At 74.3% G+C, this 43,086-nt stretch carries 43 protein-coding genes and 2 pseudogenes; 27 read left to right on the top strand and 18 right to left on the bottom strand.

The window, feature by feature from the left end; translation table 11 throughout:
* The 3 genes from ACFVUH_RS35780 to ACFVUH_RS35770 all read left to right on the top strand — a co-directional run.
* The coding region (locus tag ACFVUH_RS35780; protein ID WP_387917732.1) for a dynamin family protein at nucleotides 1-1,945 on the top strand (1,945 nt) is incomplete at its 5' end.
* Nucleotides 1,946-1,949: 4 nt separating this feature from the next.
* Nucleotides 1,950-2,894 (top strand): hypothetical protein, encoded by a 945-nt coding sequence (locus ACFVUH_RS35775; protein WP_387917731.1) that lies wholly within the window; start codon nucleotides 1,950-1,952, stop codon nucleotides 2,892-2,894.
* A complete protein-coding gene (locus ACFVUH_RS35770) occupies nucleotides 2,891-4,366 on the top strand; it encodes a dynamin family protein (protein ID WP_387917730.1) in 1,476 nt (491 codons plus the stop codon). Before ACFVUH_RS35775 ends, ACFVUH_RS35770 begins: the two co-directional genes overlap by 4 nt.
* A 73-nt stretch (nucleotides 4,367-4,439) precedes the next feature.
* On the opposite strand, the gene ACFVUH_RS35765 is transcribed toward ACFVUH_RS35770, so the two are convergent.
* Nucleotides 4,440-5,099 carry a hypothetical protein gene (locus tag ACFVUH_RS35765; RefSeq protein ID WP_387917728.1) on the bottom strand — a complete coding sequence of 220 codons (660 nt, stop codon included), beginning with the start codon at nucleotides 5,097-5,099 and terminating at the stop codon, nucleotides 4,440-4,442.
* 35 nt (nucleotides 5,100-5,134) lie between these two features.
* Nucleotides 5,135-5,770, bottom strand: coding sequence for a hypothetical protein (locus ACFVUH_RS35760; RefSeq protein WP_355359360.1), 636 nt, complete (start codon nucleotides 5,768-5,770; stop codon nucleotides 5,135-5,137).
* Nucleotides 5,771-6,163: 393 nt separating this feature from the next.
* Here ACFVUH_RS35760 and ACFVUH_RS35755 point away from each other — a divergent pair, with 393 nt between their 5' ends.
* Complete coding sequence (locus ACFVUH_RS35755; protein WP_387917727.1) at nucleotides 6,164-7,546, top strand: SMI1/KNR4 family protein; 1,383 nt, start codon at nucleotides 6,164-6,166, stop codon at nucleotides 7,544-7,546.
* A 298-nt stretch (nucleotides 7,547-7,844) separates the two neighbouring features.
* Nucleotides 7,845-8,492 carry a hypothetical protein gene (locus ACFVUH_RS35750; RefSeq protein ID WP_387917725.1) on the top strand — a complete coding sequence of 216 codons (648 nt, stop codon included), beginning with the start codon at nucleotides 7,845-7,847 and terminating at the stop codon, nucleotides 8,490-8,492.
* 18 nt (nucleotides 8,493-8,510) lie between these two features.
* On the opposite strand, the gene ACFVUH_RS35745 is transcribed toward ACFVUH_RS35750, so the two are convergent.
* Nucleotides 8,511-9,581, bottom strand: coding sequence for a hypothetical protein (locus ACFVUH_RS35745; protein WP_387917724.1), 1,071 nt, complete (start codon nucleotides 9,579-9,581; stop codon nucleotides 8,511-8,513).
* Nucleotides 9,578-10,342, bottom strand: coding sequence for a Crp/Fnr family transcriptional regulator (locus ACFVUH_RS35740; protein ID WP_355359372.1), 765 nt, complete (start codon nucleotides 10,340-10,342; stop codon nucleotides 9,578-9,580). The genes ACFVUH_RS35745 and ACFVUH_RS35740 overlap by 4 nt, the downstream gene beginning before the upstream one ends.
* 220 nt (nucleotides 10,343-10,562) lie before the next feature.
* Between ACFVUH_RS35740 and ACFVUH_RS35735 the strand changes: the two genes are divergently transcribed.
* A complete protein-coding gene (locus tag ACFVUH_RS35735) occupies nucleotides 10,563-12,137 on the top strand; it encodes a S8 family serine peptidase (RefSeq protein ID WP_355359375.1) in 1,575 nt (524 codons plus the stop codon).
* Between the two features lie 14 nt (nucleotides 12,138-12,151).
* Here ACFVUH_RS35735 and ACFVUH_RS35730 read toward each other — a convergent pair whose 3' ends face one another.
* A complete protein-coding gene (locus tag ACFVUH_RS35730) occupies nucleotides 12,152-13,054 on the bottom strand; it encodes a LysR family transcriptional regulator (RefSeq protein ID WP_387917722.1) in 903 nt (300 codons plus the stop codon).
* A gap of 115 nt (nucleotides 13,055-13,169) precedes the next feature.
* On the opposite strand from ACFVUH_RS35730, the gene ACFVUH_RS35725 reads away from it, so the two are divergent.
* Genes ACFVUH_RS35725 through ACFVUH_RS35715 form a run of 3 tightly spaced genes read left to right on the top strand, consistent with a single transcriptional unit; the run spans nucleotide 13,170 to nucleotide 15,329 of the window.
* The gene (locus ACFVUH_RS35725) at nucleotides 13,170-14,096 is read left to right on the top strand and encodes a pseudouridine-5'-phosphate glycosidase (RefSeq protein WP_387917720.1); all 927 of its coding nucleotides are present in this window, start codon (nucleotides 13,170-13,172) and stop codon (nucleotides 14,094-14,096) included.
* A gap of 3 nt (nucleotides 14,097-14,099) precedes the next feature.
* Nucleotides 14,100-15,005: a carbohydrate kinase family protein gene (locus tag ACFVUH_RS35720; protein ID WP_387917719.1), complete on the top strand. Its 906-nt coding sequence runs from the start codon at nucleotides 14,100-14,102 to the stop codon at nucleotides 15,003-15,005.
* Nucleotides 15,006-15,047: 42 nt separating this feature from the next.
* Nucleotides 15,048-15,329, top strand: coding sequence for an ATP-binding protein (locus ACFVUH_RS35715; RefSeq protein ID WP_387917717.1), 282 nt, complete (start codon nucleotides 15,048-15,050; stop codon nucleotides 15,327-15,329).
* Nucleotides 15,330-15,413: 84 nt separating this feature from the next.
* Here ACFVUH_RS35715 and ACFVUH_RS35710 read toward each other — a convergent pair whose 3' ends face one another.
* Nucleotides 15,414-15,734, bottom strand: a complete 321-nt coding sequence (locus tag ACFVUH_RS35710) for a hypothetical protein (protein ID WP_387917715.1) — start codon at nucleotides 15,732-15,734, stop codon at nucleotides 15,414-15,416.
* Nucleotides 15,735-16,185: 451 nt separating this feature from the next.
* Here ACFVUH_RS35710 and ACFVUH_RS35705 point away from each other — a divergent pair, with 451 nt between their 5' ends.
* The 3 genes from ACFVUH_RS35705 (at nucleotide 16,186) to ACFVUH_RS35695 (ending at nucleotide 18,585) form a co-directional block, all read left to right on the top strand.
* Nucleotides 16,186-16,977 carry a putative protein N(5)-glutamine methyltransferase gene (locus ACFVUH_RS35705; protein ID WP_387917714.1) on the top strand — a complete coding sequence of 264 codons (792 nt, stop codon included), beginning with the start codon at nucleotides 16,186-16,188 and terminating at the stop codon, nucleotides 16,975-16,977.
* Between the two features lie 68 nt (nucleotides 16,978-17,045).
* On the top strand, nucleotides 17,046-17,909 hold the full coding sequence (locus ACFVUH_RS35700) for an NmrA family transcriptional regulator (RefSeq protein ID WP_387917712.1): 864 nt from the start codon (nucleotides 17,046-17,048) through the stop codon (nucleotides 17,907-17,909).
* A gap of 100 nt (nucleotides 17,910-18,009) precedes the next feature.
* The gene (locus tag ACFVUH_RS35695; RefSeq protein ID WP_387917710.1) at nucleotides 18,010-18,585 is read left to right on the top strand and encodes a DUF1772 domain-containing protein; all 576 of its coding nucleotides are present in this window, start codon (nucleotides 18,010-18,012) and stop codon (nucleotides 18,583-18,585) included.
* 90 nt (nucleotides 18,586-18,675) lie between these two features.
* Here ACFVUH_RS35695 and ACFVUH_RS35690 read toward each other — a convergent pair whose 3' ends face one another.
* A complete protein-coding gene (locus ACFVUH_RS35690) occupies nucleotides 18,676-19,437 on the bottom strand; it encodes a CPBP family intramembrane glutamic endopeptidase (RefSeq protein ID WP_387917708.1) in 762 nt (253 codons plus the stop codon).
* 154 nt (nucleotides 19,438-19,591) lie between these two features.
* On the opposite strand from ACFVUH_RS35690, the gene ACFVUH_RS35685 reads away from it, so the two are divergent.
* Complete coding sequence (locus ACFVUH_RS35685; protein WP_387917706.1) at nucleotides 19,592-20,680, top strand: AraC family transcriptional regulator; 1,089 nt, start codon at nucleotides 19,592-19,594, stop codon at nucleotides 20,678-20,680.
* Between the two features lie 35 nt (nucleotides 20,681-20,715).
* Here ACFVUH_RS35685 and ACFVUH_RS35680 read toward each other — a convergent pair whose 3' ends face one another.
* The 4 genes from ACFVUH_RS35680 to ACFVUH_RS35665 all read right to left on the bottom strand — a co-directional run bounded on the left by ACFVUH_RS35680 (nucleotide 20,716) and on the right by ACFVUH_RS35665 (nucleotide 23,741).
* A complete protein-coding gene (locus ACFVUH_RS35680) occupies nucleotides 20,716-21,249 on the bottom strand; it encodes an anthrone oxygenase family protein (protein ID WP_387917705.1) in 534 nt (177 codons plus the stop codon).
* 170 nt (nucleotides 21,250-21,419) lie between these two features.
* Nucleotides 21,420-22,133 (bottom strand): histone deacetylase, encoded by a 714-nt coding sequence (locus tag ACFVUH_RS35675; protein WP_387917703.1) that lies wholly within the window; start codon nucleotides 22,131-22,133, stop codon nucleotides 21,420-21,422.
* Between the two features lie 11 nt (nucleotides 22,134-22,144).
* Nucleotides 22,145-23,179, bottom strand: coding sequence for an NUDIX hydrolase (locus ACFVUH_RS35670; RefSeq protein WP_387917702.1), 1,035 nt, complete (start codon nucleotides 23,177-23,179; stop codon nucleotides 22,145-22,147).
* Between the two features lie 49 nt (nucleotides 23,180-23,228).
* Nucleotides 23,229-23,741: a GNAT family N-acetyltransferase gene (locus tag ACFVUH_RS35665; protein WP_387917701.1), complete on the bottom strand. Its 513-nt coding sequence runs from the start codon at nucleotides 23,739-23,741 to the stop codon at nucleotides 23,229-23,231.
* A gap of 278 nt (nucleotides 23,742-24,019) precedes the next feature.
* On the opposite strand from ACFVUH_RS35665, the gene ACFVUH_RS35660 reads away from it, so the two are divergent.
* The 3 genes from ACFVUH_RS35660 (at nucleotide 24,020) to pepN (ending at nucleotide 29,005) form a co-directional block, all read left to right on the top strand.
* The gene (locus tag ACFVUH_RS35660; RefSeq protein ID WP_387917700.1) at nucleotides 24,020-25,717 is read left to right on the top strand and encodes a serine/threonine-protein kinase; all 1,698 of its coding nucleotides are present in this window, start codon (nucleotides 24,020-24,022) and stop codon (nucleotides 25,715-25,717) included.
* A 226-nt stretch (nucleotides 25,718-25,943) separates the two neighbouring features.
* Nucleotides 25,944-26,429 (top strand): histidine kinase, encoded by a 486-nt coding sequence (locus ACFVUH_RS35655; protein ID WP_380682288.1) that lies wholly within the window; start codon nucleotides 25,944-25,946, stop codon nucleotides 26,427-26,429.
* An 83-nt stretch (nucleotides 26,430-26,512) separates the two neighbouring features.
* Complete coding sequence (gene pepN, locus ACFVUH_RS35650) at nucleotides 26,513-29,005, top strand: aminopeptidase N (protein ID WP_387917699.1); 2,493 nt, start codon at nucleotides 26,513-26,515, stop codon at nucleotides 29,003-29,005.
* Nucleotides 29,006-29,226: 221 nt separating this feature from the next.
* Here pepN and ACFVUH_RS35645 read toward each other — a convergent pair whose 3' ends face one another.
* Nucleotides 29,227-29,469 (bottom strand): hypothetical protein, encoded by a 243-nt coding sequence (locus tag ACFVUH_RS35645; protein WP_387917697.1) that lies wholly within the window; start codon nucleotides 29,467-29,469, stop codon nucleotides 29,227-29,229.
* 587 nt (nucleotides 29,470-30,056) lie between these two features.
* Here ACFVUH_RS35645 and ACFVUH_RS35640 point away from each other — a divergent pair.
* Genes ACFVUH_RS35640 through ACFVUH_RS35630 form a run of 3 tightly spaced genes read left to right on the top strand, consistent with a single transcriptional unit; the run spans nucleotide 30,057 to nucleotide 31,797 of the window.
* Nucleotides 30,057-30,365, top strand: coding sequence for a GNAT family N-acetyltransferase (locus ACFVUH_RS35640; protein ID WP_387917696.1), 309 nt, complete (start codon nucleotides 30,057-30,059; stop codon nucleotides 30,363-30,365).
* On the top strand, nucleotides 30,362-30,811 hold the full coding sequence (locus ACFVUH_RS35635; protein WP_387917695.1) for an OsmC family protein: 450 nt from the start codon (nucleotides 30,362-30,364) through the stop codon (nucleotides 30,809-30,811). The genes ACFVUH_RS35640 and ACFVUH_RS35635 overlap by 4 nt, the downstream gene beginning before the upstream one ends.
* Before the next feature lie 23 nt (nucleotides 30,812-30,834).
* Nucleotides 30,835-31,797, top strand: coding sequence for a pirin family protein (locus tag ACFVUH_RS35630; RefSeq protein ID WP_387917693.1), 963 nt, complete (start codon nucleotides 30,835-30,837; stop codon nucleotides 31,795-31,797).
* A 503-nt stretch (nucleotides 31,798-32,300) separates the two neighbouring features.
* Here ACFVUH_RS35630 and ACFVUH_RS35625 read toward each other — a convergent pair.
* Nucleotides 32,301-33,023: a TetR/AcrR family transcriptional regulator gene (locus tag ACFVUH_RS35625; protein ID WP_387917691.1), complete on the bottom strand. Its 723-nt coding sequence runs from the start codon at nucleotides 33,021-33,023 to the stop codon at nucleotides 32,301-32,303.
* Nucleotides 33,024-33,090: 67 nt separating this feature from the next.
* Between ACFVUH_RS35625 and ACFVUH_RS35620 the strand changes: the two genes are divergently transcribed.
* A complete protein-coding gene (locus tag ACFVUH_RS35620; protein ID WP_387917734.1) occupies nucleotides 33,091-34,059 on the top strand; it encodes a hypothetical protein in 969 nt (322 codons plus the stop codon).
* 387 nt (nucleotides 34,060-34,446) lie between these two features.
* Here the strand turns inward: ACFVUH_RS35620 and ACFVUH_RS35615 are convergent, their stop codons facing one another.
* Both ACFVUH_RS35615 and ACFVUH_RS35610 read right to left on the bottom strand, forming a co-directional pair.
* Nucleotides 34,447-35,157 (bottom strand): cation transporter, encoded by a 711-nt coding sequence (locus ACFVUH_RS35615; RefSeq protein ID WP_387917690.1) that lies wholly within the window; start codon nucleotides 35,155-35,157, stop codon nucleotides 34,447-34,449.
* Nucleotides 35,157-35,492, bottom strand: a complete 336-nt coding sequence (locus ACFVUH_RS35610) for an ArsR/SmtB family transcription factor (protein ID WP_387917688.1) — start codon at nucleotides 35,490-35,492, stop codon at nucleotides 35,157-35,159. Before ACFVUH_RS35610 ends, ACFVUH_RS35615 begins: the two co-directional genes overlap by 1 nt.
* A 154-nt stretch (nucleotides 35,493-35,646) precedes the next feature.
* Here ACFVUH_RS35610 and ACFVUH_RS35605 point away from each other — a divergent pair, with 154 nt between their 5' ends.
* Nucleotides 35,647-36,456 carry a sulfite exporter TauE/SafE family protein gene (locus tag ACFVUH_RS35605; RefSeq protein WP_387917733.1) on the top strand — a complete coding sequence of 270 codons (810 nt, stop codon included), beginning with the start codon at nucleotides 35,647-35,649 and terminating at the stop codon, nucleotides 36,454-36,456.
* 88 nt (nucleotides 36,457-36,544) lie between these two features.
* Nucleotides 36,545-37,318, top strand: a complete 774-nt coding sequence (locus ACFVUH_RS35600) for a heavy metal-responsive transcriptional regulator (protein WP_387917687.1) — start codon at nucleotides 36,545-36,547, stop codon at nucleotides 37,316-37,318.
* Nucleotides 37,319-37,796: 478 nt separating this feature from the next.
* On the opposite strand, the pseudogene ACFVUH_RS35595 reads toward ACFVUH_RS35600, so the two are convergent.
* Nucleotides 37,797-38,095, bottom strand: a pseudogene (locus ACFVUH_RS35595) (NAD(P)/FAD-dependent oxidoreductase); the annotation flags it as partial.
* Between the two features lie 8 nt (nucleotides 38,096-38,103).
* Entirely contained in the window at nucleotides 38,104-38,532 is a 429-nt protein-coding gene (locus ACFVUH_RS35590; protein ID WP_355359447.1) for an arsenate reductase ArsC, read from the bottom strand.
* Between the two features lie 158 nt (nucleotides 38,533-38,690).
* Here ACFVUH_RS35590 and ACFVUH_RS35585 point away from each other — a divergent pair, with 158 nt between their 5' ends.
* The 5 genes and pseudogenes from ACFVUH_RS35585 (at nucleotide 38,691) to ACFVUH_RS35565 (ending at nucleotide 41,378) form a co-directional block, all read left to right on the top strand.
* The gene (locus ACFVUH_RS35585; protein WP_387917685.1) at nucleotides 38,691-39,023 is read left to right on the top strand and encodes an ArsR/SmtB family transcription factor; all 333 of its coding nucleotides are present in this window, start codon (nucleotides 38,691-38,693) and stop codon (nucleotides 39,021-39,023) included.
* A complete protein-coding gene (gene arsB, locus ACFVUH_RS35580) occupies nucleotides 39,020-40,129 on the top strand; it encodes an ACR3 family arsenite efflux transporter (protein ID WP_387917683.1) in 1,110 nt (369 codons plus the stop codon). Before ACFVUH_RS35585 ends, arsB begins: the two co-directional genes overlap by 4 nt.
* 155 nt (nucleotides 40,130-40,284) lie before the next feature.
* Nucleotides 40,285-40,554, top strand: a pseudogene (locus ACFVUH_RS35575) (pyridine nucleotide-disulfide oxidoreductase); the annotation flags it as partial.
* A gap of 249 nt (nucleotides 40,555-40,803) precedes the next feature.
* On the top strand, nucleotides 40,804-41,109 hold the full coding sequence (locus ACFVUH_RS35570) for a hypothetical protein (protein WP_387917682.1): 306 nt from the start codon (nucleotides 40,804-40,806) through the stop codon (nucleotides 41,107-41,109).
* A 26-nt stretch (nucleotides 41,110-41,135) separates the two neighbouring features.
* Nucleotides 41,136-41,378 carry a hypothetical protein gene (locus ACFVUH_RS35565; RefSeq protein ID WP_387917680.1) on the top strand — a complete coding sequence of 81 codons (243 nt, stop codon included), beginning with the start codon at nucleotides 41,136-41,138 and terminating at the stop codon, nucleotides 41,376-41,378.
* 794 nt (nucleotides 41,379-42,172) lie between these two features.
* Here the strand turns inward: ACFVUH_RS35565 and ACFVUH_RS35560 are convergent.
* Nucleotides 42,173-42,820, bottom strand: a complete 648-nt coding sequence (locus tag ACFVUH_RS35560; protein WP_387917678.1) for a helix-turn-helix domain-containing protein — start codon at nucleotides 42,818-42,820, stop codon at nucleotides 42,173-42,175.
* Nucleotides 42,821-43,086: the final 266 nt, after the last annotated feature.

The following is a 43,086-nucleotide window of genomic DNA, read 5'->3' as shown; positions in this document are numbered from 1 at the left end:
CCCCGGACCCGGCATCCCCCCCGCCCCCGCCCCCCCCACCCCCACCCCCGCCGCCGGCGCCCGGCGCGTCCGCGCGGAGGCCGCCCGGGCCGCCGTCGGCGCCGCCTCCCTGGTCGTCGTCGGCGAGAAGAAGCGCGGCAAGAGCTCGACCATCAACAGCCTGGTCGGCGTCTGGGACCTCCTCCCGGTCGACGCCGACGTGGCGACCGGCGTCCACGTCGTCGTCCGCCACGGTGAACGCCCGCGCGCCGAGGCCTTCCTGCTGCCCGGCACCAACCCGGCCGACGGCACGCCGGGGACCGCCCCCGCCCCCGCCCCCGACGACGCCGCGCCGCGCCCGGAACCGATCCCGCTGGAGCGGATCGCCGAGTACGCCGCCGTCGACCCGGCCACCGGCCGCCCGCACCGCTCCGACGTGCACCACGTCGAGGTCGAACTGCCCGTCCCGCTGCTCGCCGCCGGCCTGGAACTCGTCGACACCCCCGGCGTCGGCGGCCTGGTCAGCGGCCACGCCCAACTCGCCCTGGCCGCCCTGGAGAACGCCGACGCGCTGGTCTTCGTGGTCGACGGATCCAGCGAACTCACCCGCTCCGAACTGGACTTCCTCGCCCGCGCGACCGAGCGCACCGCCGAGACGGTCTTCGTGCTCACCAAGACCGACAGCCACGACGCCTGGCCCGCCGTCCTCGAACGCAACCGTGAACTGCTCGCCCGGCACGCTCCCCGGCACGCCGAGGCTCCCTGGTTCCCGGTCAGCAACCGGGCCCGTCGGGACGCCGCCGACGCCGCCGGATCGGGCGAACTCCAGGACGCGGAAGAGCTGTTGGAGGAGAGCGGCTTCGAAGCGCTGGACGCGCTGCTGCGCCGCCGGATCGCCGCCCGCGCCGCCGACCTGCGGCTCGCCAACGTGGTGCACGTCGGCCTCGCCGCGCTCGCCGCCCCGCTCGCCGACCAGGAGCTGCACCTGCGCTCGCTGCAGCAGGACCCGACCCTGGCCGCCGAGGTCGAGCGCGCCGAGCAGGCGCTGCGGCTGCTCCAGCCGGAGAGCGCCCAGTGGCGGCGTGCTCTGACGACGGGCGCCCGCGACCTCAAGAACACCCTCCAACTCGGCTTCCGGCGCAGCCTCAACGACGTCCGCCAGCTCGCCGAGGCGAGGATCGCCACCGCCGAACCCGCGGCTCTGGCCCAGGAGTTCCCGGCCGAGCTGGAGGCCCAGGTGGAGGCGGTCTGGCTGCAGCTCGACAACGCCGCCCGGCGCGGTCTGGCCGTCCTGGAGGAGCGGGTGCGGACCGAGTGCGCCACGGTGCTCGACGCCGGACGGCCGGATGCCGACCGCGGGTCCGCCGGACGGCCCGGAACGGAGCTCGCCGCGGTCGAGGGCGGCGCCGTGATCCGCGCCGAACGCGGCGCCGCGCTGCCGGAGATGGTGCACTCCACGCACCGGGACGGCGGCGCCCTGGGCGTGATCGAGAGCGTCATCCCGTCGGTCGGCACCGCCGCCACCTTCGGCACCGTGGTCGCCCTGGTCACCAGCAGCGTGTTGCTGCCCGCCGTCGCCGGCTACGCGATGCTCGCCGTGCTCACCCGCCGCCGTCGCCGGCGCGCCGAACTCGGCCGGGTGCGCGGCGACGCCACCCGCCACCTCAACCGGGTGCTCACCGAGCTGAGCACCGAGATCCCCGCCCAGATCACCGCCCACGTCGACGAACTGACCGACCGGCTCGCCGTCGCGCTCGACCAGGCGATCGCCGACGAGCGGATCCGGCTGGAGCGCCAACTCGCCGACCACCGGCGCAACCTGGCCACCGCCGCGGCCGACCTCGGCGCCGCCCGGGACCGCGCCAAGCGCCGGATCGGCTCGCTCACCGCCCTGCGCGACGAGGGCCTCGCCCTCGCCCACGCGCTCGGTGCCACCACCGGCACACCCGACCCGTACCGGAGCTGACCGCATGGACCTGATGAACCTGCGGGTGGTCGCCCTCGGCCACAGCAGCGCGGGCAAGAGCAGCTACCTGGCCGCGATGTTCACCCACCTCGCCACCGACCGCAAGGGCTTCCGGCTGGTCACCGCCGACCGCCGCACCGCCGACGAACTGACCATCACCGGGCGCCAGTTGCGCAAAGGGGTCTACCCGCCGCCGTCCTCGCGGCGCACCGAGCTGGCGGCCGGCCTGCGGTACGGGCGGAGCGAGATCATGGGCTTCGAGTGGACGGACTACCGGGGCGGGGCGCTCACCAGCTCCGCCGCCGACGACCCGGAGACCGCCCAGCTGCTGGAACGGCTCACCCACGCGGACGCGGTGGTCGTCTTCGCCGACGCCCACCGCCTCGCCACCGACCCCGACTCCCACGACGAGGTGCGCCGCACCGTCGTCCTGCTGCACCGCGCCGTCGACGGACAGCGGACGCCGCTGCCGGTCGTGCTCGCCTACACCAAGGCCGACCTGGTGAGGGACCCCGCCGACTGGGCCCGCGCCCGGGCGGCCATGGGCCCGCTGGAGGAGCTGGTGGCCGAGGGCGGCCGGGTCCGCGGGACGGCGGTCGCGGTCTCCTGCGGACCCTCGCCGCGCGGCGTCGCCGTGCCGGTGCTGTGGTGCCTGTCCACCCTGCTCAGCCACCAGGAGCGGCAGGTGGCGGGGCACCTGGAGACGGCGGAGGGCTTCGTCGAGGACCTGCGCAAGGAGGCCAACGGCATCGACAGCCTGGTCTCCTGGTTCAAGGGCGTGGAGAGCGCGGCCAAGCGGCTCAAGTCCTGGGAGGAGGAGCTGCGCGAGCGCAAGGAGGAGCTGGCCGTCCTGAGCCGCCCGGCCCGGCGTCTGGCCAAGCTGCTGGACCGTGAGCAGCGCGGCACCGCCCCGCCGGCCGGCGCGCCCGCCCGGGCGGTGAGGCGGTGACCGTCCCCGCGCCCGACGCGGAACTCGCCCCGGTGGTGGCCGCGTTCTGCGCCGAGCTGGCCGGCAGGCTGCCGCCCGGGCCGACCGCGGAGGCGGTCCGGGCGGTCCACGAACGGCTGGCCGAGCGCACCCTGCGGATCGCCGTCGGCGGCCGGATGAACGCGGGCAAGTCCACCCTGGTGAACGCCCTGCTCGGCCGTCGGCTCGCCGCCTCGGCCGCCACCGAGTGCACCACGGTGGTCGCCTGGTTCCGGCCCGGCCGGCTCAACCGGATCCAGGTCCGGCAGCGGGACGGCACCGCCCACTGGCAGGCCGGCGGTCTGCCGCGCGACCCCCGGGACCTCGGCGTGAGCACCGACCGGATCGCCGAGGTCGTCGTCGAGGCCGCCGGACTGCGGCCCGCCGGCGACTGCGTGCTCGTCGACACCCCCGGCCTCGACTCGCTCAGCGGCCTCGACGAGCCGGCGCTGGACGCCCTCGCCCGCGCCGACGCGATGATCTACGTCATGCCGCACCCCGGCGCGGGTGACGCCGAGGCGCTGGGAGCCCTGCGCGCCCAGGCCGACGGCCGGATGACCGCGCTCAACGCCGTCGGCGTGCTCAGCCGGATCGACCTGCTCGGCGAGGGCCACGGCGACCCCTGGCCGCGCGCCCGGCAGGTCGCCGCGACCAACGCCGGCCGGCTCGCCGGACTGGTCGACGAGGTGCTCCCGGTGGTCGGCCTGCTCGCCCAGACCGCCCTCGGCGACGACTTCACCGAACCGGACGCCGCCCTGGTCCGCCGACTCGCCGAGGCCCCCGCCGGCGCGCTGCGCCGCGCCCTCTACTCCGGTCGGCGCTTCCTCGACCGGGACGACGCGCCGCTCACCCGCCCCGAACGGGAGCGGCTGCTCGGCCTGCTCGGCGTGCACGGCATCGACACCGCCCTGACCGCCGCCCGCCGGGCCCGCGCCGAGGGCCGCCCGATCGGGGCCGCCGCCCTGCTCGCCGAGTTCCGGGCGGCCTCCGGCATCGCCGCCGTCGTCGAGCACCTGCGGCTGCGCTTCGTCGACGCCGCTGACGCACTGCGCTCGGCCGCCGCGCTGGGCGCCGTCGAGACGGCCCTCGGTTCCGGTGCGGGCCTGCCCGCCGATGTCCTGCGGGAGGCCCGTACCCGGATCGGCGAGCTGCGCGGGCACCCGGAGCTGCGCCGCCATGAACTCGCGCGGGCCCTGGCCGCGGTGGCCGGGCAGCGGCTCGAACTCGACCAGGACACCGCCGCCGCCCTGATCGCCCTCGCCACCGGCCGCACCCCCGCCGCCCGGCTGCGCCTGCCCGACGACACCGGCCCCGCCGACCTGCGCCGGGCGGCGGCGCGGGCCGTGCGGGACTGGCGCCGCCTGGAGGACGGTCCGCTGCGCGACGTCGGACGCTACGCGCGGATCGCCCGCGAACTGTGCGAGGGCATCTACTTCGCCACCCCGCCCGCCTGACGCGCGCTGCGAGGAGGCACCGTGCGGGGCGGCGCCGCGTGGCTCGGCGCCGCGCGGGTCAGGGTTGTGCCCGTCAGGGCCCGGTGGGGGTGGGGGTGGGGGTCGGGGTGGGGACGCCGGGGCCGGTCGGTGGGGTGCTCGGCCGGGGCATGCAGGGCTTGGTGGAGGTCGGGGCCGGCACCCCCGGGGTGGGGGTGGGGAACTCGCACTCGCTCGGGTAGATCGGCCCGATCATCTGGACCTGGCTGACCTGGTACGGCCCCTGTCCGTACCAGCCGTGGAAGGTGACGGTCACCTGCCGGGAGTCGCCGATGAGGAGCGTCGTGGCCAGGGACTTGAAGGTCGTCCCGCTGTCCCAGAGCGTCACCTCCCCGGTGTCCGTACCGGTCCCGGAGATGGTCACGAAGGTGTAGGGGCCGGACATGTACGCCGAGAACTGGTAGCGGGTGCCGGGCACGACCGGCACCGTCTGCGTGCAGCCGGCGTAGTCCGTTCCGCTGGGGCGGCCCTCGACGATCTGGCCGGTCTGGACGAACTCGCCCTGGCAGTTCCAGCCCAGGGAGAGCGGGTGGCGGAAGTTGCCGTTCTGGATCCAGTCCAGCGGCGCGGGCTGGGCGGTGGCGGTCCCGTGCGCGGTGAGGGCGGCGGTGCCGGCCAGGACGAGGGCGCCGAGGGCGGCGCCGACGGAGCTGCCGCGATGGGCGTGGCGGGGGCGGGGGCGGAACGAGCGCATGGCATCCTCCGATGCGAGGTGGGGGCGGTCGGCCGTCAGGGGATGTACGTACGCTGGCAGGTGGGGGACGGCGAGGGGGTCGCGGGGCCGTCGGTCGCCGTCGGCGACGGGGCGGGCGACTCGCCGCACGGGCTCGGTTCGAACCCGGGGCCGACGAAGGACACCCGCCGTACGTCGTAGGGCGCCTGCTCGTACCAGCCGTGGAAGTACACGGTCAGCTCGGTGGTGGCCGGCCCGGTGGTGACCTGCACGGCCAGGTTGTTCCAACTGCTCTGGCTCGACCAGGTGGAGGCGTTCTCACCGGCCGCGCCGGTGACGCCGACGAAGGCGAACGCACCGCGCACCGTGGCGGAGAGCGTGTAGTCGGAGTTCGGCTGGACCCGTACCCGCTGGGCGCACCGCGCGTTGCCGGTGGCGGTCGGAGAACCCGTGACGTAGTGGTCGTGCGGGATGCTGCTGGACCGGACGCCGGAGTCGCACGTCCAGATCCAGGGGTACGAGTCGAAGGCCCCGTTGAGGATCAGGTCGACCCTCGGGAGCGGATCGGCCGCCGTGACGGCCAGGCCGACGGTCGAGGCGGCCGCGGTGAGGGCGGCGACGGCGAGGCCGACGGGCAGCCCGCCGTGTCCGCGTCGGCGGGTGGCGGGGCGGGGGTGAACGGGTGCACGCATGCCGTCTCCGGGTGGGGGTGCCGATGGGGCAGCGGTGCGAGGGAGTGGTGCACACCATGGTGGACACGGCCCGCCGCCGTCAAGAGGAGGACGGGGCTCCGAGCGGACGGCCCCGCCGGGCTTCATCGCCCCTCGGCAGAAGGTGTGATGACGCGGGGTCAGATCGGTTCGGAGCGTCGCAGGACCGGTACCTCCCAGGATCGTGGGATGTCCCCGCGGCGGCCGTCGCTGCCAGGATGCGGCGGACGGAGTTCCACCCGATCCGGCCGTCTCGAAGGGGAGGCCCGAGTCCACGACGATCCGCCGACCGGCCGCCGCCTCGGGTCCGCCGGTCGACGGGGCTGTCGTAGGGGGCGGGCACAATCGCGCACACCGCACTCATCGGAGGCCCGTTTGTCCTCGCTGTATGACTTCAGAACCTGGGAACCGCTGCTGCGGCTGCTGCGGGCCGCGCACGCGCAGACGCTGGCCGTACCGGGCGGCCAGGTGGCGGGGAGCATCGGCCGCGGCTCGTACAGCGTGCCCGTGAAGTGGCGCTACCCGCAGCCCGGTCGGGCCATGCTGGTGTCGGACAACCGGGCGGAGCACGAGGCGATCGAGCGGGTGCGGGACACGCTCGCCGGGGCCGGGGTGAGCGACATCGAGTTCACCGCGGAGATCCCGCCGAACGGGGCGGCGGTGCTGCGGCTGTTCGACCACGGGCCGGCGGCCGTGTCCGGCATCGGCAGGGCGGTGGGCGCGCTGACCCTGGTCGAGGGCGCCGTCCCCGAGCCGTGGCGCCGCCTGCCCGAGCCGTCGGACAGGGCCCGCCCGGCCCCGTCGGCGGACGCGGCACTGCTGGAACGGGCGCTTCGCGAACGGCTGCCGGACGCCATCGGCGCGACCGAGGAGGAGATCGCCGCCGCCGAGCAGCGTCTGGGCCTTCCCCTGCCCGAGGAGGTCAGGGCGCTCTACCGGGTGACGCGCGCAGGGTGGGAGGACTGGCTGGCCGATCCCGAGGCCGGCCGGCGCCTCGTGGCGACGCTCGGCTTCGAACCGGTCGCTCCGGAACACCTCGACGTCGCCCACCTGTCCCACCGTTGGTCGTTCCAGTGGGAGCACGCGGCGACGGAGGCGGCTCTCACCGGGCCCGACGACGCGGTGCAGGACCTGGTCGGTTCTGCGGGATGGATCGTCATCGGCGTCACCGGGGGAGGGGACCAGGTCGCCGTCGACCTCACGCCGGGCCCCCGCGGTCACCTCGGCCAGGTCATCGTGCTCGACCACGAGCAGAGCGTCGGCGCGTCGTTGTGGGCCGAATCGCTCACCGACCTGGTCCTCGGCCCGGAGCGGAGCTGGTACACCGGATACCGTGGGAACAAGCGACCGGTCACGGCCATCGTCCACGACCGGAGCATCGGAAGCATCGAGGGCGCCGCCCATCCCGCGCTGGAGGTCCTGCAGATCGGGGCGTGGACCGGTGCACCGCTGAGCCTCGCCCCCGTCGTCGGCCTGCCCCGCCTGCGCACGCTGTGCGCCTACCCCGGCACGCTGGCCGACCCGCTGGAGATCGCCGCGCTGACCGGGCTGGAGTTCCTCGAACTCGCTCCCGAGGACTGGCGCGCCCTGCTCGACGCCGGAGCCGTTCCGCGCGGCCTCTCGGCCGCCGCGATCCGGACGTTCGGCCGGAACGGCACGCGGCCCGTCATGGCGCTGGCGGACGAGATCCTCGCGCTCTTCGGCCGCCCCCTGATCACCGAGACCGTCGTCAACGGCGACCTCGGCCCCCTGTCGTAGCAGGAGGCGACGGTGGTGACGCGTCCGGGCCCCGGAGGGTGAGGATCAGCTCGGCGGCGGGTCCGGCCGGGGAGACACCGGCCGGACCGGCGGCGATGACGGCGGCCCGGGTACGACGCCCCTCGCCCACCGCACTCCGGTATCCGGACCGTGGTTCTTCGCCGGCCCGGGGCGGTGGGGCCACCGTGGACGGACGGCCCGGCGGCCGGATCGGGGCGTCCGGCATGATGGGCGCCGTACGAAGCGTCCGTACGAAGTGTCCGGACGGGGTGCGGGTCGGACCGGGGAGGGCTGGCTGATGAGGCGACTGGCGGTGGCGGCGGCAGCGGGGGTGCTGGCGGGCACGGTGGCGGTGACCGGGTGCGGAAGCATCAGCAGCACCGGTACCGGCGGCGGGGGGAGCGCCGCGTCCACCGCCGCATCGGCCGCATCGGCGGCATCCGCGGCACCCGCCGCGTCCGGCTACGCCGAGGAGGTGCGGAAGGGTGTCGCCGAGCACGACCGGCTCTTCCCCGCGGTGGCGGCGGTGGGCTGCGCGTCCGTGCCGCCGAGCCCCTCCGCCGGAGGTACGGGCACCGCGTCCCAGACGCCCGACTGGTGGGCGGCCAAGCACGCCGAGAACTCGATGTACAAGCAGATGGCGCCGCTCAACGCGGTGGACCGCTGCCGGGGCGAGGCGCACAGCAGGCGCATCTCCGAGGCCGTGAAGGCGCGCGCCGGCTCGGCACCGCTCACCCAGGACGACGTGCGGGGCATCCTGGAGTCGCTCGGCTATCCGCGCAACAGCGCCCAGTTCGTGGTCACGGGCGGCGGCGAGGTGTCCTTCGAGCTCACCATCCCGGGCGCCGGCCCCTGCGTCGTCGGTCGGGTCGGGAAAGCCGTCACCGTCGAGGCGCACGGGAGCTATCTGGACGGCGGCTGCTCGGAGCCGAAGGGCGGCCACTGACCCGGGCGGCTGACCGGCTCAGTGGTGCGGCCCGTGGCCCCAGGGGTCCGACGGGTCGTCGGGCGGCTCGTGGCCGTGCCGGTCCTGGTGGTCCTGGTGGCCGTGCGGGTCGTGGTGGTCGTCGTACGGGGTTCCGGCGTCCTCGTGGTGCGGGTCGTGGTGGTGGTGCGGGTCGGTGGACCAGGCATCGGTGTCGTAGCCGTCGTGGTGCTGCCAGTGGTCGTCGTGGTGGTCCGGGAGGTGGTCGGTCCGCTGGTCCGGGTGGTGCCCGTCGTCGTGCCCGTGGTGGTGGTCCCGGTCGTGGTCCCGGTCGTGGTCGTGGTGCGCGTCCGGCTCGTGGTGGCCGTGATGCTCGTGGTGGCCGTCGTCGTGGTGGTGCGGCGGGGCGACGCCCAGGGCGGCGCCGGCCAGCGCGTCGCCCAGCCCGCGCAGCAGCGCCGAGCCCGCCGCCCGGCGGCGGGAGCCGGCCGGGGCCGGCGAAGGCAGCGGCACCAGCGCGCCCGAGCGGGGCGTGCCCACCCAGGCGCGCGCCTCGAAGCGCTTGGCCGGGATCGCCACGGTGATCTCGGTGAACTCCTCGACCGGTACGCCGTCCGCGCCCGCCGCGACGGTGTCGGTGAACAGGTCGTCGGCGATCACCACCGCCAGGTCGGTGTCCGGCGCGCCCTTCAGCGCGGCCCGGGCCTCCTGGCAGTCCAGCAGCCGGCAGGCCGTCTCCACCGAGCGGGCCACGAAGCCCAGCGCCGCCCGCTGCACCCCGCCCTGGGCGAGGGCCGCCCGCACCCGCAGCCGCCCGGCGGTCCCGGGTGTCCGGTTGAGCGTGTGCAGCGCGTCGCGCAGGCCGAGGACCAGGCCCGGCAGCGCCTTCGCCTCGTCGACGTCGGGCGGCAGCAGGAGCAGTTGGCCGTCGCCCCGGTCCTGGGCCTCGCAGCGCGCCCGGTCGACGCCGGCCCGGCCGCAGGCGTGGTCCAGCGCACGGTCGAGCCGCTCCTGGACCTTCTGCTGCACCCGGTACGGCCGGCCGCTGTAGGCCTCGATGTCGACGACCAGGCAGATCCGGCGCAGCCGGGGCGCCACCGCGTCGCTCATGACCGGCCACCGCCGTCCGCCGGCAGCGGCACGCCGGCCGCCCGGGCGAGCAGATCCGGGTCGCGGACGACGAGTTCGCGGTAGCTGGTGCGGACCGCGCCCTGGTCCCGCAGGGTGCGCAGCGAGCGTTCGACGCTGGCGGGGGAGAGCCGGGCGAGCGCGGCCAGGTCGGCGTGGCTGAGCGGGATGTCGATCCGCAGGCCGTCCTCGCCGGGGGCGCCGTAGGAGCCGAGCAGGGTGTGCAGGGTGCGAGCGAGCCGGGCCAGGCCGGTGCCGTGGCCGGCGTCGACCCGGTGGCGGGTGGCGGAGCGGAGCTTGCGGGTGACCGAGCGCTGGACGGCGAGGGCGGCGGCGGGCCGGTCGGCGAGGAAGTCGAGGAAGGCGGGGCCGCCGATCTCCCGGGTGGTGCTGGTGCGCACCGCGAGGACGCTCGCCGAGCGCGGTTCGCCGTCCAACACGGCCAGTTCACCGAGGAGTTCACCTGGCAGGCGGACGGCGAGCAGGGCCTCGCCGCCGTCCTCCGCGGCGGCGACCACCTTGACGCAGCCGGTCAGCAGCAGGGCGGCCCGGTCGCCCGGGTCGCCCTCGATCATCAGGGCCTCGCCCGGGGCGTACACCCGCCGGGTGCCCAGCCGCCCGAGTTCCCGCAGGTCCGCGGCGTCGAGGCCGCTGAACGGACCGCGGACGAAGCGGGCGACCGGGGCGCCGCCGGGTCTGCCCGGCCCCCCGTCGGGTCCGGTGACGTCGCGCGCGCTGTGCATGGTGCCTGCCCCCACCCGGTCGGCAACCCGCCCCGACGGGGCGATTCCGTACGGAAGATAGCGCACCGCCCGGCGCGGTGTCAGGCCCGGTGCGTCGCGCTCCCGCCGTCGTCCCGTTCCACCGGACCGCGCATCTGCTTAAGGACAACGACCAATGGTTGCCTAGGAGCTGACGATCCATCAGGCTTTCGGTAGGTCGACATCGGAGGGGGACGGGACGATGACTCCAGGGCAACGGCTGCGCAGGGTCTGCGCGGTGCTCGGTACGGCGGCGGTCCTGACGATCGGGGCGGGCGGGGTGTTCCCCGCCGCGGCGGCGGCCCCGGAGGGGGTGGTGCAGGGCGAGGGCTCGCCCTCCGCCGTCCCCGGAAGCTATCTGGTGGTGCTCAAGCCCGAAGCCGCGAAGGGGAGTTCGATGGCGGACGGCGCGGCGGCGCTGGCCCGCGCCTACGGCGGCACGGTGCGCCGCAGCTACGACGCGGCGCTGCGCGGCTTCTCCGCGGGCCTCACCGGGAAGCAGGCCCGCCGGCTGGCCGCCGACCCGTCGGTGGCGCTGGTCTCGCAGAACCGCCGGGTGCGGGCCGACGGCGTGCAGACGGCGCCGGGGTCCTGGGGCCTGGACCGGATCGACCAGCGCCGCTTCCCGTACGACGACCGCTACGCCTACCCGGACACGGCGGGCGCGGGGGTGACGGCGTACATCGTGGACACCGGGGTGCGGATCACCGCCGAGGAGTTCGAGGGGCGCGCCTCCTACGGCTACGACGCGATCGACGGCGACAACGTCGCGGACGACGGTCACGGCCACGGCACGCACGTCGCGGGGACGGTCGCCAGCGCGTCCTTCGGGGTCGCCAAGGCTGCGAAGATCGTCGCCGTGCGGGTGCTCAACGACGACGGCGAGGGCACCACCGAGCAGGTGGTCGCGGGCATCGACTGGGTCACCAGGAACGCCGTCCGCCCGGCCGTCGTCAACATGAGCCTGGGCAGCGACCCGGACCCGGTGCTGGACGCCGCGGTCGCGGGGTCCATCGCGGCGGGCCTGACCTACACGGTCGCCGCGGGCAACCAGAGCGTGGACGCGAGCCAGCACTCCCCGGCCCGGGTGCCGAGCGCCATCACCGTCGGCGCGACCGACCGGGGCGACGTCCAGGCCTCGTTCTCCAACTACGGTCCCCTGGTGGACCTCTACGCGCCAGGGGTGGACATCACCTCGGTGTGGCACGTGGTCGACATCGGCGGTCTGGGCATCGACATGTCGGGCACCTCGATGGCCGCCCCGCACGCGGCGGGCGCCGTCGCGCTGTACCTGGCGTCGCACCCTGGCGCCACCCCCGCCCAGGTGTCCGCGGCGCTGACCTCGGCGGCGACCGTCGGCTCGCTGACCGGTCTCGGCACGGGCTCCCCGGACCGCCTGCTGTACACCGGCACGGTGGCGAACCGGCCGCGCGGCCCGCTGTTCGCCGCCCCGGGCCCGGTGACCTTCGACGGGATCGGCACGGTCGAGTCGCCCGTCACCGTCACCGGGGTCGCCGGCAAGGCGCCCCGCGACCTCGACGTCTCCGTGGACATCGCCTACTGGTGGCGCGGGGACCTCAAGGTTGAGCTGGTCGCCCCGGACGGCGCGGTGTTCCTGCTGCACGACACCAACATCGGAGAGGCCTACACGAACCTCGTCGCCGTCTACGGCGTGGACGCCTCCGCGCACACCGCGGCCGGGGTCTGGCGGCTGCGGGTGACCGACGTCGGCGGCTACTTCCCCGGCACGGTCAACGGCTGGTCGCTGCGGTTCTGAGCGTCCTTCGCAGGTCAGGACGGGTCCAGGGCGGCCGCCTCCTCGCGGATCAGCTCGCGCAGCGCGGCGAGCGCGGGGCGGCGGTCGTCCAGGCGCCACTGCAACTCCAGCGGCAGGGTGGCGCGGCCGGCCAGCCGTACGGTGACCACGTCGCCGGTGAGGTGGCCGGTCATCGAGGCGGGGACGAGCGAGAACGCCCGGCTCTGCGCCAGCAGGTAGAGCCGGGAGCCGACGATCCGGGCCGGGCCCACCAGGACCGGCGGCTCCACCCCGCGCTCGGCGCACAGCGCCAGGACGTGGTCGTAGTAGCGCGGGCTCTGCTCGCGCGGCCACAACAGCAGCGGCAGGTCGCCCAGTTCGTCCAGCCGCACGGCGTCCCGCCCGGCCAGCGGGTGGTCCCGGCTGAGCGCGATCCGCACCGGCTCGTCCGCGATGCGCTCCCGCCGGTAGCCGGGGACGTCGTCGAGGAAGCGGCCGAGGCCGATATCGGCCAGTTCGGCGGCCAGCGTCGGCGAGACCCGCCCGGTGTCCACCGACAGCTCGGCCAGCAGCAGCTCCGGCAGCTCCCGTTCGGCCCGGCTCACCACGGCCGGCAGCAGCCGGTTGACCACGGTGGGGGAGGCGACGATCCGCGCCGTGCCCAGCCGGGCCTCCTCGTGCAGCCGCACCCGGGCGAGCAGCGCGTCGGCCCGGGCCAGCAGTCCGGCGGACTCGGCGGCCATCACCTCCCCGGCGGAGGTCAGCCGCACCGCCCGCCGGCTGCGGTCGAACAGCTCCACCCCGACGGTCCGCTCCAGCCGGGCGACCTCCTGGCTGACCGTGGGCTGCGAGATGTGCAGCCGCTCGGCGGCCCGGCCGAAGTGCAGGGTGTCGGCCACCGCGAGGAAGACCTCCAGCTGGCGCAGGGTGAGACTCATAGCTGGAAGTCTATGAGAAGGGCCGGTATTCATTCTGGATCCCGATGTGATCGCTCCCTACGCTGAAGCCACCGCTGCCACACCGTGGTGGCAGCCTCACAGGGAGCACACCACCATGACCGGACTGCCCATCCGCATCTCCGAGGAAGTCACCGAGGCCGTCGCCGTCGGCGCCCCCGTCGTCGCCCTGGAGTCGACGATCTTCACCCACGGGCTGCCCCGGCCGCGCAACCTGGAGGTCGCGCTGGAGGCGGAGGAGCGGCTGCGGTCCACCGGCGTCGTCCCGGCCACCATCGGCGTCTACGCGGGCGTGCCCACGGTCGGCCTGTCCACCGGGCAGATCAAGGAACTGTCCGAGGCCGACGACCTCGACAAGGCCAGCCAGCGCGACCTCCCGGTGGTCGCCGCGCTCGGCCGCCACGGCGGCACCACGGTCGCCGCCACCGCCTTCCTCGCGCACCGCGCCGGCATCCGGGTCTTCTCCACCGGCGGCCTCGGCGGCGTCCACTTCGGTGCCTCCGAGAGCTTCGACGAGTCCGCGGACCTGACCACCCTGGCCGCCACCCCGGTCACCGTGATCAGCGCCGGCGTGAAGTCGATCCTCGACATCCGGGCCACCCTGGAGCGCTTCGAGACCCTCAACATCCCGGTCATCGGCTACCGCACCCGCAACTACCCCGGCTTCTACGTCACCGACTCCGGCCACCGGATCGGCTACCAGGTCGACTCCCCCGAGCAGGCCGCCAAGGTGATCGAGGCCCGCGACGGACTGGACCTGCCGCAGGCCGTCCTGATCGCCAACCCGGTCGACCCGGACAAGCAGCTCCCGCCGAAGGAACTGGACGCGCTGCTCACCCGCGCCTGGGCCGAGGCCGAGCGCCAGGGCGTCACCGGCAACGCCTCCACCCCGTTCCTGCTCGACTACATCCAGCGCGACACCCAGGGGCGCAGCCTGGAGGTGAACGTCGAGGTCTACCGGGGCAACGTCCGGCTGGGCGGCGAGATCGCCATCGCGCTGGCCGCCGCCCGAAACGAGGGCTGACGCGTGCTCGGAGTGCTCGGCGACCTCGTGGAGGACATCGTCGTCTGGGTGGCCGGCCCACTGCGGCACGGCACCGACTCCGACGCCCGGGTCTTCCGGCAGCGCGGCGGCAGCGCCGCCAACGTCGCCGCCTTCGCCGCCGGACAGTGCCCGACGAGGTTCCTCGGCTGCGTCGGCGACGACCCGGCCGGGCACGGCCTGGCCGCCGAACTGGCCGGCCACGGCGTGGACGTCCGGGTCGCGCGGCACGGGCGGACCGGCAGCATCGTGGTCCTCATCGACGACGCCGGTGAGCGCACCATGCTCCCCGACCGGGGCGCGGCCACCCTGCTGGAGACCGTCCCGGACGCCTGGCTGGACGGGCTGACCCACCTGCACGTGCCCGCCTACTCCTTCGACGGCGAGCCGGTCGGCACGGCGGCCGTCGACGCGCTGCGCCGGGTCCGCGCGGCCGGCGGCACCACCTCGCTGGACGCCTCCTCCACCGGCATGCTGGAGGGCTTCGGCCGCGAGCGCTTCCTGACCCTCGCCGCCGACCTCGCGCCCAGCCTGCTGTTCGCCAACCGCGAGGAGTCCGCGTACCTGGGGCTGCTCACCGACGGGCGCCCCGGGCCGCAGCGCGCCCGGCTGGCGGCCACCACGGTGGTCACCAAGTCCGGCGCCGAGGCGACCACCGTCGACGTGCCGGGGGAGCGGCCGTTCACCGTGCCGGTGCCGCCGGTCGGCGAGGTCCGCGACCTCACCGGCGCGGGCGACGCCTTCGCGGCGGGCTTCCTGGCCGCCTTCCTGGACGGCCGGCTGACGGGCACCGGGCTCGGCGAGGCCGGGCTGCGCGAGGCCGCGGCGCGGGGGCACCGCTGTGCGGCGCGGGTGCTGGCCTCACCCGGCGCGTCCTGCCCGCCGGACTGAGTCACCCGCGCCACCGGGGCCGACCCGCAGCGGCCGGGGTGGGTGCGCCCCACCGTCGCCAACACCGGCCCCGCGCTGACGACCGGCCCCGCGCTGACGACCGGCCCCGCGCTGACGGAGGAGGCCGTGGCCACCTTCACCGAGCCCTTCCTGCGCGGGCGCGGGCGCACCGCCGAGAGCGATCCGGCCCGCCGCGGTCACGGCCTGGGCCTGGCGATCGTGGCGGCCGTCGCCGAGGCCCACCACGGCGAACTCCAGCCGGCCCCCGAACCGGCCGGCGGCCTCCGGGTGACCCTCGACCTGCCCGGCCCGCCCGAGGCGTAGCGCGCCGACGGCGGCCCGGTGCCGGCCGCCCACGACGCCGCCCCGCCCCCTCGGCCGTACGAGGGGGCGGGGCGGCGCGGTCCGTCAGTCCAGGGCCAGGAAGCTGCCGACGTGCTCGTCCGGCCGGAACTCGCCCGGGCCCAGGGGGTTGAGGATCTTGGTCTGACAGTTGCCGTCGGGGAACAGCAGGATGGTGCCGCCGGTCCGGTTGGCGATCGCGGTGTCGGCGCCGAGGCCGGGGTAGCACTGGCCGCCCTGCGGGTCCCGGGTCTGCTTGAACTGGCTGCCGTTCTCCTGGATCACGACGCCGGGCGCCGCCGAGGCGGTCGGAACGTTGACGAAGGACAGGGCGAGGACGCCGGCGGTGGCCACGAGGGCCGCGCGGGGACCGAAACGCATGCGCATGGGGAACTCCCGTACTGGGTCGATGGGGGTACGTCACCGGGAGCCCGAAGCCCGAAACCCGAGCGGTCGGCGCCTCGCCGCTCCCGGTGACGGGTACCCCGGCCCGGTACCGGCCGCCCGCACGGGACCGCTGGTTCACCCGAAGAGCTTCGGACACCCGCCGAGTCGGTGGCCGGAGCACCGCGAAAAACCGGGCGCACCCGCGCCGCGGGTGCGGTATGGTGACGGGCGCCACAAGAGAGCGAGTAGAGACGGGGAGGTGAGAACCCATGACCGCTGTGCCGGAACGGGTGCTCCCCGGCCGCGACGGCGACACCCTCGTGCGGGACCACGCCCGGCCGTAGCGCCGGCCGCAGTCCGGAGCGCGCGGGAGCGTTCGCCATCGGGCCAGGCATGGGGCGGGAGCCCCGGGTCGGACGACGTCCTCCCACCTGTGCTCCGAGGGGTTCCCTTGCCTGTCCACCCGTCCGCCGACCTCCGCTCCACCGTCACCGCCCGGCTTCGCGCCGCCGGTTGCGTCTTCGCCGAGGACGAGGCCCGCATCCTGCTGGCCGCCGCCGCGACGCCAACCGAACTCGCCGCCATGGTCCATGACCGGGCCGCCGGCCGACCGCTCGAACACGTCGCCGGCTGGGCCGAGTTCGCCGGTCTGCGGATCGCCGTCGACCCCGGCGTCTTCGTCCCCAGGCGGCGCAGCGAGTTCCTGGCCCGCGCCGCCGGCGCGCTCGCCCGCGAGAACGCGCTGGTGGTCGATCTGTGCTGCGGCACCGGCGCCCTCGGCGCGGCGCTCGCCGCCACCGCGGGCCACCCTGTCCGGCTGTACGCCGCCGACCTCGACCCCGCCGCCGTCCGCTGCGCCCGTCGCAACCTCGCGCCGAGCGGCGCCGAGGTGTTCGAGGGAGACCTCTTCGACGCGCTGCCCTCCGGCCTGCGCGGCCGGGTGGACGTGCTGCTCGCCAACGTCCCGTACGTGCCCACCGCCGACATCGCGCTGCTGCCGGCCGAGGCCCGGCTGTTCGAGGCCCGCCCGGCACTGGACGGCGGCGCCGACGGCCTGGACGTGCTGCGCCGGGTGGCCGCCGACGCCCCGCACTGGCTCGCCCCGGGCGGCGCCCTGCTCTTCGAGACCAGCGGCCGGCAGGCCGCCACCGCCCTCGGTGTGGTCACCGCCGCCGGCCTGACCGCCGCCCTCGGCCACGACGACGACCTCGACGCCACCGTGGTCACCGCCGTCCGCCCGTAGACGCGCACACATGCGGCTGAGCGCGACAGCCATGTCCGGGCGGTGGCGCGCGGAGTTGACTGATGCCCATGAACGAGAACGCGAACGCGAACAGCACCCAGCAGCCCAGCACCTCCACCACCGCCGCCCGGACCGTCCTGGTCACCGGCGGGACCGGCAAGACCGGCCGACGCGTGGCCGAGCGCCTCACCGCGCTCGGCCACACCGCCCGGATCGGCTCGCGCACCGCGCCGGTCCCGTTCGACTGGGACGACGACACCACCTGGGACGCCGCCCTCGACGGTGTCGGCGCCGCCTACCTCGCCTACTACCCCGACCTCGCCTTCCCCGGCGCGGTCGAGACCGTCGGGGCCTTCGCCCGGCACGCCGCCAAGGCCGGGGTCGACCACCTGGTACTGCTCTCCGGGCGGGGCGAGGAGGCCGCGCAGGCCGCCGAGGCGGCGGTCGCCGCGGCCGGTACCGGCTGGACGGTGGTCCGCTGCTCCTGGTTCGCCCAGAACTTCTCCGAGAGCTTCTTCCTGGAGGCGGTGCTCGCGGGTGAGCTGGCGCTGCCGACCGGCACCGCCGTCGAGCCGTTCGTCGACGCGGACGACATCGCCGACGTCGCCGTGGCGGCGCTCACCGAGGACGGCCACGACGGCGAGATCTACGAGCTGACCGGCCCGCGCCTGCTCTCCTTCGCGGACGCCGCCGCCGAACTCTCCGCGGCGACCGGGCGGGAGATCCGCTTCACGGCGATCACCGTCGAGGAGTGCCGCGCGATGCTGGCGGCCCTCGGTCTGCCCGGCGACTTCGCCGACCTGTTCACGATGATCCTGGACGGCCGCAACGCCAGCCTGGCGGACGGCGTGCGGCGGGCGCTCGGCCGGGAGCCGCGCGACTTCGCCGACTTCGCCCGGGACGCCGCTGCCTCCGGCGTCTGGAAGGTCTGAACACCCCTGCCGAGCCCCGCAGTTCAGCACCCTGCGGCCCGGGGATCCCGCACCTGGTCCCCGGGCCGCCGCCCGCCCCGACACCTCCTGGAGCCCGCTCATGCCCGCCGCCGCCACCACTGCCGCCACCGCTGCCGCTGCCGCTGCCACGACCGCCGTCGCCGCCCCCGCCCGCGAGCTCGCCGCCACCGGACCGGTGCTCGCCACCGCCGCCACCGCGATGGGCCTGATGTCCGGCCTCTTCTTCGCCTTCGACGTGTCCGTGATGCCCGGCCTCGCCGCCGGGGACGACCGCACCTGTGTGACCGCGATGCAGAACATCAACACCGCCATCACCAACCCCGTCTTCGGCGCGGTCTTCGTGGGCGCCCTCGCCATGCCCGCCGTCGGCACCTGGCTGCTGCACCGCTCCGGGCGGCGCGCCGCCACCCTGTGGACGGCTGTGGCGACCGTCCTCTACCTCGCCGCGCTCGTCCTCACCGCCGCCGTCAACATCCCGCTCAACGACCGGCTCGCCGCGGCCGGGGACCCCGCCGCCATCACCGACCTCGCCGCCGTCCGGGCCGCCTTCGTGCCCACCTGGACGACCGCCAACATCGCCCGCACCGTGCTCTGCACCGCCGCCCTGGCCGCCCTCACCCGCGCCCTCCTGGTCCACCGCCGCCCTGGCCGCTGAGCGGTCGGCCGCGCCGACCCGCCCGCCGTCGTGGAGCGGCGTCCCCGGTGAGGACCCGTGGTTCGCGACACCCGAGCGGAAGGCTCGTGGCTACAGCTGGACCGGAGCACCGCCGGCCGGCTCCGGTGCCGGCAGCCCCCGCACCTGCCGGCGCAGCAGCACGAGGCCCAGTGCGAGGCTGACGATCATGTCAAGTCCCTGCAGCCAGTCGGGCGTTCGGCCGGGCGAGTAGATCCCCAGGTAGTCCGCCTGGGCGTGCACCAGGACCAGCGGCCAGACGCTCCCGATGACGAGGCGTGCCGCGCCGAGGCAGAACCCGAACAGACCCGCGGACAGCAGCTGCCACCGGGTGTCGTTCCAGGACGCCCCGAAGAACAGGTAGTTGTCCAGGTGGGCCGCCCCGAACAGCACCGCGCTCAGGACCACCGAGCGCACCGCGCCCAGCGGTCGTGCGACCTGGAGGACCAGTGCCCGATAACCGAGCTCCTCACTGAGGCCGATGCCGAGGGTGAGCACCACGCCGCCGATCAGCGTCGGCGTGTCGCCTTCGAGACCGGGCAGCGCCGCGAGGCCGGACACCGCCACGACCGGCAGCAGCACCGGCCAGCGGGCGAGCCCGCCCCAGGTCGCCACCCCCGCGACCCGCATCATCCCCCAGGCCCGCAGCAGTACCAGTGCCGCCGCCGCGGCCACCAGGTTGACCACCGTCGGACCCAACTGCGGGAACCAGTGCGGCGTCAGCGCAGGCAGCACCTTCGCCACCAGCACCACCACGCCCTGCCACCCCAACGCGAGTTCCACCGCCCCGAGCACCGGGCGACGGCGCACGTGCTCTCCCCAGCGCGTCACCATGCTGCGAGCATAGGCCACACCCCGGGTCCCGGAGCCCCCGCGATTCCGGTCGCCGGCGGTGCGGGGTCTGGCCGGGCGGCGGGGCCGCAGGGCGGGCGCGACAGTCGATCAACTGTCGCGCACGGTACGGCGGGACCCCCTAGGCTTGCCCGCCATGGACACCCTGACCGGGCTGCTCGACGGCCCCAAGGCCCGCGGCGCGTTCGTGCTGCGCTCCGTCCTCAGCACGCCGTGGGCGCTGCGGATCGAGGACCGCGCGCCGCTGTCGCTGCTCACCATGCTGGACGGCGAGGCGTGGATCCTGCCCGACGGCGGGCAGCCGGTGCTGGTCCGGCCGGGGGACCTCGCGCTGCTGCGCGGGCCGGACGCCTACACCGTCGCGGACGATCCGCGGACCGAGCCGGAGATCGTCATCGGACCCGGGCAGATCTGCTCCAAGGACGGCGTCGGTGTCGCCACCTCGATGGCCCTCGGGGTGCGGACCTGGGGCGAGAGCCGGCCGGGCGACGAGCACCCGTCGGTGATGCTGACCGGCACCTACCTGGCCGAGCACGAGATCGGCCGCCGGCTGCTGGCCCACCTGCCGACCCTGCTGGTACGACCGGCCGGGGTGAACACCACCGAGGACACCCTGGTCCGGCTGCTCGCCACCGAGGTCACCCGGGCCGAGCCCGGCCAGGAGGTGGTGCTGGACCGGCTGTTGGACCTCCTGGTGGTCGGGGTGCTGCGCGGCTGGCTGGCCGCCCCGGACGCCGATGCGCCCGGCTGGCTGCGGGCCCAGGCCGACGAGGTGGTCGGTCCCGCGCTGCGGCTGCTGCACGACGACCCGGCCCGGCCGTGGACGGTGGCGTCGCTCGCCGCCGAGGTCGGGGTCTCCCGGGCCGGGCTGGCCCGGCGGTTCACGGCGCTGGTCGGCGAGCCGCCGATGGCCTACCTGGCGAACTGGCGGCTGACGGTGGCCGCCGACCTGCTGCGCGACCCGGAGCTCACCATCGCGGCCGTGGCCCGGCGGGTCGGCTACGGCGACGCGTTCGCGCTCAGCACCGCGTTCAAGCGGGTGCGGGGGCTGACCCCGCAGGAACACCGCCGGCTAGCTGCCGCCGGAGCTCCGGACGCCGGCCCGGACGGCGTTCCGGGGAGCGCTCGGGGGGATGGTCCGGCCGGGGCGGCCGGGGCGGCGACGGGCGCCGGGGTGTCATCGTCCCGACCCGGGCCCACCACGGTGGTGCTGGCGGCCGGCTGAGCGCCGAAGAGGCTCCAACCGGAGTGCCGGGCGCCTCAGTTCGGCCTCATGTCGCAGTGCAGGACCAGCGCCCAGCAGAGGAAGCCGAGCGCCGCGGTGGACAGCAGCGCCCGCGCCGCGGTCCACCGCATCCGCCGCGCGCCGCACCGGTCGAACGACTCGGTGTGCCACGCCCGGTCCTCCCGGTCCTCCCGGTCCTCCCGCTCCTGCCGGCCCGCCCCGCCCGACCGGTCGGCGTCCGCCAGCGCCTGGCTCAGCGGGAGGTTGACCACCCTGGTCGCCACCAGCGAGCCGGTGTAGCAGACCAGTGCGCCGACCGACGCGGGCAGCGCCTGGCGTGCGTCGCTCGGCAGGTGCAGCAGGACGGACGCGCCCGTGAACACCAGCGCGCCGACGAAACCCAGCAGGTACCACCCGTTGAGGACGGCCACGTTGAGCCGTTGCATCACCTGGACCACCGTGAGACTGTCAGCCGTGCGAAGCCCCGGTGTCAGCGAGGCGTAGGTGTAGAAGAGCCCGGAGGTCACTCCGGTGGTGACGGTCGCCGCCACCAGTGCGAAGACCCGCATCGCCTCCATGCCGCCCTGCCCCCGTCCTCTCGGTCGGCGCCGCCCGGTCGAAGCGGCCCCGAGTGCCGATCATCCGTCATCGAACGGCCGCTTGCCCACCGAATTGGCCGATAGGGCAATGATGATGACGAATGGTCATGGCCGGGCGGCCGGAACCCGACCGCGGAGGCTCAGCCTCCGGTGCGCCGCCCGGCGAGCGCGGCGAGCAGCGTGTCGACGGTCCAGTGCCCGGCGGCGCCCGGGCGGGTGCTCAGGTAGGCGGCGGTGCGGCGCGGCGACCAGCCGTGCGCCTCGGCCAGTCCGGTGGCGAGGTTGCGCAGGTAGCGGGCGCGCGGGGGGTTGAGCGGGGCCTCGGCCAGGGACCACGGGGCGGTGAACGTCAGCACGGGGACGCCGTCCAGCGTGCCGGGGCACACCAGGGTCTGGTACCGGCCCGGCCCCTGAGGGTCGCGCCCGGTCCGCAGCACGGTGGCCAGGTCGAGGTCGGCGCCCGGCCCGCCGCCCATCTCCTGGGCGGCGATGTCGCTGAACTGTTCGGCGGTCAGCAGGTATGCCCGAGCGGGCACGGTGCCGGGGCGCTGCGGGTCGTGGAGCGCCATGCCGCCGCCCCAGGTCCGCGACTCCAGGGCGAAGTAGAGCAGCCCGGGCAGCCGCACCGGCACCGAACGCCGGGGCGGCCTGGCGTCGCGGCAGCCGGGGTAGTCCCGTTCGCCCTCCTCGGGCCGCCCGCCGCGCAGGTAGCAGGCGAGCCGTCCGGCGTGCATGTTCGAGCCGTACGCGGCGTACCAGACCAGCGGCGGCGCGGCCGGGGGCGGGTCGGCGGGCGGCGCTTCGGCGGGCCCGGGGTCGGCCGGCGGGCCGACGAGCGGTCGGATCTGCTCCACGGCCGGTGACGCTACCCGCCCGACCAGCCGGGAGCGCGGACGACAGACCCGAGCCCGGGCGGGTAGCTCGCGGTGACGGCGCGCCCGGCCGCGCGGGCCGCCAGCGCCTGCCGCGCCGCGTACCCCCGGGCCGGACCGGCCGCGGCGTCCAGGTCCTCGCCCGGGTGGAACCAGGCCCAGTCGGTGATCTCCCCGTCCGGGCAGTGCAGCCGGACCGCCGCGGGGTCGGCGGTCCCGAAATCGTGGAAGAACTGCACGATGGGGTGGTCCGCGCCCGGGGCCGGATGCTGCCAGACCACCGCGAGCAGCGGTCCGGGCGGCCGGTCGAGTCCGGTCTCCTCCCGCAGTTCACGGGCCGCCCCGGTCGGCGAGTCCTCATGGGCGTCGAGCACACCGCCCGGGAAGTTCCACCGTCCGGCGTCCGGCCGCGGGTCCGGCTCCCGGACCCGCGGCATCACCATCAGCAGCCGGCCGTCCGGCGCGGTCACCACGGCGGCCGTGCACAGCCACGCGCGCGGCGTCGTGGCCAGCCATTGGGGGCGCGGCAGGTGCGGGCGGGCCGGAGCGTGCGCCCGCAGGAACCGGACGGTGGCGGGGGAGACACCGGGCAGGTTGTCCGTGAAGAACCAGGCGTGCGTGGTGTGCCGGGGGAGCACGAGCCGGTGCAACGCGCCGGGCGCGCTTGCCGACAGCGCGAACACCTGCCGCCGCGCCGGGTGGGGCCCGCCGTCGTCGGGCCCGTCCTCGAACACCCCGGCCGGCTGCACTGCCTCGGCGGTCACCCCGCAGACCTCGGCCAGCGTGCGAACGGCCGCCGCGGCCGGCGTCTCGGCCGGGCGGACGGGGGCGGACGGCAGCTCCCAGCCGCCGTCCGGGCGGCGCAGCAGCAGGACCCGGCCGAGCGCGTCCGTGATGAGCACGGCGGCGACGAGCGCGGCGGCGGCATGCTCGGCGGTGGCGGGCACGTTGACGGCGGGCACGTTGACGGCGGGTTCGGCTGCGGCGGGTTCGGCGGTGAGCGGTGAGGGGCGGGACGAACGTTCCACCTGGAGGCCTCCTTCGACGGGACGGGTGGGCCCACGGGCCGGCGGCGCGTCAGTGGCCGCCGGGCGGTGGTCGTGTGGCACCGAGGTCCAGCCGCATGTACCCGTCCACCGGCCCGAAGCCGAGCGTCCGGTACAGCGGCGCCCCGGCCTCGGTGGCCCGCAGTTCGATGGACCCGCAGCCGCACGCCCCGAGCGCCTCGACCAGCGCCGCCGTCACGGCCCGGGCGTGCCCGCGCCGCCGGTGCGCCGGGTCGGTGACCACCGTGTGGATCCGCCCCCACCGCCCCATCGGGTGGGTCGGGCCCCGGTAGCCGCGGTAGACGATGCCGATCGCGCAGGCGGCCAGTCCGCCGCCGTCGGCCGGCACCACGTAGGCGAGCAGGTCCGGGTCGCGGCCCAGCCGGGCGCGCATGTCCTCGCGGAAGGTGGTGCGCCACGCCTCGTCGAGCGGTCCGCCGTCCAGCACCGCGACCCGCAGCCGCAACAACTCGTCGGCGTCCCCGGGCCCGGCCGGCCGTACCCCGCCACCCGCCGCGCCGCCACCCGCCGCGTCCCGACCCAACCGGGTCACCTCCGTCCGCCGCTCGCCGCCCCGGTGCCCCTGCGGCCCCTACCCGCCCGCACCCGGCCCGGAACCCCCACCCCCGGATGCCCGGCAGGCGGGAGTCCGACGACGGACCCCGCGCGCCGCCCCGCGGCGTGGGACCGGGGAGGGCGGGCACGCCCTGCCCCCCCTTGCCCGCCGTGACGCCGACTCGGGCGCGGACGGCGCGTCCACGGAGCGCCGGGCCGCCCGGGTGGCCGCCGCCGCTGTCCATGGCGGCCCCTACGATGTCCGGCATGAACACTGGGGCGCCGGAGACGCGGCTCGTCGACAACCGCTTCGAACTGCTGGAACGACTCGGCGGCGGAGGCATGGGCCTGGTCTGGCGCGCCCGCGACACCATGCTGCACCGCGAGGTCGCGCTCAAGGAGGTCCGCCCGCCGGACCCGGCCATGGCCGCGGCCGACCCCGCCGCCGCCCACGAACTGCGCGAGCGCGTGCTGCGCGAGGCCCGGGCGCTCGCCCGCCTCCAGCACCCCAACGTCGCGGTGATCCACCACATCGTCGACACGCCCGGCCACCCCCACCCGTGGCTGGTCATGGAGCTGGCCACCGGCGGCAGTCTCGCCGACCGGATCGCCCGCGGCCCGCTCACCGTCCCCGAGGCCGCCCGGATCGGCCGCGGCGTGCTGGCCGCGCTGCGCGCCGCGCACGCGGCCGGCATCCAGCACCGCGACGTCAAGCCCGCCAATGTGCTGCTGCGCGCCGACGGCACCCCCGTCCTCACCGACTTCGGCATCGCCGCGATGCAGGACGCCACCGCGCTCACCGCCACCGGTGCGCTGATCGGCTCGCCCGAGTACATCGCGCCGGAGCGGATCCGCGGCGAGGAGGGCAACCCGTCCTCCGACCTGTGGTCGCTCGGCATGCTGCTGTACGTCGCGGTCGAGGGCCACCACCCGCTGCGCCGGTCCACCTCGCTGGCCACGCTCGCCGCCGTGCTCGACGAGCCGCTGCCGCCGCCGACCCACTGCGGGCCGCTGGGGCCGGTGCTGGCCGCGCTGCTGGCCCGTGACCCGGCGGTGCGGCCGGACGCCGCGCAGCTCGACCAGGCGCTCGCGGCGGCCGAGACGGGCGCCGGTGCCGGACCGTACCCGGGCCAGTACGCCGGCCCGTCGGGCACGGCGTACCTCCCCGCGCCCGGCGGGGGCGGGACCGCCGACGGGACCGGGACCCAGTACCTCGGCCCGACCGGCCCGGCCGCGATGCCGCCTCCGCCGAGACGCCGCCGGACCGGCGCCGCCGTCACCCTCGCCGTCACCGGGGTCGCCCTGGCGGGTGTGCTCGCCTGGACGCTGCGCCCCGACGGGACCGGCGGCACGGCCGGCACGGACGGCGCCCCGAGCGGGTCGTCGGCCTCCGCCGGTGCGGCCGGCTCCCCGGCGGTCCCGGGGGACACCACCGCGTTCACCGGCCCGGCCGTCCCGCCCTCCCTCACGCCGCCCGCGGCGGGCACCACCTCCGCCACCCCGGCCGCCAAGCCGTCGGCGAACACCTCCAAGGACCTGATGACCCCGGACGGCGTCCGAACCGTCGTCGCGGCGATCACCGGGCAGAGCGGCGGTACGAAGGTCAAGGCGCTCAACGTCTACCCGGGCTACGCCAACGCCCAGGTGCCGACCGCCGACGGTCGTAACTACGACTGGTACGACTACCGGGACGGCAAGGTCACCAAGCGCACCGGCGGGCCGATGGGCAAGGACAAGCCGGTGGACCTCGCGCAGTACGACTGGGACGTCGTCCCCGCCCTGCTGAAGAAGGCCAACGACACCCTCAACGTGAAGGACCCGACCAGCCGCTACCTGGTCATCGACACCTTCCCGGGCGACGGTGTGGCGAGCATCCGGGTCTACCTCTCCGACGAGTACCACAACAGCGGCTACCTGCTGGCGGACACCAAGGGGAACGTGCGCCGCACCTTCGCCGCCGACTGAGCCCGCCACCGCGCCGGCCACCGCGCCGGCCACCGCGCCGGCCACCGCGCCGGCCACCCGACCGGGACGCGTCGGGCGGGGCCGGGACAACCACGGACGGTGCACCAGCACAGGGCGGGCGACCCGGCAGTGGACGATGCTGGACTGGTCCCGTGCCGCGCCGCCGCGCCCCGGCACCGACCGACCGACCGACCCACCGACCGCCGAGCGAGGAGCCGTCGCGACCATGAGCGAGAACCACCACGTCCTGCTGCTCGACTTCACCGACCACGCCGCCTGCCGGGCCGCCTTCGACGAGGCCGCCCACCTGCCGGGCCTGCGCCAGTCCGCGATCGTCGAGCGCCTGGCCGACGGCACCCTGGACTTCCCCGCCAGCCAGGTGCGCGGCGCGGGCGCGCCGACCGTGGGCGCGGGCGTGGTCGGCGGCCTCGCCGGACTGCTCGGCGGCCCGATCGGCGTCCTGCTGGGCTGGGCCGCCGGGACGGTGATCGGCAACGCCGCCGAGACCTGGCGCGACCACGAGGGCGGCGCCGGGCTGATCGTGCTCAGCGAGGAGGTGGACGAGGGGCACAGCATGCTGGTGCTCGACCTCGCGGAGACCTCGCCGGACCCCGCCGACGCGCTGGCCGCCCGCCACGGCAGCACGCCCCGCCGCATCCCGGCCGCCGAACTGGCCGAGCGCGTCAAGGCGGCCCGCCGCGCCGCCGAGTAGCCCGCCGCGCCGCTGAGCACCGCGGTGCGCCCGGAACGGAAAACCAGGTGTCGTTCGCCGCCGGAGGGAGCAACATGCTCGATATGTCTGATACCTCAGTACTCACCCGGGCCGAGGCCGTCGAACGCCACCAGCTGCTCGACGTCCGCACGGTCCACGTCGACCTCGACCTGACCCGCGGTCGGGAGGTGTTCGGCTCGACCACGGTGATCCGCTTCGGCTGCACCGCCCCGGGCGCCGGGACCCATGTGGACGTCAAGCCGTCCGTGCTCCACCGGGTCGTGCTGAACGGTCGTGAGCTCGACGTCGCCGCGCTGCGGGCCGGGCGCTTCCCGCTGACCGGCCTGGCGGCCGAGAACGAACTCACCGTCGAGGCCGACATGGCCTACTCGCACACCGGCGAGGGCATGCACCGTTACACCGACCCCGCCGACGGCGAGGACTACGTCTACACCCAGTCCTTCCTCGACGACGGCCCGCGGGTGTTCGCCTCCTTCGACCAGCCCGACCTCAAGGCGCGGTACACGGTGTCCGTCACCGCGCCGCAGCCGTGGACCGTGGTCGGCAACGGCGTGTCCGACCAGGTCGCGCCCGGCCGCTGGGAGTTCGCGCCCACCCCGCCGATCAGCAGCTACCTGGTCTCCGTGGTGGCCGGCCCGCTGCACTCGGTGCGCGCCGAGCACGACGGGATCCCGCTCGGCCTGCACTGCCGCCGCTCGCTCGCCGCCCACCTGGACGCCGACGCCCCCGAGCTGCTGGAGATCACCCGGCAGGGCTTCGACCACTACCACCGGGCCTTCCGGCACCGCTACCCCTTCGACAGCTACGACCAGTGCTTCGTCCCGGAGTTCAACGCCGGCGCGATGGAGAACCCCGGCTGCGTCACCCTGCGCGACGAGTACGTCTTCCGCTCCGCCGTCGACGACACCAAGCGCGAGGAGCGCGCCCTGGTGGTGATCCACGAGATGGCGCACATGTGGTTCGGCGACCTGGTCACCATGAAGTGGTGGGACGACCTCTGGCTGAACGAGTCCTTCGCCGAGTACATGGCCTACAGCGTCACCGCCGCCTCCACGCGCTTCGGCGCCGCCTGGACCGGCTTCGCCGCCAACCGCAAGACCTGGGGCTACGACGCCGACCAGCGCCCCTCCACCCACCCGGTGGCACCCACCACGGTGGAGGACACCGCCCAGGCGCTGCAGAACTTCGACGGCATCTCCTACGCCAAGGGCGCCGCCGCGCTGCGCCAGCTGGTGGCCTGGCTCGGCGAGGAGACCTTCCTGGCCGGAGTCAACGACCACTTCGACGCGCACGCCTTCGGCAACGCCACCCTCGACGACCTGCTCCGGGCGCTGACGGCGGCCAGCGGCCGCGACGTCCACGGCTGGGCCGACCGCTGGCTGCGCACCACCGGCGTGGACACCCTGCGGGTGGCCGACGGCCGCATCGAGCACACCGGCGCCGACGGAGTCCCGCGCCCGCACCAGCTGACCGTGGGCCACTACCGCCGCACCGCCGACGGCACCCTGGAACTGGCCGACCGGGTGCCGCTCGACCTGTCGGCGGACGGCGCCGTGCCGCAGCCGGTGGCCGCCGCCGAGCTGACCCTGCTCAACGACACCGACCTCAGCTTCGTCAAGATCCGCCTCGATCCCGACTCCTGGCGGACCGTGCGCTCCTCGCTCGGCGCCGTGCCCGAGGAGCTGGCCCGCGCGGTGCTCTGGAGCGCCGCCCGCGACCAGGTGCGCGACGGGGAGCTGGCGCCCGGCGAGTACCTGGAGCTGGTCGCCGACCACCTGCCCGGCGAGACCTCCGTGCACCTGGTGGACGCGGTGCTCTCCTTCGCCCACGGGTTCGTGGTGGACTGCGCGGTGTCGCCGGCCGACCGCCCGGCGGCACTGGCCGGGCTGGCCCGGGTCTGCCGCACCCTGCTGCGGCGCACCGAGGGCGAGCCGGACCGCACCGGTCTGCGCCTGGTGGCCGCGCGCGGCGTGATCGCCACCGCCGCCGACGAGTCGCAGGTCGCCGAACTGCGCGACTGGCTGGCGGCCGGCACGGTGCCCGGCGGGCCGGCACTCGACCCGGACCTGCGCTGGCGGCTGCTGCTGCGACTGTGCGTGCTCGGTGCGGCGGGCGAGCCGGAGATCGCCGCCGAGTTCGCCGCCGACCCCAGCGACACCAGCGAGGAGGGCGCCGCCCGCTGCCGCGCCGCGCTGCCCGACCCGGAGGCCAAGGAGGCCGCCTGGCAGGCGCTGTTCCACGGCGAGCTCTCCAACTACCTGGCCACCGCCACCGCCGACGGCCTGTGGCAGCCCGAGCAGGCCGAGCTGCTGGAGGAGCTGACCGTGCGCTACTTCAAGGAGCTGGGACCGGCGTCCGGCCGCCGCGGACCGGCGCTCGCCCGGGTGCTCACCCGGGCCGGATTCCCCGCCTTCGCCGCGACCGAACGGACGGCGCGGGCGGCCGAGGCCTGCCTGGCCGACCCGGACCTCACGACGGCGACCCGGCGCGGCCTGGTGGACCAGCTGGACACGCTGCGCCGCGCGGTCCGGGCGCGGGCACTGGCCGAGCGGTAGCACCTGGCGGCCGGGGGCGGGCGGCTGGGCGACCCGGGTGGTCGCTCAGCGCCGTCGGCCCCCGTCTGCCGTCTGCCGTCTGCAGCGGGCGGCCGTCGGTGGGGAAGCGGTGGTTTGCGCTGCTAGCATCCGCGCATTCCGAACGAAGATCGAACAGGGCGAGGCACGGTGCAGGAAGACCAGCTACGGAAGCAGGAACAGCCGCAGGAGCAGTCGCACGATCAATCGCAGAACCCGGACGGGAGAGCCACGGCCCGGCGCCGCCGCATCGCCGCCGGCGTCGCGGCAGGGGTGTGCACGCTGGCGCTGGTGGGCGCGGGTGGCTGGGCGATGAGCGGGGCGGACGCCACGCAGCCGTCACCGACGGGCTCGCCGACCGCCCCGCCGACCGTGTCGACGTCCCCGACGGCGGCGGCGCCGGCCCCGTCCGAGACCTCGCCGTCCGAAGCCCCGCCGTCCGACACCCCCTCCGCTCCGGCTGTTCCGGCCGCTCCGGTGATCCCGGATCCGCCGGCCGAGGCCGAGCCGGCGGCCCCGCCGGCCGCCGAGCCGACGCCCGTCCGACCCGCCTCGCGCCCGACCGCCCCACCGGCTCAGCCGGCCCCGGCGTCCCCGCGCCCGACCGCCCCTCCGAAGGCGGCCCCGACCGCACCCCCCGCGGCGCCCGCGCCCCCCGCACCCCCCGCGGCGCCCGCGCCCCCGCCGGTCGAGCCGCCTGCCGCCCCGCCGGTCGCCTCGCCTGCGGCCCCCAAGCCGGCGCCCAAGCCGACCGCCGACCCGCCCGAGGGCCCCGGCCCGGGGGAGTGGACCGTACCGCCACGCCCGGTACCCACCTTGCCGACTCGCCCGGCCTCCTGCCCGCCCGGCCAGATCGCCTCCTGGGACGGCTGCCACCCCCTGCCCCCGCCGATCACACTCTCCTGACGTCCCCTCCCGACGTCCCCCTCGGGCTTCCCCCGACCGCCCGGTTCGCGCCGGGCGGCCTTGATCGCCCTTTAGTTGAATGCTAAATTACTTCTGACGCCAAGCTCCGAAGCCGTAGGAGGCCGCGATGACGACGACCACCGTCACCGACAACCCCGAGAAGTCCCGCTACGAGATCACCTCCGACGGCGAACTCGCCGGCTTCGCCGAGTATCACCGGCACGCGGGCGAGATCGCCTTCATCCACACCGAGATCGACCCGCGTTTCGGCGGTCAGGGCCTCGGCGGCATCCTCGCCCGCGCCGCGCTCGACGACGCCCGCGCCAACGACCTCGCGGTTCTCCCGTACTGCCCGTTCATCCGCGGCTGGCTGACCAAGCACCCGGAGTACCACGACCTCGTCCCGGCCGCCCAGCACGAGCGGTTCGGCCTGTGACCGCCGTGGCCACCGGGGGAGTCCCGGACACCGAGACCGGCTTCGTCCGCGCCGCGGCCGCCGTCGCCACCAGCACCACCGACGACTACCGCGTCGACATCCGCTCCGGCCGCCACAGGCTGACCGCCGACGAGCCCGAGTCGGCCGGCGGCGCCGACACCGCCACCACCCCGGTCGGCCTGCTGCTCTCCGCGCTCGGCTCCTGCACCGCGATCACCCTGCGGATGTACGCCCAGCGCAAGCAGTGGCCGCTGACCACCGTGCGCGTCCACCTCGGCTACGAGAAGGGCCCGGAGAAGGCCGTCCGCATCACCCGGCGGATCGACCTCGTCGGCGACCTCGACGACGCCCAGCGCGCCCGCCTGCTCGACATCGCCGAACGGACCCCGGTCACCCGCGCCGTCTCCGCCGGCACCCCCATCGTCCCGGCCGCCCCGCGCGGCTAGCCCTCCGGAAAACGAGGCCCACCATGGCTGAACCCGACCTCGCCACCCCGACCGTGCGCGGCGGCCGCGCCGACACCCCGGGCGGCCCCGTCCACGAACTCCTGGCCCCGCGCGAGACGGCCCTCGGCGGCAGCACCGTCGTGCGCCGTCTCCTGCCGAACCTGGGTCGGCGGATGGTGGGGGCGTGGTGCTTCGTGGACCACTACGGTCCGGACGACATCGCGGACGAGCCGGGCATGCAGGTGCCCCCGCACCCGCACATGGGCCTGCAGACGGTCAGCTGGCTGCACGCCGGCGAGGTCCTGCACCGCGACAGCCTCGGCAGCCTGCAGACCGTGCGCCCGCGCGAGCTGGGCCTGATGACCTCCGGGCGGGCGATCTCCCACTCCGAGGAGTCCCCCCGCCCGCACGCCCGCTTCCTGCACGGCGCCCAGCTCTGGGTCGCCCTGCCCGACGCCCACCGCCACCGCGAACCCGCCTTCGAACACCACCCCGACCTGCCCACCGTCACCGCCCCGGGCCTGTCCGCCACCGTCATCCTCGGCACCCTCGACGGCGCCACCTCCCCGGGCACCACCCACACCCCCCTCGTCGGCGCCGACCTCACCCTCACCGCCGGCACCGACCTGCGCCTGCCGCTGGACCCCGACTTCGAGTACGCCGTCCTCACCATGTCCGGCACCCTCGACGTCGACACCGTCCCCCTCGACCCCGGCGCCATGCTCTACCTCGGCACCGGCCGCCGCACCCTCCCCCTCCATGCCACCACCGACGCCACTTTCCTCCTCCTCGGCGGCGAACCCTTCGCCGAAAAACTCGTCATGTGGTGGAACTTCATCGGCCGCACCGGCGACGAGATCACCCAGGCCCGCACCGACTGGGAGCAGGGCACCCGCTTCGGCGAGGTCCACGGCTACGACGGCGCCCGCCTCCACGCCCCCGAACTCCCCGCCCTCCCGCTGAAGGCGCGCGGACGGGTGCGCTGACCTGCGGAGACGCGGCGCATATGACGTTCGGTGCTCTACCGCTGGTCGGCTACTTCAGGCGGCTGGAGCCGTTGGCGCAAGGTACCGGTCCGTCGATTCCCGACTCAAGGAGCGCGCGGAATCAGCGCTGCCCTGATTCTCACGTGTCACTGTCTGCCGCAGGGTTTGACCAGCTTAATGCTGACCCTTTGCTGACTCTTCTGATGGTGAGTCAGGTCTCTCGGTGCGACGCCGCCACCGCTCCCGGCTCGTGCATGTCGCGTTCCCTAGGGCTAGCAGAGGCGCGGTGCCGCTAGTGTCCTGGGCCAGGAATTCGTTCAAGAATCTGTCCCCGACCAGCTCCCCGTCAACATGCAGACCGACCTCGACGCCCTGTCGGCCCGCTGCCGGAAGTACTGAGCCAGGTTTTCGGCGGTCATCGTGCAGGGTGGCTCTGTCCGAGATGGACAGCACATGTTCAAGGGTTTGGGAGGCAGTCGGCGCCGAGGAGCGAGTCGAACTGTTCACGGGTATTCGACAGCGCCTTTGTCAGCGGGACTGCGTTTCGGGGGCTCTTGCTGAGGGAGCTGTGGCTCCTGCGACGTCCGTTCGTCACCTGCGTCATGTCCGGGGCAGAGCAGGTTGAATGCCTGGAGGGCCGCCGAGGCGACGGCATCGCGGGCGCGTGCGGGCGGTTCGCCGGACATGATGCGTCGTCGGAGCTCGCGTAGAGCGGCGCGGTGCGTTCCGGCGACGGCGCCCGCGAGGAGCAGGGGCAACGCGTAGCCGGCATCGCCGGGTGTGTCTGCGGCGTTCGGCGGATGTTCGGTCAGAGCGGTCGCCAGAGCGGCCTCGATGCGTTCGCCGATCTCGCGTTCGCGGGCGCGTAGGGCCGGGCTGTCCTGGATGACCTGCCAGAACGGGGGCGCTCCGGGCTGGAGCCCGAGCATGGGGTGGTCCTGCCGTAGGGCGGAGAGCAGGTCGTCGCGGACGGCTTCGATGGGGCAGGTGCCCGGGGTTCGGTCGCGTACCAGGGTGGCGAGGTGGTTCTCGACCTCGGCCTGGCGGTCGAAGAACAGGTCTTCCTTGGCGGGGAAGTAGTTGAACACGGTGTTGGTGGAGACGCCCGCGTGCCGTGCCACCTCGGCGACCGTGACCTGGTCGAAGCCGTGTTCCAGGAAGAGGGGCAGAGCCGCGTCGGCGATCGCCGTGCGGGTCTGCTGTTTCTTGATCTCTCGAAGGCCCATGCCCACATGATAGTGTCACCACAAATTTGGTGTGACACCATGAATTTTTGGGGGCGACGGCGTGACCATGACCTTCGGCATCTATCCCGGCGGCATCCTGGGTGACGACCAGGGCATCATCCATCCGGTCCGACCGGACGAGCCGGACCACATCAACGAGGCCCTCGACGAACTCCAGGGCAACGCGGCCACGCTGGCGGTGCGCGCCTACCGCTCGTTCGCCGCCACCGTGACACCGCCGCAGCCCACACCCACCGATCCGCACGCCTACCTCCAGCGCGGGCGCACCCTGGACCTCGTGCTGCAGTTCCGCGAGCCGTCCGGTGTGCTGGACGGCTGGCCGGAGTTCGTCCGCCAGGCCGTCCGGGCCGGCGGACGCAAGCTGACGTCCGTCCAGATCTGCGAGGAGCCCAACCTCGACCTCCCCTCCGTCGACGGCAGCACCCCCAACGTCCTGAACGCGCTCGTCCAAGGTGTCATCGCCGCCAAGCAGGAGGCCCGCTCCCTCGGCCACCGCGTGGCCGTCGGCTTCAACGCCGCGCCGACCTTCGACCCGTCCGACACCTTCTGGTCCAACCTCGGCGCCCTGGCCGACGCGCGCTTCCGGCAGAGCCTGGACTACGTCGGCCTGGACTTCTTCCCGGACGTGTTCCACCCCATTCCCGAGGACCAACTGGCAGACGCGGTCACCGCGGTCCTCACGGCGTTCCGCGGCACCAGCCTGCCGCAGGCCGGCATCCCCGGCACCGTCCCGATCCGCATCTGCGAGAACGGCTGGCCCACCGGCCCAGGCCGCACCGAACAGCGACAGGCCGCCTTCCTCGACACCATCATCCGGACCGTCGTCGCCCACGCCCCCGACCTGAACATCGACGGCTACTCGCTCTTCGCCCTGCGGGACGCCGACAGCAACGCCGAAGGGCTCTTCCACCACTTCGGCCTGCTGCGCGACGACTACACCCCCAAGCCGGCCTTCGCGACCTACCAGCAACTCATCAAAGAACTGGACAACCCGCCGGTCACCTCAGCTCCGTGACGTCACGGCTGCCAGGAGTCGCGGTGCTGTCAATTCTGGGGTTCGGGTGAACAGTGACTGGGCCCGGCAAGCAGTAGCGGCGGCGCTGACACGGCGGCCCGACCCTGGTGCCGGCCTCGCTCTACAACCAGGACAACCCGGACCGGTCTCGCCACAAACCCTGTTCTCGGGTCAACCCCCGAAGGACTTCGAGCGTTGACCGCTAAGTGTACTGACCACCGAGGCCCGGACTGCCCTCGGCTTCGACGGGATCTTCACCGGGCTCTACCTGGAGCAACGCCCGCACCTCCGTATGCCCGTGTCCCTTCGAAGGGACACGGGCATATGGGCTTGTCGATCCCTGCCTAGCGCGGTCAGTTGTGGCTCGCGATCCGGGGCACCGACGGTTCAGTTGCAGCAGTCGCAGCCCGGCCGGCACCCGCAGGAATCGGCGCTCCGGCTCGAAGTCACGGCGGTTCCGGCTGTGGGCGCGCAGCAGCCCTTGCCTTGCCAGGCGTCGCGGCCTTCCTTGACGGCGATGGCGGCGATGACGAGGGCGGCGATGGGGTCGGCCCAGGACCAGCCGAGGGTGGCGTTGAGGAGCAGGCCGACGAGCAGGACGGCGGAGAGGTAGGTGCAGAGCAGGGTCTGCTTGGAGTCGGCGACGGCGCTGGCGGAGCCGAGTTCGCGGCCGGCCTTGCGCTGGGCGGCGGACAGGAACGGCATGATCGCCAGGGAGAGGGCGGCCAGAACGATGCCGGGGAGGGAGCGTTCGGCCTCACCGGTGCCGCTCAGCGCCCGGATCGAGTCGGCGGTGACGTAGGCGGCGAGTGCGAAGAACGAGACGGAGATGATCCGCAGGGTGGTCTTCTCGCGCGACTCGCGCACGGCGTGGTCGCGGGCGGAGAACTGCCAGGCGACTGCGGCGGCGGAGGAGACCTCGATGATGGAGTCGAGGCCGAAGCCCACCAGAGCGGTGGAGGAGGCGACGGTACCGGCCGTAAGAGCGACGACCGCCTCGACCGCGTTGTAGGTGATTGTGGCGGCGACCAGCAGGCGTATGCGCCTGGTGAGCGCGTCGCGGCGGGCCGGGGTCGGGCCAAGGGAGATGGCGCTCATCAGCAGCACCCCTTCTCGGCGGCGTCCAAGCAGGTGCGGTCCGTCTCCACGGCGAGGACCGCGGTCCGCAGGTCGTCCAGTGCGTGGCCGAGACGGGGGTCGGCGAGTTCGTAACGGGTGCGGCGGCCGTCCGGCACGGTGACGACGAGGCCGCAGTCACGGAGACACGCCAGGTGGTTGGACAGCCGGGTCCGGGAGACGCCGAGGGATTCGGCCAGTTCGGAGGGGTAGGCGGGGGCGGCGCGCAGGGCGAGCAGGACGCGGCAGCGGATCGGGTCGGCGAGCGCACGGCCGAACCGGGCCAGCACCTCGACCTCGGAGGCAAGGGTCAGCACGTCGAAGACGATACAGGTAATTCTGAATTCAGGAAATCCTGTCGCTTTCCGATGTGTGCAGCCCGCGACGGGAGACGCCCGCCGACCTGGCGGACGACCGGGATTCAGCCGTAGCGCGCAGGGGCCGGGACCCACGAGGATGCCTGCCGTGACCATGGAGAAGGGCCTGGCTCCCATACGATCGAAGCATCGGGCAGCCCTGGTGTTCGGGGCGGGCGCGGCGATCGGGATCCTGGGCGGGATGATCGGACTCGGCGGCGCGGAGTTCCGTCTGCCGCTGCTGATAGGTCTGTTCGGGTTCGCCGCGCTCTCCGCGGTCATCCTGAACAAGGCGATGAGTCTGGTCGTCGTCCTCATCGCCCTGCCCGCCCGCCTGGCGGCGGTCTCCGCCTCCGACGTGGCCGCGCACTGGCCCGCCGCGGTCAATCTGCTCGCCGGAAGCCTGCTCGGTGCCTGGGCCGGAGCGACCTGGGCCGTACGGATGCGCAGCTCCACCCTCTACAAGGTGCTGGCCGCCCTGATGGTGCTCATGGCGGCCGCCCTGCTCGCCACGCACACCGCCACCCTGGGAACGCTCGCACTCCCGCTGTGGGCCCAGGTGCCGATCGGGGTGGTGGCCGGATTCGGCATCGGCGTGGTCGCGGCCGTCATGGGCGTCGCCGGGGGCGAGTTGCTGATCCCGACGATCGTGCTGCTGTTCGCGGTCGACATCAGGACGGCGGGCAGCCTCTCCCTGCTGGTGTCGCTGCCGACGATGCTCGTGGCCTTCGCCCGGTACAGCCGTGACGGAAGCTTCGCGGTGCTGGGCGCCAACCGTCGCTTCACGCTGGTCATGATCGCGGGCTCGATCACCGGCGCGGTGGTGGGCGGGCTGCTGCTCGGGGTGTTCCCGGACCGGGTGCTGATCCCGGCGCTGGCGGTGATCCTGCTGGTGTCCGCGGTCAAGCTCGCCCGGCACGACTGACGGCGCCACGAGACCGGGGTGGGGCCGCGCCTTGGGTGCGGGCCGGTGCTTGACCTTCGAGTCGGGTCGAAGGTCTACCGTCGGCGGTGTGACGACGTACCGCATCTCGCAGTTGGCCGAGCGCTCCGGCGTGCCGGCCACGACGCTGCGCTTCTACGAGGATGCCGGGCTGCTGTCCGCCGACCGCACGCCGTCCGGGTACCGGGTGTACGGCGAGGACGCGGTGGAGCGCCTGGCCTTCATCTCCTCGGCCAAGCTGCTGGGCCTGGCCCTGGAGGAGATCCGCGAGCTGCTGGACCTCCGGGAGGAGGGGGTGTGCGCCTCGGTCCGGGCGAGGATGCTGCCGCTGGTCGCCCGGCGGATCACGGTGACCGACAGCCGGATCGCCGAGCTGCGTGCGTTTTCCGCTCACTTGGTCGGTGTCCACGCCGAGTTGGCGGGCCCGACGCCCGCCGGGGCGTGCGGTCCGGACTGCGGCTGCACGACCACCGGCACGCCGGCGGCCGGACCCGTGCCGGTGACGCTGTCGCCGACCCGCCCGGACCGGGAAGGCGAGCCATGGCGGGACGTCCCGGTGGCCTGCACGCTGAGCGGCGCCGAGCTGGGGGAGCGCACCGAGCAGTGGCGACGGCTGGTCGGCCGGGCCGAGCGGCGCGGGGGGATCGCCGACGGCCTGCGCCTCTCCTTCCCCGCCGACCCTGAACTCGTCGGTGAGATCACGGCCCTTGCCACGGCGGAACAGGGATGCTGCGCGTTCCTCGACTTCACCCTGCACCTGACCCCGACCGCTCTCCAGCTCGATGTGCGGGCCCCTGAGTCCGCCGCCGGGATGCTGGCCGACCTCTTCGGAGCAACCCCGTGACCTCCTCCGCTCCCCGGCCGTCCCGGCTCTGGGCCACGCTCGGCGCAGGCGCGGCCGTGACAGCGGCCTGCGCGGTGTGCTGCGCGGGTCCGGTCCTGGCCGTCCTCGGCGGCATCGGCGTGACCTTCGCGGTCGGCGCGCTGTGGATGCCCGTTCCTGGCGGCCGGTGCATCCCATCGTCCGTCGCAGCGCCGGTCGGCTTGGCGCTCGTTCGCGCTCCGGAGGGTGGCGAGGTGGCGTTCGGCTTCGAGGGCGGCCGGGCAGCCGCCGGCCGCCGCCGTGACCGCCTGCCGATAGCTGGGATCGGCCACGTCCCCGGCGGCGAACACCCCCGGTCTTGACGGTGCCGGCCAGGTCGGCGGCGGGAATGTCGTCGCTGACGAGTTCGGCGCCGAAGCGGTACGCCTGCGCCCGCAGGTCGTCGGAGAGTTCCGGGCCGGGCACACCGACGGGAAAGCCGGGGAAGTCCGAGGAGCTAGATGTCGCCGGTGAGGTCGACCGACAGGATGTCGTCGTCGACCATCGCGGTGCCGAACCGCTCGGCCGGGCCCGCATGTTGGCCATCAGCTCCGGGCCGTCGATGCCGTTGGGAGAGCCGGGGAAGTTCTCGACCTCGGTCGTGGTGGTGAGCGAGCCGCTGACGAAGATGGAGCTGCCGAACAGCAGCGGCTTGAGCTGGGCACGGGCGGTTCAGAGGGCGGCGCTGTAGCCGACGGGGCCGGAGCCGATGATGACGACCTCCCGCACCTCGGTGGCGGCGTCCTGGTTCGTACTCATGTAGGTGATCAGCTCTCCGTCTGCTGCTTGGCGTCGATCTCGGCGATGAGGCCTTCGATGAGGCCCTTGATCTCGTCGCGGATGGGGCGCACGGCCTCGACGCCCTGGCCGGCGGGGTCCTCCAGCTTCCAGTCGAGGTACTTCTTGCCGGGGAAGTAGGGGCAGGCGTCGCCGCAGCCCATGGTGATCACGTAGTCGGACGCCTGAACGGCCTCGGTGGTGAGCACCTTCGGCTTCTGGTCCGAGATGTCGATGCCCAGTTCGGCCATCGCGGCCACGGCCGAGGGGTTGATCCGGTCGCCCGGGATCGAGCCGGCCGAGCGGACCTCGACGCGGTCGCCGGCGAGGTGGCGCAGGAAGCCCGCGGCCATCTGCGAGCGGCCGGCGTTGTGCACGCAGACGAACAGGACGGACGCGGCAGGGGAGGGGGTCGTCATCTCGCTCTTCCTCAGGACGGGGTTGCTGCGCAGTGCGGCCGATCGGCTCGGCCGGCTTTCGGACGCGGCCCGCGGCATCGGCGGCGCGGGCCCGGTGCAGTGCTGTTCTGCGGTGGCGGGCTTGGCTCTTCCGCCGACGTCGGCTAACGTATCATCGCATGGTGATGTCAGTCGACAGTGATGCAAAAGACGCGGTGGACGTGCTCAAGGCCGTCGCCGACCCGCTGAGGATGCGGATCCTCACGCTGCTCGCCCGCGAGGCCCTGTGCACCACGCACCTGGTCGAGGAGACCGGCGCCCGGCAGACCAACCTGTCCAACCACCTCAAGATCCTGCGTGAGGCCGGACTGGTCGACACCGAGCCCTGCGGCCGCTTCACCTACTACAAGCTCCGCCCCGACGTCCTGGACAGCCTCGCCGGCTTCCTCGGCGACCTCGCCTCCACCGCCCGTGCCACCGCGTGCGCCGACACGAAAAGGTCCTGCCCGTGACCGCCACCAAGACCGACGCCCCTCCGGACTCCCCTGGGGCCGGGCTGGTCGGCAAGCTCTCCTTCCTGGACCGGTTCCTCGCGATGTGGATCCTGATCGCCATGGGCCTGGGCATCGGCCTGGGCCGGCTGATCCCGGGCCTGAACGACGTCCTCGCGAAGGTCGAGGTCGGGGGAGTGTCCCTGCCGATCGCCGGCGGCCTGCTGATCATGATGTACCCGGTGCTCGCGAAGGTCCGCTACGACCGGCTGCACACCGTCACCGGCGACCGGAAGTTGATGGCGTCCTCGCTGGTGATCAACTGGCTGGTCGGTCCGGCGGTGATGTTCGCGTTGGCGTGGGTCTTCCTGCCCGACCTGCCCGAGTACCGCACCGGCCTGATCATCGTCGGCCTGGCCCGCTGCATCGCCATGGTGATCATCTGGAACGACCTCGCCTGCGGCGACCGCGAGGCCGCCGCCGTCCTGGTCGCCCTCAACTCGGTGTTCCAGGTCGTCGCGTTCGGCCTGCTCGGCTGGTTCTACCTCGACATCCTGCCCGGCTGGCTGGGCCTTGCCCAGGACGACCTGCACTTCTCGGTCGGCAAGATCGTCGTCAACGTGCTGATCTTCCTCGGCATCCCGCTGCTCGCCGGCTTCCGCACCCGCCGCCTCGGCGAGCAGAAGATGGGCCGCGAGGCCTACGAGCGGACCTTCCTGCCGAGGATCGGCCCGTGGGCGCTGTACGGGCTGCTGTTCACGATCGTGATCCTCTTCGCCCTCCAGGGGAAGACCATCACCGACCAGCCCGGCGACGTCGCCCGCATCGCCCTGCCGCTGCTGGTCTACTTCGCCGTGATGTGGTTCGGCACCTTCGCCCTCGGCAAGGCGCTGGGTATGGCCTACGACCGCACCGCCACCCTGGCGTTCACGGCCGCGGGCAACAACTTCGAACTCGCCATCGCCGTCGCCATCGCCACCTTCGGCGTCACCTCCGGCCAGGCCCTGTCCGGCGTCGTCGGCCCCCTCATCGAGGTCCCGGTCCTCATCGGCCTCGTCTACGTCTCCCTCGCCTGGCGGCGCAAGTTCACCACCCGGGTCACCCCGGCCGTGGAGTCCTCCCGGTGACCCACCTCGACCGCACACACGCGGGTACCCCCGCGCCCGCTGCCGGTGCCTGCCGGCAGCAGGGCGCGGGCGTACCCACAGCACCGCGCAACGGCTGCCCGCCGGTCGCAGGGGCGGACCAGTGACCGGCCCCGAACGGCGCGTCCAGGGCGGCCGGACCGCGCTTCGCCGACGCTACCGTGTGGCCCGCAGACGCCGTCATCTGGTGCACCGGCTTCCGGCCCGCCCTCCACCACCTCGCCCCGCTCCGCCTGCGCACGGGTGCGCGCGGCCGTATCGACACCATCGGTACCCGGGCCGCCACCGACCCGCGCGTGCACCTGCTCGGCTACGGCGACTGGACCGGACCGGCGTCCGCCACCCTCATCGGCGTCGGCCGCACGGCCCGGGACGCCACCCGGCAGATCGGCGACCTTCTGCGCTGACGGCCGCGAGCGAAAAACCGGCGCGCGAAGGACCGGCCGGCCCGTCCAATGAACCCTTGTGACCGAACAGCCCATCTCAGCCCTGCACCGGTTCATCGAACACGACGACCCGAGCAGTCTCACACTCGTCGTGGACACACCCCAGGGGCCGCACCTGCGCTGCATACCTCCGGCGCTGCCGCTGCCGTCCCACATCGACCCAGGCCCCGGCGCGGAGGCCGCAGCTCATCACGCCGCAGCCACCTGGGAATGCCCGACTTCGTCTTCCAGCAGGCCGCGCACGCGACCAAGGGCTCGGGCCGACGAGAACCGGGTGACCGGCTGCTCCTGTCCGGGCGGCGCGGCGCGGTCGTGCAGGTCAAAGCCCGCACCATCACCCCCAAGCCGGACGCCCAGGAGAGGGGATCCAGAAGGTCGCCCACCACCCGCATCGGCACGCAATGTAGGTGCAGGATCACGATCGGCGAGCCGGCTCGTGATTGCACAGAACCGGGGCGCTCCGCACACGATGAGCGGCTTCAACGCCTCAATGTGCCACCGGCCCGAACCGGTTGACGAGGCACACGCTGCGAGGCGCCTGGATGCCGGGTTCGCCGATACCGCAGCCGCAGTGCGCGCGACCACCGCAGGGCTCTCCCTGCGCGCTCGGCGAACGTGCCGACGTCGCGCACTCCGCGATCGCCCGCATCCTCGGCGGCGAGGTCCTGACCGACATCGGCCCCCTCGCCCGTCTGGAGGACGCACTCGACCACCAGCTGTGGCCCGGCCGCAAAGCCCTACGCGACGCGGCCGCGCGGCACGGACGCAGTACCACCCGGCAGTAGCCCCGAAAGCCACCCCCCGAACCGGAGCGGCAAGAAGAGGCGACGCTCTGAAGGCGGCACGCCGGGATCCCGGACCGAAAGGCAGTGAAGGCGAGCCGGCGTCTGCGGAGCCGGACTCCGGTGGCCACCCGGTACCTCCCGCTTCGAGGGCGATGGGGCCGTCGGGAATCCGACCGCCGACGTAGCCCTCTATCAGCACGCCGAGATCCCGGGGGAAGAGCGGTACCGCGGCGGTGCCCGATGCGGCGATCGACCACCAGCGCGTCGACGGCAGGCACGTCACGGCATCGCGCGGCACGTCCAGCTTCAGGAGGATCAGGAGGAGCTCCTCCCGCATGACCTTGCCGACGGCCGACGACTCCGTACCGAAACGCCCGGTCGCCGGATACCTGCGCGCAACTCCGGCCGGTAGGTTCTCCGCCTGCCACCGCTTCAGAAGCGACCGGAAGGTATCCGCAGCGGGCACCTCCACACGCCTCGGCTGCCAGGGCTCACCGTCGCCGGCGTGTTGCAGAAGAACGCACCCGTCGCGGGACAGCAAGACGATCAGGACAGTACGCCGCAGACGCGGCCGGAAGACCTCCATGACACCACAGTCGGCCCGGCAACCCGTCAGATCGCGTGGTGGTCCGCCCTGCGGGCGAAGAGTTGCACAACCGTCAACTTGCTCAGAGGTTGCGCAGGTAGGTGCGATGGGGCACCTCGGGAGATGACGAGGCGCAGGGCGTGATGATCACGGGGTTGCGACGCCCTGTGATCACCGGGAGACCTGCTTCTGTGCCGTGTCTTGGAACTCAGGCAGTGCACAAAGTCGCGGCGGGGCGCCGACCAGCGGTGAACGCGGCCGGTGGGACACCCATGAAGTGGCGGAACTCGGCCGTCATGTGGGACTGGTCGTAGTAGCCGGCCGTCGCGGCGATGTCCGCCCATCGGCCCGCATCGGCCGCGAGCACGGTGCGAACGCGGTCAATGCGTGCGAAGTGCTTGGGGGACAAGCCGGTGGCGTCGGTGAACAGGGCGTGCAGGCGGCGCTCACTGATGTGCAACCGGGCCGCGGTCGCGGTGACAGTGGTGGCGACCAGTAGACGCGCCGCCTCTTCGAGCCGCTCCGACGGCTCCGGGCGGTCGGCCAATGCTTCTTCGAGAGCGGTGACCGGGTCGGCGGCGAGCCGGTCGATGTCCAGGCCCGGTAGTTCGCCGAGCGGAAGGGCACCGTCGGCGAGACCGTTCAGCGAACGTCCGAGCAGGGCCTGGGCGCGCCCCGGCCGCATGCGAACCCGCACGCACGAGTGGCCGGGCGCGGCGACGTGATAGGCGGCCCGGGTGCGGGGGCCCATGACGACCAGCTCGCGCTTGTCGGTGCGCACGAGAAGTGTGGTGGCGTGGTCGGGCACATCGACCGCCGCCGACCCGGCCGCCGTAGCGACATCGATCCCGGCCACCCACCGCAGAAGGGTGGGCGGCACGACGAGAGAACTCACGCGGCCCACGATAGTGCTGATTTCGTCGGGTCATATGAGAGCCACGGCTCCGCCAGGATTGAGGGCCAGCGTTGGGGGGTCCGTGGCGGCGATGTACTCGCCCGTACCCGGTGATCTCCGGCGAGTTCGGGAGCCACTGATTCCCAATGAGGTTGTCAAGTAGCGTTGGTGACGCACTGTGGTCGGATCACGTCGCTGCGGTGTTTGCGCGGACAGTAGCGGTCTCG

Origin of the sequence: Kitasatospora sp. NPDC058032 (genome assembly GCF_042885845.1) — a bacterium.
Taxonomy (GTDB): domain Bacteria; phylum Actinomycetota; class Actinomycetes; order Streptomycetales; family Streptomycetaceae; genus Kitasatospora.
Note: the sequence above shows the minus strand (reverse complement) of the source record. Positions and strands in the feature narration are given on the sequence as shown.

Bases quoted from the DNA above. Each gene is read 5' to 3' on its own strand.
- ACFVUH_RS35750 (WP_387917725.1), top strand. From the start codon at position 7,845: ATGAGGCGACTGGCGGTGGCGGCGGCAGCGGGGGTGCTGGCGGGCACG.
- ACFVUH_RS35660 (WP_387917700.1), top strand. From the start codon at position 24,020: ATGAACACTGGGGCGCCGGAGACGCGGCTCGTCGACAACCGCTTCGAA.
- ACFVUH_RS35570 (WP_387917682.1), top strand. From the start codon at position 40,804: ATGCCCGACTTCGTCTTCCAGCAGGCCGCGCACGCGACCAAGGGCTCG.
- ACFVUH_RS35775 (WP_387917731.1), top strand. From the start codon at position 1,950: ATGGACCTGATGAACCTGCGGGTGGTCGCCCTCGGCCACAGCAGCGCG.
- ACFVUH_RS35680 (WP_387917705.1), bottom strand. From the start codon at position 21,249: ATGCGGGTCTTCGCACTGGTGGCGGCGACCGTCACCACCGGAGTGACC.
- ACFVUH_RS35690 (WP_387917708.1), bottom strand. From the start codon at position 19,437: ATGGTGACGCGCTGGGGAGAGCACGTGCGCCGTCGCCCGGTGCTCGGG.
- ACFVUH_RS35615 (WP_387917690.1), bottom strand. From the start codon at position 35,157: ATGAGCGCCATCTCCCTTGGCCCGACCCCGGCCCGCCGCGACGCGCTC.
- ACFVUH_RS35760 (WP_355359360.1), bottom strand. From the start codon at position 5,770: ATGCGTGCACCCGTTCACCCCCGCCCCGCCACCCGCCGACGCGGACAC.
- ACFVUH_RS35590 (WP_355359447.1), bottom strand. From the start codon at position 38,532: ATGACGACCCCCTCCCCTGCCGCGTCCGTCCTGTTCGTCTGCGTGCAC.
- ACFVUH_RS35620 (WP_387917734.1), top strand. From the start codon at position 33,091: ATGACCTTCGGCATCTATCCCGGCGGCATCCTGGGTGACGACCAGGGC.
- ACFVUH_RS35640 (WP_387917696.1), top strand. From the start codon at position 30,057: ATGACGACGACCACCGTCACCGACAACCCCGAGAAGTCCCGCTACGAG.
- ACFVUH_RS35585 (WP_387917685.1), top strand. From the start codon at position 38,691: ATGGTGATGTCAGTCGACAGTGATGCAAAAGACGCGGTGGACGTGCTC.
- ACFVUH_RS35605 (WP_387917733.1), top strand. From the start codon at position 35,647: ATGGAGAAGGGCCTGGCTCCCATACGATCGAAGCATCGGGCAGCCCTG.
- ACFVUH_RS35565 (WP_387917680.1), top strand. From the start codon at position 41,136: ATGCCGGGTTCGCCGATACCGCAGCCGCAGTGCGCGCGACCACCGCAG.
- ACFVUH_RS35735 (WP_355359375.1), top strand. From the start codon at position 10,563: ATGACTCCAGGGCAACGGCTGCGCAGGGTCTGCGCGGTGCTCGGTACG.
- ACFVUH_RS35630 (WP_387917693.1), top strand. From the start codon at position 30,835: ATGGCTGAACCCGACCTCGCCACCCCGACCGTGCGCGGCGGCCGCGCC.
- ACFVUH_RS35700 (WP_387917712.1), top strand. From the start codon at position 17,046: ATGAACGAGAACGCGAACGCGAACAGCACCCAGCAGCCCAGCACCTCC.
- ACFVUH_RS35655 (WP_380682288.1), top strand. From the start codon at position 25,944: ATGAGCGAGAACCACCACGTCCTGCTGCTCGACTTCACCGACCACGCC.
- ACFVUH_RS35730 (WP_387917722.1), bottom strand. From the start codon at position 13,054: ATGAGTCTCACCCTGCGCCAGCTGGAGGTCTTCCTCGCGGTGGCCGAC.
- ACFVUH_RS35745 (WP_387917724.1), bottom strand. From the start codon at position 9,581: ATGAGCGACGCGGTGGCGCCCCGGCTGCGCCGGATCTGCCTGGTCGTC.
- ACFVUH_RS35725 (WP_387917720.1), top strand. From the start codon at position 13,170: ATGACCGGACTGCCCATCCGCATCTCCGAGGAAGTCACCGAGGCCGTC.
- ACFVUH_RS35740 (WP_355359372.1), bottom strand. From the start codon at position 10,342: ATGCACAGCGCGCGCGACGTCACCGGACCCGACGGGGGGCCGGGCAGA.
- ACFVUH_RS35765 (WP_387917728.1), bottom strand. From the start codon at position 5,099: ATGCGCTCGTTCCGCCCCCGCCCCCGCCACGCCCATCGCGGCAGCTCC.
- ACFVUH_RS35625 (WP_387917691.1), bottom strand. From the start codon at position 33,023: ATGGGCCTTCGAGAGATCAAGAAACAGCAGACCCGCACGGCGATCGCC.
- pepN (WP_387917699.1), top strand. From the start codon at position 26,513: ATGTCTGATACCTCAGTACTCACCCGGGCCGAGGCCGTCGAACGCCAC.
- ACFVUH_RS35710 (WP_387917715.1), bottom strand. From the start codon at position 15,734: ATGCGCATGCGTTTCGGTCCCCGCGCGGCCCTCGTGGCCACCGCCGGC.
- ACFVUH_RS35685 (WP_387917706.1), top strand. From the start codon at position 19,592: ATGGACACCCTGACCGGGCTGCTCGACGGCCCCAAGGCCCGCGGCGCG.
- ACFVUH_RS35695 (WP_387917710.1), top strand. From the start codon at position 18,010: ATGCCCGCCGCCGCCACCACTGCCGCCACCGCTGCCGCTGCCGCTGCC.